Raw genomic sequence first — 41,189 nt, forward strand, 5'->3', positions numbered from 1 at the left:
TGCTCGAGCCTGACCCAACCGCGTATCGCCCACGCGCGGAGCTGCTTGTTGATGCTCTCGCGCGTCATCCCGACCATCTCGCTGATCTCCTGCTGGGTGATCGAGATGGCGCGTCCTTGCGGCTTGTGCTTGTCGCTCAGGCGCAGCAGCGCGCTGGCCAAACGGCCGGGCAGGTTCTGCAGGATGATCTGCTCGACCTGATCGCTGGTCCGGCGCAGTCTTTCACAAAGCAGCTCGATGAACTTCATCGCAAGCGTCGGCTGGCTGCGCACGAACGGAATGAACTCGCGCCGGTCAATGACGAACAGCTCGCAATTGGTGTTGGCGGTGGCATCGGCCGTCCGCGACAAGCCGTCGAGCAGCGCGATCTCACCGAATATCTCTCCGGCCTCGATCAGGTTCAAAATCGCGTTGCGACCATCCGGCGACGAGATGCTGATCTTGACCGTGCCCGAGATCACCGCAATCAGGCTGGTGCCTGGATCGCCCTTGGAAAAGATCGTCGTGCCCCGCTTCAGCGTTGTGTGCTTGGCGTAGCGGCAGAGCTGTTCGAATGCCTCGGGCTCGAGATCGGCGAAATAGGGATGCTTGCGCAACACCGACAGCTTGTTGTTCGAAAACAACGGCGCGCCGGAAGTTCGTTCTATGGGCGGCGCTCCGGTCATCGTGATCCAGACTGATTGTGTTGCGTTCAATCGGCCCGCCAGCACAGCGGACGCCGACAAAGCCATCGATCAATGAAAGCAGACAGAAGTATAGCCCCCCCGGGGGCCTACAGCAACAAAGGGACCGAGCCGGCGCATTGGGAGGCATCCAAGGTACAATTTGGAATAAATCTGCGTCGATGCAACGCTCAATTGCAGGCGACGGGCTGCCCTTGATCCGACATGCCCGACCGATCCGCGACAATCTCGCCTGGCAAGATCCCGTCGGTGCGAGGGGTCAACGCGGCCAGCTCACAGCAGCTTGCCGTCCGGCCCAAAGAACGGATGCGGCCCGTCAAACTGACCGATCGGGACCTGGTGCGTGACCAATTGTCCAAAATCCGGACCGGGAAACCACGTGTGCAAATGAAATGCCGGCGGTTCCACCTTGAACGACGGTTCGCGGAGCTGTCCGAGGTCCAGGTCAACCGCATGGTTCGGCGCGGGGCACAATGTCGCGGGAATCCCGGCGAAGGAGGTCAGCATGGCACGATGGACGTGCCCGCAGCCGATCAAACGCACCCGCGGATGGCGCCTGACGATTGCTGCCAGTTCTGCGGCATTGAAAAGGTCCTGGCGGTCCATGTGCCAGATGCCGCCCTTGAACGGCGGGTGATGCAGGAAAAGCAGCGCGGGCCGGTCTGCTGCCGCCAGTGTCGCGTCCAGCCATTGCAGCGTCGACGGTTCGAGCATGCCATGAGGCTTCCCGGCAACGCTTGAGTCAAGCAGCAGCAGATCGAGGCCATTCATCTCGATCTTCTGGTCGAGCGGGCCTGTCGCGTGAACATAGGGTGCGGCAGGAAACGCGGCGCGCATCCACGCACGCGAATCGTGATTGCCGGGAATTCCGGCAAACGGAACGCGCAACGGCGCGAGCAGTCGTTTGAGATGGTCGTATTCCTCGACGGACGGCGTATCGACAAGGTCGCCCGAGATGACGACGAAATCGGGCGCCGGCTCGAATCCATTGATCGCCGCCACGCAGCGTTCAAGCGCCTTCGCGGTATCGACCCGGCCATAGGCCAAGGCTCCCGGCGGCTTGATGTGGAGGTCGGAAATCTGGGCGATGAGGACCGGTTTCGACGGCATCGATCAATCTCGTGGTTCGGAGGGAAGCAGACGGACAGCGTCGGGCGCAATCGAAAGCCCGACACGATCGCCGATCCTGGCTTGAATCGTGTTGGGAGCGTCGACATTGAGCGGCTTGCCCGATGCATCACTCACGACGAGCCGCTGCCGGTCGCCGATGAAGCTGACGGAATCGACGATTCCCGAGAGTATCCCCTCGCCCGCCTCCGTCACGCGAATGGTTTCGGGGCGGATCATGACGGTCGCGTTCGCATTCGTCGCGCCACCCTCGATCGGCAGTCGCCCCCCGGGCAGGACCAATGCGCCGTTCTCGAGCGGAGCCTCCACAATGTTCGCCGCTCCGATGAACTCCGCCACAAACCGGTCCTTCGGCGCGAAGTAGACCTCGCGGGGCGTACCGATCTGGGCGATTGCGCCTTTCCGCATCACGACAATCCGGTCGCCCAATTCCATGGCTTCGGACTGATCGTGGGTGACATAGATCGTCGTGATCCCAAGCGCTCGCAACAGCCGGTTGAGCTCGCTGCGCAGCCGGTCCCGCAACGCGGCGTCGAGCGCGGTCAAGGGCTCGTCGAGCCGCAAGATGCCGGGCCGGATCGCGACGGCGCGCGCCAGTGCAACGCGCTGACGCTGGCCGCCCGAAAGCTGGTCGATGCGGCGATTCTCCAATCCCGTGATGTTCGTCAGAGCAACCAGCTCGGCGACGCGTGCGGCACGCTCGCCCCTGGCAACACCGCGGATCTTCAGCCCGTAGGCGATATTGTCCGCCACCGTCATGTTGGGGAACAGGGCGTAGGACTGGAACACCATCCCGACATTGCGCCGCTCGATCGGGACCGAGGTCATGTCCTTGCCGTCGAACAGGACCTTGCCGCCGACATCCGGCAGCTCGAGGCCCGCGATGATGCGCAGCATCGTGGTCTTGCCGCAGCCGGACGGCCCAAGCAGCACCAGCGTCTCGCCACGCGCAATGTCGAGGGTCGCGGGATCGAGCGCGCGCGTGCCGTCGGCAAAGGTCTTGCCGCACGCCTCGATCCGCACCGCTGCGCCATGCCCGGCCGTGCTCATCGCTTGTGATCCCTGTCGGCCAATAGCTGCATTGCGACCAGCAGCGGAATGATCATCACGAAGAAGATCAACGTATAGGCCGACGCCACTTCGAGCCGCATCGAGGCGTAGCTGTCGGCGAGCCCGATCGGCAGTGTCTTCGTCAACGGCGTATGCAGCATCCAGGTCAGGTTGAATTCACCGAGCGACAGCGTGACCACCATTAGCGCGCCGGCGAGAATTCCGGGTAGCGCGTTCGGCACGATGACGTCGCGGAAGCGTCGCCATGGCGATGCCCCGAGCGAGGCCGCCCCCTCATCCAGCGTCTTGATGTCCACGGTCGCGAACACCGCCATCACCGACCGCACCATGAACGGCATGGTGAAGATCACGTGTCCAACCAGGATGAATAGCCAGGAACGGCGAAAGTCGCCGAAGCTGCCATAGGCGAGCAGCAGTGCGAGCGCTATCGCAAGCCCGGGGATCGCCAAAGGCAACGTGATGATCTCCTCGACGATGCGCGCAAGCCGGCCTCCCCGCGCATGCAGCGCATAGGCTGCGGGAACGCCGGCAAGCAGTGTGACGGCAAGGGTCGCGAATGCGATCACGAAAGAGAGCAGGATGGTGCCGGCATAGAGCTCCCAGACCTGCGCGACCCATTGCAGGGTCACGCCGGACTGGATGCCCCGGAAGTAGTTCACGGTGACGCCGGCGGAGATCGAAAGCCCCGCAGGCACCACCAGGAATGCCGCCACGAGCAGCGTGAAGATGAACTGGCCGGTGAAGATCAAGCGATCGCGCATGCGTTCACCCGGCCGCCGCGACCGCGCTGCCGCTGAACGAGCGGGCGAGCGCGAGGATGAGCCAGGTGATCAGGCCAAGTCCCACCGACAGCGCGGCCGAGGTCGCGAAATTGGCGGCCAGCGTGAACTCGGTATAGATCAGCATCGGCAGCACATCGATATTCGTCGCCAGCGTAAACGCAGTCCCGAAGGCGCCCATCGCGGTCGCAAATGCGATCGCGCCGGACGCAACGAAGGCCGGCGCCAGCGCCGGCAGCACGACGTCACGCTGGACCGCCCAGGGGCTGGCGCCGAGCGAACGCGCGGCTTCTTCCAGACCGACATCGAGCTTCTGCACGGCCGCCATGATGGTCAGGATCACGCGCGGGATCGAGAAGTAGAGATAGCCGAGGAACAGCCCGTAGATCGAATAGGCGAAGACGAACTTCTCGCCGAAGATCCGGTTCGACAGATCGCCGATCAGCCCCTGCCGCCCCGCCAGCAGGATGATCATGAAGCCGACCACCACGCCGGGAAACGCCAGCGGAAAGGTCAGCATCGCGATCAGCACGGCCCGCCCGGGAAAGCGGTGCCGCCGCAGAAACATTCCGGCGATCGTCGCCACGATCAGCGTGACGACGGTCGTTGCCGCCGCCAGGAGCACGGTATTGATCAGCGTCGCGCGATAACGAGATTCGGTCAGGATGGCGAGATATCCGGCGAGCCCGTGCGGTCCTTCGGCACCCGCAACCACCAGCCGTGCCATCGGCAGCAGGAAGAATGCCGTGGTCACGACCGCGAGCGGCAGCAGGCAGAGCCAAACGAAGGATTTTTGCGACATCGGAAGAATGGTGCCCCGGCGAAGGGCACCATATTGCCTCAGCGAACCTCGGCGAGATAGCGGTCGACGAAGGCTTTTTGCACGTTTTCCATCTCGCCCCAGTCGACGCTCTTGGCGCGGGCATAGTCGCTGTCGGGGAGGAATTTCCCCTTCACGGAAGCCGGCAGCTCGATCGGGCGGGCCGGACGCAGATAGGCATTGGTCCAGATCGCCTGCCCCTTGTCGGACAAGAGATAGTCCATCACCTTCTTGGCCTTCTCCTTGTCGGGCGCGTTCTTTACGAGACCAACGACATAGGGAAACACCACCGACCCCTCGCAGGGAATCACAAACTCGAAGTTGCCCTTCTCCGAATATTTCGCGCGATAGGCATTGAAGTCGTAGTCGAACAGGATCGGCATCTCACCGGAGACGACGCGGGCATACGACGTCTGCTTGGGTACGATCGGATCGTTCTTGCGCAGCTCCTTGAAGAAGCCGATCGCCGGATCGAAGTTGCCTGGCGAGCCGCCGAGCGCCAGATTGACGGCGACCGCGCCGACATAGCCGACCGCCGCCGACGACGGGTCGAGATAGCCGACCATCCCCTTGTAGTCGGGCTTCAGGAGATCCTTCCAGCAGGCCGGCACCGGCTTGCCGCCAAGCGCATCCTTGTTCACGAACAGGCCGAGCGTGCCGGAGTGGATCGTGGTCCAGTAGCCATCGGGATCCTTGAGGCCAGCCGGGACCTGATCCCAATGCGCCGGCTTGTAGGGCTCGAGCGCATCCTGGGCCTTGGCCTTCATGCCGAAGGTCACGCCGAAATAGCCGATATCACCGACCGGATTGCTCTTCTCGGCCAGGATCTGGGCCAGCGCCTGGCCGGAATTCTTGTTGTCATGCGGGATATCGTAGTTGAGATCCGCCTTGATCGCCTTCAGCATGGAGGCCCAGTCCGCCCATTCCGGCGGACAATTGTAGCAGATCACGTCGGCCGCCCTGGCGGATTGCCACGGCGCGATCAGCATCAGCGCCAGCAACGCAAGGACAAGGCGGACGGTCTTCATGGGAGGCTCCGGTCTGGGAGAGGATGCAATGAGGATTTCAACATCAAGCGGAGGACCAAGTATAGGCCGCGTATGAATGTTTTGCGACGCGCTTGCTGCCGTGCAGCAAATGCAACGGCCGCCCCGATGCCGACCATCGGGTGCTCGCGGCAACCACTGGTTTCGCGCTAGGCTGACGGCCGAAAGAGGAAGCCCATGTACCAGCCGCCCGGCGTCAACACATCGCCTGATCTGCCCGTTCCCGGCCTGATGCAGGCCTGGGTCCTTGGTGACCCCGGCCAGCTCCTGCTTTGCGAAAAGTCGACGCCGGTCCCCTCGCATGCCGAGGTGCTGGTGCGCATCGACGCGGTTGCGATCTGCGCCACCGATCTCGAAATTATCCATGCCGGGTCGCCGGCAAGCATTCAGGGCGGCCTGCCCTTCAACAAGAACTTCACGCCAGGCCACGAATACATGGGCACGGTCGCCGCACTCGGACCGGACGTTGACGAATTCAGGATCGGTGAGCGAGTCAGCGTCGAGATCCATGCCGGCTGCGGTCAATGCAAACGCTGCCGCCAGGGCATGTACACATCCTGTCTCAACTATGGAAAGCCGGAGAAGGGCCACCGCGCCAACGGCTTTACGACCGACGGCGGATTCGCGGAGTACGCAGTCAACCACATCAATACGCTGGCGCGCGTACCGGATAGCATGAGCGACGCGGAGGCGACGCTCGTGGTGACCGCAGGCACGTCGATGTACGGCTTGACGGAATTGGGAGGATTGGTGGCCGGCGAGAGCGTCGTGGTGATCGGCCCGGGGCCGATCGGACTTCTCGCAGTTGCCGTGGCCAAGGCGCTTGGCGCAAGCCCGGTGATTCTGACCGGCACGCGCAACAAGCGGCTGGCGATCGGCGGGGAATTGGGGGCCGACCGCGTCATCAACATCAACGACGAAGACGCCGTTGAGGTCGTGAAGCAACTAACAGGGGGAATCGGCGCGGACTATGTCGTCGAATGTGCCGGCACCGAAGCGACACTCAACCAGGCCATTCACATGACCAATCGTGGCGGCAAGATTTGTCTGGCCGCCTTCCCACACGAGGCTGCGACGCTGGACATCGCGCATCTCGTGCGAAACAACATCTACGCTTACGGGATCCGCGGCGAGGGCCGCAGCGCCACTCGCCGCGCCATGGAATTGATGGCGACAAAGCGGTTCGACGCGACGAGGATCCACACGCATACGTTTCCGCTGGCCGACCTGCCGACGGCGCTCCGATATGCACGGGATCGCGTGGATGACGCGATCAAGGTCGTCGTCACCGTTCGCAAGGCCGACGCGATCGCGCGCGCTGCGGAGTAAGGTCCGTTCGCGCCGGCGGGAGACCGGACAGCCCGCTCACACCGAACAATATCGTTCCTTGATCTCGTCGTCGGCCAGCAGGGCCTGCGCCGACGCCTGGTGCACCACCGCCCCCTGATCAAGGACGTAGGCACGATCGGCGATGCCGAGCGCGAGCTCGACATTCTGCTCAACCAGCAGCACCGTCGTTCCCTGCGCCTTCATGTTGCGGAATAGCTCGAACATTTCGTCGACCAGGACCGGCATGATGCCCTCCGAAGGCTCATCCAGCATGATCAGGTCGGGCTTTGCGATCATCGCCCGCGCGATCGCCAGCATCTGCTGCTCGCCACCGGACATCGTGACCGCCTCCTGGTCCATGCGCTCGGCCAGCCGTGGGAATACTCCTGCGATCTCGTCGATCAGCTCGGCTTCCCGCTTCTTCGCCGGCGACGCCACCAGCCCGAGCCGCAAATTTTCCCGGACCGACAATCCCTGCACAATCCGCCGCTCTTCGGGAACATAGGCAAGTCCCAGCGCGAAGCGCACATGCGCCGGCCGGCTCAGCAGCTCCTTGCCCTTGAAGGTGACCGAGCCGCGCGTTCGTCCCATCAACCCCATGATCGATTTCAGCGTCGTCGTCTTGCCGGCTCCATTGCGACCGATCAGGCAGACGATCTCGCCTTTGGTCACTTCGAGAGTGATGTCCTGTAGCGCGTGACTTGCGCCGTACCAGGCATTGAGCTTGCTGATCTGCAGCATTCGTCAATGCTCCCGCTGGCCGAGATAGACCCGCTTGACCGCCTCGTTCTGCCGGACCTCCTGCGGCGTTCCTTCGGCGAGAAGTTCTCCGTGATGCAGCACGAGGATGCGATCGCTGATCCCGAGCACCAGCTTCATCTTGTGCTCGACGAGGATGACCGTACGCTCCTTTGCGAGCTTCACGATCAGATCCATCATGGTCCGGGTTTCCTCCGGGCTCATGCCGGCCGTCGGCTCGTCCAGCAACAGCAACCGGGGTTTGCTGGCAAGTGCCATGCCGATTTCCAGCGCCCGCTGCTCGCCATGGGCCAGCGTCTTGGCGGCACGTTCGCGAGATTCCCACAATCCGACCAGGGCAAGCAGCTCGTCCGCCCGCTCGACCAGCTCGGTCAGGCGCGCGCGGGGACGCCAGATATCGTATCTCGACACCAGGGCCTGCAGACCGACGCGGATGTTTTCACGGGTCGTGAGCTGCGGAAACACGCTGGTGATCTGAAAGGACTTTGCGATGCCCATATGCGCAAAGCGATGCTGCGGCAGGCCGGTGACCTCCTTCCCCTCGAATTCAACGCTGCCTTTGGTGGGCGCAAACGCGCCGCACAGCAAATTGAAATAGGTGCTCTTGCCGGCCCCGTTCGGACCAATAATGGAGGTGATCGCTCCTCTGGAAAACTCCGCCGAGATATTGTTCAGCGCGACAAACTTCCCGAACGTCTTGCCGACGCCCCTGGTGCGCAGAATGATTTCCTTGGTTTGGCGTTCCGAGGCGCTCATCGCCTGCCTCGCGCGATCAGTGTGCCCCAGATGCCGGCGGGGAAGAACAGCACGCAGGCAATGAAAATGGCGCCAACGATCAGTTGCCAGTGAACCGTCCACACGGAGACCACGTTCTCCAGGACCAGGAAGACGGCGGCGCCGATCATCGGTCCGAAGAACGTTCCCATACCGCCCAGCAATGCGATCATCACGACCAGGCCCGACGTCTCGTAGTGCAGGATCTCGATCGGAACGATCGACAGATGCAGCGCCTGCAAGGCTCCCGCGAGACCGCAGAAGCCGCCAGACAAGACGAAGGTCAGCAATCGGGTCTTGGTGACGTCATAGCCTGACGCGCGGGCCCGCATCTCATTCTCCCGCACGGCCTCAATGACGGCGCCAAAAGGCGAGGCAAGAATGCGCGACATCACGAAAAAAGCGGCAATCACGAAAGCCGCGATGACATAGTAACGGATCATCGGATTGATGAAGTCGAGCCGCAAGCCGAACAGATCGATGGTGCGGACGTTGATGCCGCGGAGGCCGTTTTCGCCACCGGTCAGGTCGACCGCCTGATAGAACAGGTAGTAGACACATTGCGAAAGCGCCATCGTTACCATCGCGAAGTAGATGCCGCGGGTCCTGATCGCGAGCACGCCAATCAACGATGCCATCAACAGGCCGCCGGCGATCCCGGCCGCGATGGCCGCATACCATGGCCAGCCAAAATGCACGATGGCGATGCCACAGAGGTAGGCACCGGTCCCGAACAGCGCGGCATGACCAAACGACAGCAGACCGAGATAACCAAACACGAGGTTGAAGCCGACAGCGTACAATCCATAGATCAGGATGTTCACCGCGAGAGCCGTAAACGGCATCAACAACGGGAAAATCAGGATCACCGCGGCCACAATGCTGGCGCGATGCCGCGTTGCGAATTCGTACCAACTGCCCGTCGTGGCACGAGACTGTTTGACGGATTCGGTGGCTCCGGTCATCCCTGGCTCTCAGCTCATCAGTCCGGCGCGGCCGAAGAAGCCTTGGGGACGAACGATCAGGACGATGGCCATCAGGGCAAAGATCGAGACCTTGGCCATCTCGGGCGCAAACAGCGAGGTCATGCTGACCACCACACCAACGAGGAGGCCCGCCAGTACGGCGCCACCGATCGAACCCATGCCTCCTACGACCGTAACCACGAAAGCCTCGGCGAGAATCGTGCCGCCCATCTCGGGAATGACGCCTTGAAGCGGGGCAGCCAGCAGCCCGGCAAAGCCCGCAATCGCGGTGCCTATCCCGAACACGATCAACCAGACCCTGGAAACGTCGACCCCGAGGACGCGGACGATCTGCGGATCGCGCGCGCCGGCGCGGATAATGAGTCCGAAGCTAGTTTTTTCCAGAAACAGCCAGAGCGCCAACAGAACGACGGCCGTCGCGCCGATCACGAACAGGCGGTAAAGTGGAAAATATCCGACACCGATGTCGACAGCCCCCTGCAGAAGCTCAGGCGTGTCGAAGGGATAACCGGTCTTGCCGAAGGCAATGCGCACGCATTCGACCATGACGTAGCTCAGCCCGAAGGTCAGCAGCAGCGGATAATCGATGCCGCGGCCGTAAAGCGGCCGGATCAGCACGCGCTCGACGGCAAGGCCGAACAGCCCGATCAGAAGCGGTACCGCCAGCAAGCAGAGCCAGAAATTGCCGCCGATCGAAATCAGGTACAGCCCGACATAGGCGCCGACCATGTAGAACGCGCCATGGGCGAAGTTGACGACGGTCAACATCCCGAAGATCAGCGAGAGGCCGATCGCAAACAGCACGTAGATCGCGCCGAGCGCCAGCCCAGCGAATAGTTGCAGTGCAATCAGGTCAAAGCTCAGGCCCGCCATTTGTCCCCCTCAGCACGCGCACCGCCCCGCGGTGCGCGTCGGCGCATGGCTCAACTCTTGTGGCCAAGCGCGTCGCAGCTACGCAGGTTCTTCTCGTTAGGCTCTTCGGTCGATAGAACCTCGAACACATCTGACTCGTTCTTCATGTCCTTGGACTTCGACTTGATCACGAGCACCGATTGCACCGACTGGTGATCGCATTTGCGATAGTATTGCGGCCCCTTGTAGTAGTCGTACTTCAGAGCCTCCAGTGCCGCGACGACCTTGTCGGTCTCCACACTGCTCGCACCCCTGACCGCCTCGAGCACCGTCCGAACACCGCCATAGCCGAGGGCACCGTAGTCGGTAGGCAACTTGCCGTCATACATCTTGCGGAACGCGTCGTTGAACGCCTTGGTCGAGGCGAACTTGTCCTCGATGCCCCAGAAGAACGAGCAGCCCCCGACGACGCCTTCGAATGCCTGGGGGCCCGCCGCGACGCGACTGGCATGCGACAGCAGCGGCGCGATGATCTGGATCGATTTCTTGATGCCGAAGTCGGTCGCCTGCTTCAGCGCGATCTGCTGATCGCGGCCGAAATTGCTGATGCATAGAATATCGGGCTTGAGCGCCTGGAGACGCGGCAGCAGGGTCGAGAAATCAGTCGTTCCAAGCGGATGTCGGATGTCACCGAGATTCTCGATGTTGAATTCCTTCCCGACCTCGAGAAAGCCGCGAACCATCTCGTGACCATAAGCATAGTCCGCCGTGAGAAACGCCACCTTCTTGCCGAATTTGGTGAAGGCGTAGCGCCCGACCGCCCCTGACGTCATGTGCGGGTTCAGCGCTTCGTGGAACGTGTATTTGCTGAAATCTGCCGCCTCGTTGATGGCGTCGGACTGGCTGATCGAATTGAAGATGACGCCGCGTTCCTTGGTGACGTTGTTGATCGCGAGCTGAACCGCCGCGGACAGACTGCCGACGACGAAATTCACCTTCTCCTTCTCGACCAATTCCAGGGTCCGCGTCGCCGCCTCCCCCGGATTCAGCTTGTCGTCACGCACAACGAGCTCGGCCTTGCGGCCGTTGAGACCGCCGGCATCATTGAACTGGGCGACAGCAAGCTGACCCGCCCGCACCTGGTCCTGGGCCTCGGCGCCGTAGGGACCGGTCAATGGAACCGGAAAGCCGATCTTGATGGGCGCTTCCTGGGCCTGAAGCAGATTGATGCGAAAAGGCGAGACGGCGAGAACGGCGCCGGCGCTTGCCGTCGTCAGCAGACGACGCCGTGATATCGATCCAGCTTTGGTGACCTTCTTCGTCATGACTATTCCTCCCCAAGAATTGTCTGCGTTTTGCTTATGGTATTATCGTTGCCCGGAACGTCTCCACTCAGATCCGTCCCAGGGCGGTCAGGATAACCTGAGGCGTGAGCGGAATCTCGGTAATTGTTGCGCCAAACGGCCGGAGCGCGTCGTTGACCGCGTTGGCAACCGTAGCTGCCGCGCCGGCCGTCCCCGCCTCCCCAGCCCCTTTGGCTCCCAGCTCCGATTCCTGCGTCGGAGACACCACGTGGCCGACCTCGATATCGGGCATCTCGCCGGACATCGGGACCAGATAGTCCGCCATATTGGCATTGGTCAGCTGACCGCGTTCGTCGTAGATGCACTTCTCGAACAGCGCCGCGCCGAGCCCCTGCACGACCCCGCCCCGGATCTGCTCGTCGACCAGTTGCGGGTTGATGATGGTGCCGCAGTCTTCGACAACCCAATGCTTCAGCAGCTTGACGAACCCGGTCTCGGTATCGACCTCGAGCCATGAGGCCTGAACGCCGTTGGTGAACGCAAAGGGATATTGGCGCGGAACGAAATGCCGGGTCGCCATCAATTCGGGCTGGACACCGGGCGGCAGGGTGTCCGGTCGAAAATAGACGATCCGCGCAAGCTCGTGCAGTTCGATGCGAAGCGCGCCGTCGGCGGCGTTGACGATCGTGTTGTTGACGATATCGAGCCCGTCCGGCGTCGATTGCAGGATGGCCGCGGCGACGTTCAGGATGTTCTCTCGCAGGCCCTTGGCTGCCTGCAATGCAGCTTCGCCGCCGATGCCGGCACCGCGCGAGGCCCAGGTACCACCGCCATAGGGCGTGTGGTCGGTGTCGCCCAGGATGACGCGAACGCGTTCCATCGAAACGCCAAGCACGCTGCCGACGATCTGGGCCGTCAGCGATTCCGACCCTTGCCCCTGTTCCGTGATGCTGGTCTGGCAGATCACCGACCCTTGCGCGTCGAGCCGGACCGCAACGCCATCCTGCGATGAGATTTTCGCGCCGCCCACGCCATAGAAGGCAGCGCTGGGATTGGTCACCTCGATGAAGCTCGCGATTCCGATGCCTCGATGGACGTTTCTGGCGCGCAAGGCCGCTTGCTCAGCCCGCAACGCGTCGTAATCCATCATCTGAAGCAGCTTGGTCAACGAGGCGTGATGCGAAAGCTGCTCGAACTTCATGCCCGAGGGCGATGCACATGGATAGGCATCGTCGGCGATCAGATTGCGCCGCCGGATTTCGACGGGGTCCATGCCGATCTTCGCTGCCGCCAGATCGACCAGGCCTTCGGTGACCGAACAGGCGATCGGGTGTCCGACCGCCCGGTACTGGCACATTACGTTCTTGTTCTGGAAAACGACGCGCGCCCGCGCCCGATAGTTCGCCGTGGCATAGGGCCCACCGACCAGGTTGACCACCTGATTGGCCTCGATGGCGCTGGTGCGCGGATACATCGAATACGGGCCGATCCCCGTCAGGTCGTCGATCTCGAAGGCTGTGATGGTGCCGTCCGGCCTGACGCCGATCCGACCCCTGCATCGATGATCGCGGGCGTGGATGTCCGTGTTGAAACTCTCGACGCGGTCCGCCACGAACTTGACTGGCCGACGCAACAGCTTGGACAGCGCGTAGGTCGCCATTTCGTCGGCGTAGATATGGACCTTGATGCCGAACGAGCCGCCGACATCCTTGCAGACCACCCGGACCTGCGCTTCCCCTAACCCAAGATGCAGCGCCGCGATGTTCTGCACCATATGGGGCGCTTGCGTGCCCTGATAGATCGTGAGCCGTGCCTCGGCCGCATTCCAATCGGCAACGACGGCCCGCGGCTCAAGTGTCACGCCGGTGTGGCGCCCGAATACGAAGTCGGCCTCGACGAGTTCGGACCCCGACAATGCAAGATCGACGTCGCCGGCGTCGAGCGTCCGCTCAAAGGCAAGATTGTCGCCGAGCGCGGCATGAATGACGGGAGCTGCCGGGTCGAGCGCAGCTCGCATGTCCGTCACCGCCTTGAGCTCCTCGTAGTCGACTGAAATATGCTCCATGGCATCTTCGGCTGCAGCACGGCTGGTCGCCACAATCGCTGCAACGGCCTCGCCCTGCCAGCACACGCGGTCGACCGCGATCGCGTGTTGTGGCGCTGACTTCAGTCCCTTCAGGTGCGAGAGCACCCCGACCCACGGCGTGATGACCGCTTCAAGTTCACGACCCGTGACGATGGAAACGACACCGGGCATGCGCCTTGCCGCCTCGGCGTCGATCGCTGCGATTTTGGCGTGGGCATGTGGCGACCGTAGAAAAACCACATGCGCCATCCGCGGCAATTCGAGATCACTGACATATTGGCCCCGCCCCTGCAGCAACCTGTCGAGGTTCGGCCGCGGTACGGTCTTGCCGATGTAGGAATTCGGGCGATCAAACACCGAAAGCGCGTCTGCTGTGGCCCGCCTCTCCGTCATGCGCCCCGCTCCGCGCGCGTGATGGCTGTCGCCTCAACCGCATCCACGATGGCCTGATAGCCTGTGCAGCGGCAATAGTTGCCGGAAAGATGCTCGCGGATTGCTCGACGATCAGGTACGGACACGTGCTTCAGCAGGTCCTGCGCCGTGATCAGCATCCCAGGCGTGCAATAGCCACACTGCAATGCATTGCGTTCGCGAAATGCCGCCTGAAGATCGGCTATTTCACCGCTGTCAGACAGCCCCTCGATTGTCTCGACTGACGCACCCTGCGCCTGGACCGTCAGCATCAGACAGGAGCGAACGATCTCGCCATCGAGCCGGACCGTGCAGGCACCGCAAACGCCGTGCTCGCACCCAACGTGGGTTCCGGTAAGCTTGAGATTCTCGCGGAGGAAATCAGCAAGATTGAGCCGCGGCAAGACGAAGGCGTCGATGGGTTCGCCATTGACCAGAAGCGAGACCGGTACCGGAGCGTTCACTTGCCGACTCCCGTTTCCAGTTCTGGCCGTGCCAGCAATGCTGCCACGCAGCGCCGGAGCAAGACCGTCGCGAGGTGTCGACGCATGGCCGCGGTCGCCTGCTGGTCCTCCTGTGGATCGAGTTCATCGGCCAATGCGGCCGTCGCCTCTGCGAACAAGGCGGGAGTTACCGTGGCATCGATCAGTTTGCCGGCGGCCGCCGCGAGCAATGGCCGGTCGCCAACAGCAAAGAAGCCGAGGCGAAGAGCTGAGAACCTGCCGGCTGCAACAACAGCACGGGCGGCGAGACCAACGACAGCGTAGTCGCCATGCCGCCGGGCAAATTCCTGAAAGAAAAATGTCGACCCTTGGCCTGCGACCGGCACCTCGACCGCGACAAGCAACTCGTCCGGCAGCAGCGCCGTTTCGTAGATTCCCCTGAAAAACTCCGTCGCAGCAATCCGGCGCTCGCCGGCCGAGCCCCGAACAACGATCGTGGCGTCAAGCGCCACAACACAGGCCGGCAGCTCCGACGCAGGATCGGCGTGAGCGAGGCTGCCGCCGATCGTTCCGCGATTGCGAATTGCGGGATGGGCAACGTGGGCAACGGCATCGCGCAACAGCCGCGCGTGCAGTGCAACCTCCGGCGATCTGAGCAGATCGACGTGCCGGGTCAGCGCGCCAATGACCAGCACGTCTCCCCTCACGGTGATGCCGCGCAACTCGGCGAGGCAGCCGATATCGACCAGAATGTCCGGAGACAGGAGCCGCAGGTTCATCGCCGGCATCAGGCTCTGACCACCCGACAGAACCTTCGCCTTGTCGCCGTGCATGGCGAGCAACTCCAGCGCGTTCACGACGCTGGTCGCGCGGGCGTAGGCGAAAGCCGCAGCTTTCATGTGGGCGTGGCCTCCCGGGCCCAATTTTGGTTTGCCCGATTAGAGGGCCGCCCTCTTCAAAGGTCAAGCTTGTTTATCGAGTGATTATTTGTGCGGCAGGACTTGTCTTCGCCTTGGGAAGGCCGCAGGTTCCTTGCCAACTAAAGTTCAAATCGCGGGGAGGCGGATCATGAAGCTCGGTTTTTTTACGATGCCGATCCATCCTCTCGACAAGGATTGGCGGCAATCGCTCCGGGAGGATCGCGAGGCCTTTCTGCTCGCGGACGAGCTCGGCTTCACCGAGGCGTATGTCGGCGAACACGTCACCGACAAGGCCGAGAACATCACCTCCAGCATCGCCTTCATTGCCTGGCTCGCAGCCGCAACCAAACACATCAAGCTCGGAACCGGCACCATCAACATGCCAAACACGCATCCGGCAGCCATCGCAGCGTCCGTCGCCATGCTTGATCACATGCTTGACGGCCGTTTCATACTTGGAATCAGTCCTGGTGGATTGCTGTCCGACGCGGAGGTTTTCGGCAATCTCGATGCCGACCGCAATGCCATGTTCCTTGAGGCCATCAACCAGGTTCTTGATATCTGGGCTGGTAAACCGCCCTATGATCTGCAGGGCAAATATTGGAACGTCTCGGTCAAACGGACTCTGATCGAGGACATCGGCCAGGGAATCGTCGCTCGCCCCTTGCAGGTCCCTCACCCGCCAATCGTGGTGACCGCGGTTGCGCCATTCTCAAAGGGCGTCACGGAGGCGGCGGCGCGCGGCTGGGATCCGATCTCGGCCAACTTCCTGATGCCGGCCTGGGTGAAGAGCCACTGGCCGAAATATGTCGAGGGTTGTGACCGCGTGAACCGGGCAGCCGAGCCTGCCAATTGGCGTGTCGCCAAGAGCGTGTTCGTGGCAAGGGATGCAGCAACCGCGAAGGCCTATGCCACGTCATCAGACAGTCCGTACGTGTACTATTATCACCAGTTGTTCACGAAGCTGAAGCGCAGTGGCCGGCTTGAGTTGTTCAAGACGCGACGGGATCAAGCCGACGCCGAGGTCACACTGGAATCGATCTGCGACAAATTGATCATCTACGGCACGCCCGAAAGCGTGGCTGACCAGTTGCTGGCGTTCGAGCAAGAGATTGGCACCTTCGGAACCCTGCTTTACGCCGGCAAGGACTGGAAAGATCGCGAGCTTGGCCGTCAATCGATGATCCTGATGGCCGAGAAGGTCCTGCCGCGGATCAATACCACCGCTGCCGGATCATCGACGTGAAGGAGGTTCGACATGGCCTTTACTGATCGCATTCCGTACCAGGCGCAGGTCGACCGACCGAAACTGACATTACCTGACGGCAAGAAGCTTGCCGTGTGGGTTATCCTCAATGTCGAGGAATGGCGCATCGACAATGCGATGCCACGCACCGTGCTGAGCCCCCCGATGGGCCAGCCCCTGCTGCCCGACGTGCCGAACTGGTCGTGGCATGAATACGGCATGCGCGCCGGCTTCTGGCGGCAGTTCAAAGCTTTGACCGATCGAAAGATACCGGTGACGCTGGCTGCGAACGCCAATGTTTGCAACAGCTATCCGCGTGTGGCGTCGGCGGCGCGCGAGGCGGGCTTCGAGTTCATGGGACATGGGTTTGTTCAGGGCCCGATGCACAAGGTCGAAAATCAGGCGGACGCAATCAAGCGCGCTGTCGACACGATTGCTGGATTTACCGGCAAGCCGCCGCGATCATGGGAAAGCCCGGGCCTGACCGAAACAGAAGAAACGCTCGATCTCCTGCGCCTCAATGGGATCGAATACGTGGCCGATTGGGTGATTGACGATCTCCCCCAGGACATCGCCACGCCGCACGGCACCGTGACGACGATTCCCTATTCGGTCGAGACCAACGACATTGTCATTCACGCGCTGCAACATCTTCCGTCGGAGCAGTTCCTGACGCGCTGCACTGACCAGTTCGATCGGCTGTACCTCGAGGGCGCAGAGAACGCGCGGATCATGGCCATCTCGGTGCATCCCTACATCACGGGCGTGCCGCACCGCATCAAGTACCTGGAGGCCCTGCTCGATTACGTCATCGGCCATGACGGCGTCGCCCTCATGACGGCAAGCGAGATCGGGGATTGGTATCGGGGTCAGATGGCGACAATGTAGCGCGGCTCAGCCGACGACCTTGACCGGCGCCCGTCGACGATCGGTCGCGCTCTCCGCCATCCTCTCAAATCCCGCGAGGAAGATATCCAGCGCGTCACTGATCATCTGCGCCTTGTCCTCGAGGACAGGCGCTTCGTAGATGTACTTGCGTACGCCATAATAGAAGATGCCGCCGTGAAACACCCAGGCCAGCTCGAGTTCTGCGGCGCTGGGCCTGCCTTGCGTCGCGAGGCCGGCGTCGTGGCGGCATTCCCGGAGAATGCGTGTCAGGATCTTGTCCTTGACCATGCCAACATACCACCGATTGATATCGAGGCCCTTCAGGCCGGAGTAGAGATAGATCCGGAGCCATCTTCGGTTGAAAATCGCGTCGGTATAGATTTCGTAAAATTCCTGGAGCCGCACGCGGAGCGGACGTGACCTATCCGAAAGCACCTTCTCCCAGCCGATTTCAAGCGGTTCGAGATATACCTTGCGGTAGACCTCCTTGATGAGATCGTCCTTGCTCGGAAAGTAGCGGTAAAGCAGCGGCTGCGTTACGCCGAGCTTGTGAGCAAGGGCGCGCGTGCCGCCGCCAAATCCCTCCTCCGCAAATAGCTCGGTTGCCTTGGTAACGAATTCACTGCGACGATCGACGGCTGATAGTCGCCTCTGCTTGGCACGAACGCGCTTGACGGGCGTCTTTCGATTCATGATGTCTTGTCACCACCCTCAGCCAAAAACCCGCCAAAACCTCCGCGCGCGAACACCAGCGGATTGTTCCGGTTATAGGCGTAGGCTTCCACCGCGCCCAGGAAAATGACGTGATCCCCGCCATAGTAGCGGTTGGCGGCACGGCACTGGAAATTCGCGACCACATCGGCAAGCACGGGAGCATTCCCGAGGCCCGGCGTCCAGCTCACACCCGCGAACTTGTCACCCGACGATCTGGCAAACTGCACCGCCAGCGCCTGTTGCGACGCGTCTAGAACGTTGACCGTAAAATGGCTGGCATTCTGGAAGATCGGCAGTCCCTGCGAAAACATGCCCAGGCTCCACAACACAAGTGGCGGATTGAGCGACACCGATGCAAAGGAATTACAAGTAATTCCATAGGGCCGTCCTTCAGCCGCCATCGCGGTGACTATCGTCACACCTGTTGCGAACGTACCGAGCGCATTGCGGAAATCACGGGGATCGATCGCCGAACTATCGCTTGCGAGCTCACTGGCGGGATCCAGCGGATGTTTGGGCGAGTCGGACATCCGGCTTACCTCAAAGCGTCAGGTTTTCAGACGGCAGCCCCAGAGCCACCCGCCCGTAATTGGTGCCCGCCGCGTCAAAATTGAACGCGAGATGCGAATTCACCGCGTGCGCGTCGCGGAATTGGCGCTGCAACGCTCCCGAGGTAAACAGGCTGCGTGCGCCGCCCGCCGCAAATAGAAGAGACACCGCCTCGGTGCACAAATTGACCGCGAACGCACCGTCGCGCCGAAGCTTCGTCTTCGCTGCAATGCCCGGGATATCGCCACGCCGGACCTCCGCAAGTGCCTCAACGCAGTTCGTGCGCATGATTAGCCGCGCGGCATCGATCTTCGCCGACGCCTCGGCGATCTTGATCTGTGTGCTTTGCAGGTCCCCGATCTTGGCCCGGTTATATGTCGAAGCGCGGTGTCGCGCGATCTCGACATAGTCATCAAGGCAAGCCTGCGCATTTCCCAAACCAACCCCGGACAACACATAGGGAAACAACGAAAAGACTGGAAGCATGTAGAGCGCATTCGGATTGACGATACTGCCCGGCGTCGCACCTCCCGCAAGATCGCTGACGGCAACGGTCATATGCTCGGGAACGAATGCGTCGGTGACCCGCACGTCGTTCGATCCCGTTCCGCGCAAGCCAGCCGCATTCCAGGTGTCGTCGATGCTGTAGTCCCGCCTGTTCAACAGGAATAGCCGATACTCGACACCATCGGCCTCATCATCGGAGGCGACCACGCTCGCGAGCATGTTCCATCCGCAGGATTCCACCCCGGACGAAAACGGCCAATGACCACTCAGAACATATCCGCCACTTGCCTTCCTCGCACGACCTGCCGGGAAGACAAAGGAAGACGCGATCAGCGCATCCGGATCCTCTCCCCACACCGCGCTCTGCGCTTCGGGCGCGAACATAGCCAGCATCCAGTGGTGACTTGCAAGGTTGGCAAAATTCCAGGAGACCGAGGCGTCTCCCTGCCCGAGCGCATCGGCGCAGTCGACCAGGGCAACATAGTCGAGCTCGCTGCCTCCGACGCGCTTGGGCTGCAGGATCCGGAAAAGGCCGCTGTCAAGCAAATCCCGCTCGGTCTCCGGCGGCAATCTGCGCAGCTCTTCGGTCCGCGATGCCCGTTCGCGCAATGCCGGAACAAGCGCTTTGGCGCGTGCGACCATGACCGAATAATCCGGGCCTGGCTGTACCTTCGTGTCGAGCCCGCGGCCAACCTCAACCATGGTCTCTTCCTTCGTTCGATCTCCAAGACATTTGCGCGCGCGATCGAGCCGTCAACTCAGTTTATCGATCGATCACCAGAGATCAAGGCGCGCAAGCCTGCATTCCGCGAATTCAGCGCTCAGGATCCACGACTGCCGCCGGGCGCCCATTTGAGGAAACGCTTCCAGCGATGCTTCGTTCGCACTGCAGAGGCCCATTCTAGCATCCCCACGCCCAAAATTCGATGCCGGCTACGACCGCGGCTTGCCGAAGGATGTTACCCATGGCCAGAAACGCAAAAAACCCCGATCGCCGAAGCCACCGGCGCTCAACGCCATCGAATTGTTCGCGACAACCCGAACCCACGTCGCAGGATCTAGACGAGCTCCTTCCTCCAATACAGCGTGTGCTGCCATGCCCAGGGCGAGACAGGTTCGAAGAGCCGATATCCTCGCCGGATAAAATCATTGGCCAAGAAGATGTACTCGCTCGGAGCCGTGTCGCAATCCGGATCAGGATCAGGCAACACCGCACGAAAATGCGACCGTGGGAACGTCCGTCTGCTCGCGTTTGGGATGCGGGCGCTCTGAATGAACTGGATGATCTCGGCGCTCATGCAAAGCTCCCACAACGCGATGGCAACCAGATCCCGCGAGCGCGAGCGATATCAGATAGGCGGTCATGCAAACCTCGTTGATCGGCCGTCAGCGCGCGATGCGGCCATGGCATGAATGTGCGGCAGATCGCACAGTGGGCGGCGATCTTTGGGGCGCGAACCTTAGCCCTGACGAGTGGGGCCGCGGGCGGCGCCGGCTTTCGCCGCGCCGCAGGACCGGCGCGTTCGCGCGCACCAGCCAATTCGTTCTCTTTTCAAGGGGTCGGACGGCGGCGCGTTTGCGACACTCAGGCGACGGGCTGGGAGGATGTGGCATTGTCACGGTGCGGTCGCCGTCCGATTGGTGAAACGGCAAAGGAAAAGCCCGCCGCGGATTGCTCCGCGCGGGCTCAACAATTTCTGATTTTCGGATTATGACCCTGAGTTGCCCGACGTGTCAAACCTATTTCGGGCTGAATGCGATCGGTAAAATGCGATGCGTCGGCTTCGATGGTGAGAAACCGCCTTGAGCGAAAGTTTGGGCATAGATTCGGAATCGCAGCGCAGGCCGGTGCCAAGCGCCTATGCTTGCTGCGATGATGTCAGTGTGCCCGACGCGTCAAGCGGACAGCTCACAATATTTGGATCGACATCAATACAGTTTTGGCTCGCGTCGGTCGAACTGACCCGCGCCGCATTTGATTGCAAGGAGGAAGCGTCGATGTATTTCGTTGCTGCCGTGCTCGCGGTCCTGTCCGGCATGTTCTACGCCGCGGGCCATCATCAGATCGGCTCTCTCGGCGTCACCATGTGCAAGTATGGCGGCATGTTCTGCGACAGCCCGGTGCTGGTTCTCGTTGGTGCAGGATTTGCAGCAGCGTGGGGCATGCTGGTCAGCATTCGCTGATCATCCCGCGACATTCCGACGATGATTTTGTGCCGCTGATTTGCCCGACGGGTCAATTCCCGCGCCCTGCGTCGGGATGTGATCCCACGAACGCCCGCAGCTATTGCGGCGTGCTCGGGTTTGCCGGATGAGCGGGCTTTGGGCCGGGTGGATCAGGCTCGATCGGTGCCTTGGGCTCGGTCGGTATGACCTTTGCGCCAGCGGCTCGCGCCGCCTCGCCGGTCGTTGAGTAGTTAGCCGAAGCGGCCGGCTGCACGTTCGGCTTGTTCCACGGACCGTGATCCACGATCAGCATGCCGAGCACGCCGAGGATCGCAACCACGGCCGCCACCAACAGCGGTGTGCCACCATGCCGATTTCGATGCTTGACCGAACCGCCATCTGCAATGCCATGCGCCTGCATTGTCATCATCGTCTCCTCCACGGAAACAAGCCGCGACCCGCGCGTAAGTTTCCGGTTCCCCGACGTGAAAGCGAGGCATGTCGGTGGAACCAATCCACCGCTGCGGAATTTCTCCGATATGTGGCCGCCATCGCCGTTCAAGACGTGCGAATAGCAAAGGCGTTGGTCACCTGACGTCGGTCACCTGGCCTTCAATAAATCGCGGCACGGCACATGAGCTCCGAAACACCCGAGTTCCCGCTTCAACCCACACTCGGTGAACGAGCGATCGATACCGCGACGGACGTCTCGCGTACGATCACGGAGGTGTCGGACGGACTTCGAGCCGCCGCCGATCGCCTCAGCGATGCCATCGCGACCTCGCGCCGACCGGGCGGAGCCCTGGCCATCGTGAGTGCGGTCACGCGCGAAGCGCCGCTCGCAAGCCTGTTCGTCGCGTTTCTGCTCGGCGTCGCCGTCGCGCGCCGGCGCTAAAGCGTCGATGGGGCCGCGAACGCCGTGTCCTAGAACTTGCCCTTCGTCGCGTCCTTGGTCGCCGACATCACGCTACCGCTGATCTGCCGCATGTGTTCGCCGGCATTGGTGAACTGGCTGCGCAGGAATTCCGACTGGATCCGCATCGCCTCCTGCAGATCCGTTGCGTGCACGAGCTTGCGCGCATGCTCGAACGCCGCCTTCATGTTCTGCTCGGTGAACGACAGCGCCTGTTTGGAGATCTCGGTACCGGCGCCCGGCATCGACGTCATCGACTTGCTCGCGGCATCAAAGAACAGGCTGAAGGCCTGTTCGGCCTGATCGATGGTCTTTTCCGCGAGATCGCGCAACTCGGCGGGAACTTCAAGCTTCGGCTCAATCATGATCGCGCCCCCTGAAATAAGCGTCCGGCGAGGTTAGCATAGATTGTGACGGCGTCAGCGCCGGATCGCGAGCTATAAAGACCCCACCCGCTCCGGCCGATTGAGGAAAAATTACCTAGCCGCGACCGACAGCCGATTCCAATCATGTCAGCACTGTGGCATAGTGATTCGGCTTCTTCGTCGGTCGCGTTCGCGTCTCTGGGGAATAAGGGGATCCGATGCTGCGCGCCGTTCGTCCGACACCGACCTGCACCCGGTTCAAGACCAGTATAGAAATGCCGTGCATGAGGTGCGGCACGCAAATGCGGCTTGCCTTGATCGAGCCGCGCGACCAAGTCTACGACGTGCTGACCTATCAGTGCACGCCTTGCAATTGCGGTGAAAGCTTCCTGAATGCGCGCTAGGCTGCGCGCCTGTTCAATCGCTCAGCACGGCGGCTCCCGCCTCCGTCAGCCCGGGCTCGTCGTCATGCAGTTCGACGAGACCGAGCTCAGCGAGGATGTGCAGATCCTCGTCGCTGACCGGTGACAATTTGAGCCTGCCGGCCTGAATATCCCGCAAGGTCCAGCGCAAGCCGATCGCGCGCTCGAGTGAAAATTCCGCGAATGGATTATCTGCCATCCGCCTCGACTAGTGCGGCATTTGGATCAGACTTTGTCGTTGCCGCGGCGGCTTCATGGACACCACAGATAGATCGCCGCTGGCGCGATCGAGGCGCACAATGCCTCGACCGCGCCAACGCTTCATACATTGCTCGCAGCGGCTCAGTAGCGGTAGGGATCGATATCGAGAAGCGGGAATGCACTGAACACGCTCGGCAGATTGGTCGGCATTGCCGGATGCAGGTAGGATTTGTCCAATTCGGCAAAGCTGGTGACGCCGAGCAGACCGAGGCAGCGGATCACCTCGTCCTCCAGCAGTTCAAGCATCCGGACAATGCCGGCCTCACCGGCCGCGGCGAGCGCCCAGCACTGCAACCGGCCGATGCCGACAAGATCAGCGCCCGAAATGATAGCCTTCACAATATCGGTGCCGCGGCAGAACGAGCCGTCGACCATGATCTTGGCACGGCCCGCGACCGCCTGAACGATCTCGGGCAGGACATGCATGGACCCACGGCCATGGTCGAGCTGTCGGCCGCCATGATTTGAGACGTAAATCCAGTCGACCCCGTGGTCGAGGGCGATCTTGGCGTCTTCGGCGGTGGCGATCCCCTTGAGGATAAGTGGAATCTTGAACTTGTCCTTGATCAGCTTCACCGTCCGCCATTCCAGCCCCTTCTGGAAATCGCCGCCGGTGGCGCGGATGCGGCTCTCGCGGACATAGCGCTTGGCTATATCGCGCTCGCGCCGGCTGTAATGGGCAGTGTCCACCGTGAGGCAGAACGCGGCATAACCGTTGTCGATGCTGCGGCTGACCACATCCTCGACAAAGGCATCGTCGCCGCGCACATAGAGCTGGAAGATGCGAAGCGCATCCGGTGCCGCCCTGGCGGTGTTCTCCAGCCCGGGCTCGGACACCGAACTCAGCATGTGCGCCGCGCCGAACGTTCCCGCTCCGCGCGCGACGGCCGCGCCCGCATCTGGATCGAAGATCTCGAGCGCGCCGACCGGGGCGATCATCACGGGAAGCCGGAGCTTGCGTCCGAATACCTCGGTGGAAGAATCGACGTTGATGACGTTGCGCAGGACGCGCGGCCGGAACGCGATCTCGTCGAGCGCCATTCTGTTGCGGTGCATCGTGGTCTCGGTCTCCGAGGCGCCGACGATGTAGTCCCAGGCGTTCTGATTCAGCTTGGCGCGGGCCTTTCGCGCGAATTCGTGCAGGTTCTGGAATTCCTCGCCGCTGGCGCCGAGTTCGACATTGCGCGTCTGCCGAATGGGGGTCCCGTCATTCATGGTGTTTCTTCTCCCGATTTGGGCGGCACATTAGCCGCAGACAAACCGGAAAAGCTACCACCTTGAGCCACGAATCCGGCCAGCGAAGGCCAGCTATTCGCTCGTGAGATAGATCGCCTCGACGCGACGCGGTTCGTATCCAGACGACCTCGCCCGAGGCGAGCTAGCTGCCCGAAAACCGGTTTCGGTACTCGGTCGGCGATACGCCGAGGTGGCGCAGGAAGGCCCGCCGCATTCGCTCGTCATCGCCAAATCCCGCGCGCTTGGCGACCTCGACCACGCCGCCGATCTGGCGGCTTTCGAGCAGCAAGCGCGCCGTCTCCACCCGCAGCGCCTCGACGCCGCTTGCCGGTGTCATGCCGGTGCGGCTGACATAGGTCCGGGCGAAGGTGCGTGGCGTCATCCCCGCCTTTTCCGCGAGGGTCTCGACCTTGAGGTCGCTCGTGATGTTCTCGATGATCCAGGCGTGCAGCGCGCTGAAGCGTCCCTCGACGTCCGATGCCTGTGCGGCAAGGACGGTGGAGAACTGGCTCTGACCGCCCGGCCGTTTCAGAAACACCACAAGTCTGCGCGCGACATCGAGCGCGATGGTGTGGCCGAAATCCTCCTCGATCATGGCGAGCGCCAGATCGATGCCGGCGCTGACCCCGGCCGATGACCAGACCCGTCCGTCCTTGACGAAGATCGCGTTGGGCTCAACCCGGATATTGGGAAAGCCATCCTGCAGACGAGGACAATAACGCCAGTGCGTTGCCGCCCGCTTGCCGTCCAGAATCCCGGTCCAGGCCAGCGCGAATGCGCCAAGGCAAACCGACGCGATACGGCGCGCCTTCGGCAGCGCGTCCGCGATCCAGTTCATCAACTTCGCGTCGTTGCGAATCTTCCAGATGCCGGGCCCGCCGGGGATCACCAGCGTGTCGACCTCGCCGGGCGCAATACTGTCAATCGGCGCCGTGTCGATCATCATGCCGACATCGGTCGGCACCAACCCGCCGGAGGTCGACAGGTAGGACAGCGAGTAGTCCGGTCCCGGCAGCTCGATTGCTTCCAGTTCTGCAAACACCTGCGCCGGTCCCGAGATGTCGAGCAAGGTCACACCCGGAAAGGCAACGATCGCGATCGGCCGCGTCGCTTTCTTGTCGCGCGGCTCAGGCCGGGGCGCTTTGGCAGTTTTCGAGGGCATATTGTCCTTTAAGCCATTCGAGGCTGCCCTGTATAGCTCGCAATGGAATTCTGGAGTTCTGCCATGCCGCGAAATCTGGGCAGCGGATACGGGGCGATCAAATCGCCTTGGACGGATTACGCGATCTACAGTCTACCCGATGCCTCCCGGGTCGAAGCCTGCGACCGTCAGCCGCTGATGGACGCCATGAACGGCATCATTGCCGTCAACTGGCAGGCCACCGAGCCGCACTGGACAGCAACCTCCTCGCCCTTCGACAAGAAGTATAGCCTGATCCTCGTCTACGATCGGTCCGGCCTCATTGCCTTCTCGGTCTACCGCATCCTGGAGATGTCGGCCGGACTTGGAATCTATCGCAGCGGCACGGAAGTGCTCCCGGCGCACCAGGGCCGCGGCTTCTACGGGTTCTTCACGTCGGAAGTGCTGAAATGCTCCGGCGCCGCCGCGAGAGCCGAGGGCAACGTGCTCTACGGCTGGCGAACCCGCAACCCGATCGTCTGGGCAGCGAACGCTAAGATTTGCGAAAAAGTGACTCCATCTTTGCTCGACGATACGCAGGATCTCGCCCTGCAGGCGGCCTGTATCGAGATGTGCACCTCGCTCTATCCGGGCAAGCCGCTCGAACTGCCCGACATGATCATGCGCGGCGCTTACGGCCACATTAAGCACCATCGGCAGGCCTATCATGGCACCGCGTCGCTGGTCGATGCCGCGATATCGCGGAAGATTCCGAATTCAGCGGATGCCCTTTTCTCGGTGGGTTACGCGAGGGTGTGATGTCGATGCTCGGACAACAAGCTGTTTATGCCCCGACGTCGCGCTTCACCGATCGCGCCTATCTCGCGTGGACGGCGGTGGCCATCGCCTACGCCATCGCCTTCCTGCAGCGCGTATCGCCGCAGTCGGTCAGCCTCAATTTCATGCACGACTTCAACACTGACGCGGCCGGCGTTGCGATGCTCGCCTCAAGCTACTTCTGGGGCTACACCTTGATGCAGATTCCGGCAGGCCTTCTGGTCGACCGTTACGGTGTCAAGCGCGTCGTCCTCGTCAGCATGATCGCCTCCTCGCTCGGCAGCGCCGCGTTCGCGCTGGCGCCGAACCTGCTCGACGTTTTTGTTGCACGCCTGATCGTCGCCTGCGGTGATGCGCTGGTCTTCACCGCACTCCTGAAGCTCGTGGCACAGAGCTTCGCGGATGAACGGTTCGGCATGATGTCGGGTATTTCACAGGTATCGGGCTATGTCGGAGGCGTGATCGCGACCACGCCGCTTGCAGCTGCGGTCTCGGGCTTTGGCTGGCGGGCCTGCTTCCTGTTCATCGCCTGCATTGGCCTCGCCAACCTCGCTTTCGCCAAGCTCGCGCTCAAGCCCGATCCGGCCTCGCACAGCAACAAGACGCTGAAGGGCGTGGTGATCGCCGCGCGGCAATCGCTGGCCCATGTCGCGAACTGGGGTTGCGCAATGACGTTTGCGTCGCACTTCGCGGTGGTGACGACGCTGTCGGGCGTCTGGGGCATTCCGATGGTCGCGCACTTCTTCCACATCTCCCCGACGGCGGCCGGCACGCCCCTGCTCGCCTTCATGATCGGCAATGCGCTCGGCTCGATCTTCCTGGGTCACGCCGCCGATCGCGCCGCGGCGGCGCTTGAGCGCGCGCTGATCGGCATTTGCGTGCTGCGCATGCTGCTGATCGCGATGCTGCTGCCGCCGATCGCCCAGACATTTGGTCTCGCCTACGTCACCGTCGCGTTCACTGCCTTGGGGCTCGTCGCCGGGGGCACCGTCCCGCTGGTGCTGAAATGCGTCAAGAAGCTCTACACCGCCGATCTGATCGGTGTGGGCGCATCCGTGAACACCACAGCCGCCGGAATTTTCGCCGGCATCTCGCAGCCCATCATCGGCTTCGCGATGCTCGCCGCCAGCAACGCCTCGGGGACCGACGCCGTACACAACACGGCCGCGATCGGCGACGGCGGCTACAGCGCCTTGATTGTCATTCTGCTTCTTATGTCGCTGCCGGGCATTGCCGGGCCGCTCTTGATGAGAAGCAAGTTGATAGCTCGTTAGTGTCGTTATGAGTGTAGGGGGTGTTATGGAGCGCTTGTTCTTGAGAAAAGGCGAAGTCGCGGCAAACTTTCCGGTCAGCAGCTGGCAGAGCGTGATGTTCTCCGAGTTTGAAGCGCAGATGAGCAGCGAGGCAAGGCCGTTCCCTTGCGTGTTCGGCGTGACCGGACATCGCCAGGATCAGCTCCGCTACCTTTTCCTCGATCCGTATGATGTGGCGGTGCTGGGCGAGCAACTCGGGCAGTATGTCTCGCAGGCGCGCTCGTTCGGTCCCAACACCTCGTTGATCGTGTTCACGCGGCCCCGCCCGGTACAGACACTCGATGCCTATTATCGCAAGATGTGGCTGACGCTCGACCAGCTCGCGCGGCTGGACAAGAACCCGTGGCCATCAGAGATTCCGGAACAGATCGACCATCCGATGTGGGAATTCTCGTTTGCGGGCGAGCCGATCTTCGTGGTCTGCACGACGCCCGCGCATGTGATGCGGCAGAGCCGCCGGTCCAGCGCCTTCATGCTCACGTTCCAGCCGCGCTGGGTGTTCGACAAGATCCTCGGGACGGAGAAGGCCGCGAACGCCGCGTTCGCGGCGGTACGAAAGCGCCTGATCCCGTACGACAGCGCAAGCCCCTCTCCGCTTCTTGGCCGCTACGGCGCAACCGACGGCCGCGAGTATCTGCAGTACTTCCTGCACGACGACAACCATGCGAGCTCGGGCTGCCCCTTCGCCAAGCTCGCGCAGAACAAGGCTCAACCGATCGCGAACAAGGAGCAGGCAGCATGACCCAGATCATCGCAGGCACGAAGACTGAATTTGCCATCGCCCCGGAGATCCTGAACCTGCTCCCGGCCCAGGGCTCGGTCGAGCTGCAGCATGATGCGGCCGGCAAGGTGCATCAGTTTCATACCCATCCGGTCGACGAGATCCTGATGATCATCAGCGGCCGGCTGAACTTCATCTGGGATGGCGGCGAGCGGGTGGTCGGCGCCGGCGACACCATCCTGCTGCCAGCCGGCACCCGGCATCAATCCGAAGCGCTCGAGGGCGGCGCGATCTACGTGATCGCGACGCAAGCGCCCGCCAAGCCAATGAACAGCTGACGCACAGGAAAGATTTGCGAGCACCTCAGGACAGTGAGGGATCGCGCGGCGGCTCAACCGCCAAACGTTCGACCAGCTCGATGACCTCGGAACGCTGGTCGGGCGCAAGTCGAAGGAAAGCCTTCAACAGTCGCAGGCTTTCCAGTGTTTCGCTCGATGGAGCTCCGAGCTTCTTCTGCAGCTCCGCAACGTATGTGGGATTTTTTCATCTCGCACCTTAAGTGAGGATTACGAATGGCATACCCAGGTAAACGTGAAGGCTTGGCCCAGAAGGTCGACACCGCAGCACAAGAGGCCGAACGCCTCGGCCTGACCACGGCAACCCTCATCCTCCGGATGGCACGCCTCGAGATTGATCGGGCGGAGCCCGAGGAAGTTGAAAGTATGCCAAGGAACAACTTGCGCAGCAAGCCGAACTGAGTTCCCGAAACGGACCAGCTTCAAGGCCGCCGGCAACGCGCCGGGGCCTGCGACGCCTGAAAGACATCTCGCCAGGCGAGAGGCTTTCCTCTCGCCTGCTGTCAGGTTGTTTTGCGAATAGTTGATCTTTTGTGCAGGCTGAGCACGCTGGAGCGTTTTCGAGCGAAGCGGATACCGGTTCGTGTCAAGGAAACGCGTCAAACTAGAAGCCAGAGCCCCATTCCGATTCCATCGGAACGGAAAAGACCCTAGCCGGTGTTGCCTGCCTTGCCGAACGCGCCGGCCTCGGCCAGCGCGGCGATGCGCCGATCGTCGTAGCCGAGCGTCTTGCTCAACACGTCCTTGGTATGCTGACCGAGCAGCGGGGCAGCAACAGGATCAACGGACGGCGTCAGGCTCATATTGACCGGCGACTCGATGTTCGGAACCAAGCCGGCGGTTGGATGCGCAATCCTGCTCAGGCGATGCCGGTCGCGCACCTCGGGCGCGTTGAACCCCTCCTCGACCGTCCGCAGATAGCCAACCGGAATGTTGGCCTTCTTCATCTTCGCCATCCAGTTCTCGAGCGTGTCGCCCGCAAACACGCTGGCAATGATCGCGCGCAGCTTCTCCTTGTTAGCCGTGCGCGCCTTGCGGTGAGCAAACTCGGGATCGGTGACGAGATCCGGACGTTCCAGCACGTCGGTGACCAGCCGGCGATAGAGCCGGTCATTGGCGCAGGCCATGTAGAGCGGACCATCGGACGCCCGATAGACGCCGACAGTCGGCGAACCGTTCGGAGAGTTGCCGAAACGGCCGGGATTGTTGCCATTGATGAGATAGGCCATGCCGTAGAAGCCGGTCATTGACACCGCGGTGTCGATCAAGGCGACCTCAACCTGCTGACCGCGACCGAGCCGATCGCGCGCAATCAGCGCCAGCAGGATGGCGTTGCAGGCCGACATGCCTGTTGCCATGTCGACGATCGGCGGCCCGGTGCGCACCGGCTCGCCATCCGGAAAGCCGTTGAGCGACATGAAGCCGCTTTCGGCCTGCGTGATCGGGTCGAAGCCCGGGCGCAGCGCGAAATCGCCTTTGCGGCCGTAGGCGGAGATCGAGCAGTAAATCAGCCGCGGGTTGGTCGGCGCCACCGACGCATAATCGAGGCCGAATTTCTTCATCACGCCGCCGGAGAAATTCTCCACCACGACGTCGGCCTTGGCAATCAGCGCGCGCGCCACCTCGAGCGCGGCCGGATTGTTGAAATCGAGCGCAATGCCGCGCTTGTTGCGGTTGAGGCTCAGATACGCCGCGCTCTCCCCGCCGATTTCGGCGTGCTCATAGGCGCGCGTGTCATCACCGCCGTCCGGATTCTCGATCTTGATGACTTCGGCCCCGAAGTCGGCCAGCGTTTGCGTGCAGGCCGGGCCGGCCACGACGCGGGTGAAGTCGACGACCAGCAGGCCGTCGAGCGCCGTCGGAACTCCCTCCCCGCGCGGCGTGCGCCCCGGCAATTCTGGTCTGGTCATGATCTGACGCTTCCTCTGTTATTTTATCAGGCGAAATACGACGGTCCCTGCCAAGACCGGCACTGCTCGCCTTTTAGCGGAAGCTCGTCAGCAAAACCAAACCCGGATTTTGCAGGGCGGGACCTTCGTCCGACATGGCTGTCAATGGCCAGAGCGCCCCGGCGGCGCCGGCGGCCGCCGACATGGTCGGACGCCTCGCATGCGAAGCAAGCCTGCCGGATACCGATTTGTGGGGCGCGGAGCCCATACGCAGGCGGGTGGCGGCACGCCGCCGCCCGCTTTCGTGATGGGGAGCCTTCGAGCTATTCGGCGATCATTTCGCCGGAGCCGCCGAACTCAGCCGGAAAATCCTTCAACTTCGGCAGGCCATCGCGTATCTGCAGCACTGCCTCGGAGTAGTTGACGTGAACCCCTGGGCTGAATTTCAGCGTCGGGATCGTTGCGGTGAACACGTCGACGAGCCCGAGCGTCGGGTGGTTGGTCATCAGGTGACCGCCGCATTTTGTGCAATATTTGCGCTGGCTCATCGCGGTCTTCTCGAATGTCGCGATGTGGTCGGCGCCCTTGGTGACCTCGACCGCCTCGGGCTTCCAGAGGCTGAACGCATTCACCGGACCGCCGGACCAGGAACGGCATGAACGGCAGTGGCAATAGCCCATTGCCTCGGGCTCCCCGTTGACCTTGAGCTCGACGGCGCCACAAAAGCAGTTTCCAGTGTGATTCATCGGTCGTTTCTCCCTTGGTTATTTTGATTGGGCTCCGCGTCGGCATCGATCCACGTTGCCCGTGGTGTTCGTGATGCAGAGAATGTGGACAGGTGCGTAGCCGCGGCGAACTCCCTTACGTGGACGTACCAGACCCTTCCTTGCGCCAGAGGCCTCGAATGCAGGCAGGTCGTCGACGCGACGGAAGTTACATGAGAGTCCGCGCCGCTGTCGACCATCTTTGACACAGCCTGGCAGGGCCCAATCCCGACCGCACACAAGGAATGAGTTCAGTGTGAGGCAAGGCACAGTCATGTCGTGAGTTGCTGCCGTGCCGGATTCATGCGCGGCAAACCGAGCATTGTTACTGACGTCGATCACAATGAACCTTCGGACTATCTAGGCAAAAGATTCGGGGGGCTTGCGAGCGCACATGCCCGAGCAGTGGTCTCGTAAGCGAGACCGCTGCTCTTAGTCATCATCGTGGTGAGTGTAGGTGCGCACAACATTGCTCAGTCGAGCGCTACCTGGCGCTCCAGCTCTTTTTTTTGGCCTGCTTTGTTTAGCCAGCTCAGACGCGTTCTACCAGCGACCGAGACAGCGCTCCGAAAGTCTGAAAGGGCTCGATTTTGTAGGCCGCGCGTGTGTCCTCAGAAAAAGAGAATACGTGGCCTTTGAACGAAAGTAACGCCGACGGCAATAATAGATAATCCAGGACCGCCTCGTTGTTCTCACCCATCCTTAGCGCGACGACCCATCCCTTCTGCAATGCCACGCGACCAACCATCGCCCAGCGCAGCGGCTGGCGCCCATACTTGCGCCATTTGGCCAATCGGAAGCAGATATTCACAGCGTTATCTATTCGCAAACATTCGGTCGACTGATCAAGTGTGGCGCGCCTACCCGCATCCTCAAAGGCTTCGCGAAGACGGCTGGCATTTTCGAGGTGGAAATTGACCCATTTTCTGTGCGCGTCAAGCTTGTCGAAGCGGTCTTGGTTGCCCGTGTAGCCTATCAATCGATAGAGATTTCGAAGCGTGCCAAAGTGAACTAGCAGGTCGGCGCCAAAGGCCGGGCGAAGTCAGCCATTCGGTCATATGTGAGGCTGTCTCATCTTGCCGGGCCTTACGAAGTAAGGCCTCGCGCTCGGGACAGGGCGGAAGGTGTTTCGCCTCCTCCCGTAGTTCGGTGGCCTCCGTGGCGAGATGCTCTTTACGGTCTGTTTGAAACGACGGCGCTTCTGCGTTCTCCTACTCCCTCGCTGTTGCGAGTGGGAGTTAACGATTTTTGTCGGAGAAGGTTTCAAACGCGGAACTCGGTTCGCTGGAGGGTCTATCGCCCGCAGCTACAGCATCGATGGCCCGCCCGATGACCGCCATCATCCGCGCGTCCTGCCTATCGAATGCCAGCCGCCACGATGCGTGCGGCGCCACCAGTCGTATGGCGTCAGCGTGAGCACGCCAATGACGCGGCCGACCCAGTCGTTCGCCAGACGGTCGGCGAAAAAGGTGCCATGGCCGCAGTCGTGCTGAATCACGAACAGGCGCAAGAGAAAGCCAGCAGCTGGAATCGCTATGAGCAATGAAGCCCAAGCATGGCCAAGGGAGAACGTGAACCGAGCCGCGGAGCCGCAGGGCGGTGTGGTCTGGGGTGTTCGCGGTCAAGAAGTAGCGGCGCGACCACGCTGCAAGGCCCGGAGCGGCGGATCGAAAGGTCCGCCGCTTCTGTTTGGGCTATTTGCCCTTGGTCTCGACCTTCGCTTTCTCGTCCTCGTTCATCTTCTTCACCGTCGGATCGCGGCTGGATTCGCCGGTGGTCTGGGTCGTGGTGGCCGGCGGAGCGTTGCTGGGCGTTGAGCTTTGCTCGGCAGGATTCTTGGCCGGCCGCGTGGCGGTGGCCGGCGGCGAGTTCGTCTGCGCGCTCGTCGCCTGCACGGTCAGAAGGAGGGCGCCCGACAGAAGCGATACCGCGAGCGCCGTGGGGTTCGTTTTCATTGATCCATCTCCTGTTCAGAACAATGAAACGGTCCATACGATCTTGCGTTCCGCCTCACGTCTCCAGCTGCTTGCCGATCGGGAGGGCGCGGATGCGCTTGCCGGTTGCAGCGAAGATCGCGTTGATCAGGGCCGGCGCGAACGGCGGCACGCCAGGTTCGCCGACGCCGCTCGGCGGCGTGTCGGGTCCGGGCGGTACGATATAGACGTTGGTTACCGCAGGGGATTCGTCGATCCGGATCACCGGGAAGTCGTCGTAATTGCCCTGCTGCACCCGGCCGTCCTTGAAGGTGATCGCGCCATGTTTGGCGAGACTGAGCCCCATGATCGCGGCGCCCTCGATCTGCGACTGGATCCGCTCCGGGTTGACGTAGGTCCCGCAATCAACGGCGGTATCGACCCGCGGCACGGTCAGCTTGCCCTTTTCGTCGACGGCTACCTCGACAATGGTCGCGATATAGCTGACGAAGCTGCGGTGCGCCGCAATGCCGAGTCCATTTCCCTTAGGTACGGACCGGCCCCAGCCACCTTTGTCGGCTACCAGCTCGACCACCTTGCGCAGCCGTCCGGTGTCGATCGGATAGCTGTCATACGGCTCGCCATAGTTCCACAGATCCTTCACTGAGGTGAGGTTGAGGATTCTTGGCGCGCCGATCAGCTCCAGCAGCATCTCCTTCGGGTCGCGATTGGTCGCTTGCGCGATCTCGGCGACCATGGACTGCACCGCAAAGGCGTGCGGGATGTTGGACACCGAGCGGAACCAGCCGATTCGGGTATGCGCGGCCGCCTCCGGGTTCTCGCACTGGACGTTGGCGATCTCGAAGGGCATGTCGACCAGCCCCATGCCGAGTTCGAACGGTGCCTGGTGCACTGTTTGGGCGGCAAAGGTCGAGGCGATGCTGGGCGCGACGCTGCGATGCCGCCAGGCGATTACCTTGCCGCCCTTATCGAGGCCCGCCTCGATCCGCTCGACCGAGACGGTGTGCAGGAAACCGTTGCGAATGTCGTCTTCCCGCGTCCACTGCACCTTGACCGGCGCGGCGAGCTCCTTGGAGAGCAGCGCAGCCTCGAGCGCGAAATCGCATTTCGACTTGCGCCCAAAGCCGCCGCCGAGCAGCGTGACATTGACGGTCACGTTCTCCTCGGGAATGTCCAGCGTCTTGGCCGCGTCTTCGCGTGTTCCGCCGGCGCTTTGCGCCGGCGCCCAGATCTCGGCCTTGTCGCCCTTGACGTCGGCGACCGCGACCGGCGGCTCCATGGCGACGTGGGCAAGATGCGGCAGGTAGTACTCGCCGATGATCACCTTGTCGGCGCCCTTCAACGCGGCCTCGACGTCGCCTTCCTTGCGCACCACCAAGCCGGGCTTCCGAGCCGCCTCCTCCAGCTCGGCCCGATAGGCGACCGAGTCGTATTTGGCGTTGGCGCCGTCATCCCAGGTGATTTTCAGCGCATCGCGGCCCTTGATCGCCGCGCCGGTGTTGCGCGCGATCACGGCGACGCCACCGAGCGGCTGGAATTTGGACGGCCACGGCCAGCCCTTGACCTCCATGACCTTCTCGACGCCGGAAACCTTCATTGCTTCCGACCCATCGAACGACACCACCTTGCCGCCGGTGACCGGTGGCCGCGCGATCACGGCATACTTCATGCCGGGCAGCCGCACGTCGGCGCCGTAACGCGCAGCGCCGGTGGTGATGTCGTGCAGGTCGACGATTCCGATCTCACCCTTGCCGAGGTAGCGGAAATCCTTTGGATCCTTCAGCTTCAAGCCTTCGATGCTGGGCACCGATTCCTTCGCGGCATCGGCGGCCAGTTCGCCAAAGCCGAGCTTGCGCCCGCTCGCGCTGTGGATGACCTCGTGGTTGGAAGCTTTCACCTCGGTCGCGGGCACGCCCCAGCGTTTTGCCGCGGCCTGCTCAAGCATCGTGCGGGCGGAGGCGCCAATCTGGCGCATCGGCATCAGATAGTGCCGCGTGCTGCGCGAGCCGTCGGTATCCTGGTTGCCGTACTTGACCTCGTCGCCATGGGCCTGCTGGACGCGGACCCGCTTCCAGTCGGCTTCCAGTTCTTCGGCGACAATCATGGGCAGGCTGGTGCGCACGCCGGTTCCCATCTCAGCGCGGTGCGCGACGATCGTGACGATGCCATCAGGTGCGATCGATACGAACACGCGCGGGTCAACCACAGTGCCGTGCGGCATCTTGCTGGCGCCGGTCTCGTAGGCAAAGCTCGGGCGCATCATGACAGGCGCGGCGAGCACGAAACCGCCGGCGAGGCCGAGGCCTTTCAGGATGCTGCGACGCGAAACGTTCTCGACCTTGATGTGTTTCTCAAAGCCACGAAGCTTGTTCGGATAAGTGAAGATATTCATGTCACACTCCCGTCGATGCGAGATGGACCGCGTTCTCGATCCGCTGATAGCAGCCACAGCGACAGATATTGCCGGAGAGAGATTCGCGGATCTGTTTGTGCGACGGCTTTGGATTATCCATCAACAGCGCCGCCGCCTGCATGATCTGGCCGGTCTGGCAAAAGCCGCATTGCGGCACGTTGAGCTGGCGCCAGGCCTTTTGCACCGGGTGATCGCCGGTCGGGTGCAAGCCCTCGATGGTGGTGACCTCGCGTCCGCTGACGTCGGACACGGAGGTGATGCAGGCGCGCACCGCCTGCTTGTCGACGATGACGGTGCATGAGCCGCACAGCGCCTGGCCACAGCCGAACTTGGTGCCGGTCAGCCCGACCTCGTCACGGATAAACCAGAGCAGCGGAAGAGCGGGATCGCCATCCCAGTTCTGTTCCTGGCCGTTAATCTTCACCTTGATCATGATCGTCTCTCCCTCTTCCTACAGGAGCCGTCATGAGCGTGTTTTCGAGGTGAGCAAGAAAATCTTTTCTGGGAGATCCCTTGCACGGTCTCAGGCAAAACTGCCCTCGCTGAGAAACCGCAGACTGCACCGTAGGATCTGATTGATTATGTGTGTCGCGCCCATCCTCCTATTTTGCTTTCGCTTTGTTCAAGGTATGGACATCCGGCAAGCTATCACAAAGCGGAGCGAATAGGCTTCACAACGCCTTGTTTGCCCTCGTATTTAGACAGAGCTGGGCCTCCTCGAACGGCGTGCTTTTGGTCAAGAGCCCTTACGCAGTGACCCGCATGACCCGGCCATTGCTTTGAGTTTTTCATTCGTCTGGGGTCGCGCATTTTCGGCGCCTGAATTGGCGGCGTTTCATTTTAAGTCGGCTTCGCTGCTGGAGGGAGTTGGGAATAGGTGTAACTTTGCGATAGTCGCATTGTGCGTCTACCCATTGCCGCGTTCGAGGGACGCTTCGGATATGCCTATAACGATGATCAGGCTCGCTGTCACGTTAGCTTTCCCGCTGGTTGCCTTCACAATGCCAACATCGGTTTGGGCAGCTGGTCCAACGTTGACGGTGTCAGCCGATGGCGGCGTCCTTATCTTCGATCGGGACGCGCTGCTTGCGCGCACGGATGTCGTCGAGATCACCACGTCGCGTGATGTGGCGTACCGTACTCCTCGGACGTATCGAGCCGTGGCGCTCGCGAAATTACTTGAAGGAGTTGCCATTCCGCCCGACGCCGTGGTGGAAGTGGCAGCGCAAGACGGCTTCGTGACGCAACTCCCTCGCGATCTGGTCTACGCCAATGACGGCATCGTCGCGTATATGGCAATCGAAGTCGCCGACACGCCGTGGCCGCCAATTCCAGGTAAGGATAAGAGCGCAGGCCCCTTCTATATCGTATGGCTCGGCGATCAAGCATCATCCGTCCCAATCATGAAGTGGCCCTACCAAGTTGTCAGTTTGTCGGTGCAAGACGCGCCAGCCAAGCGGTGGCCCTCGCTCGCGGTTGATCCCGTGCTCCCTGCGCTCCATCCGGCGCGAGACGGGCAAACCATCTTCGTGAACAAATGCTTCACATGCCATACGATGAACCAGGCAGGATCGGCGTCGGCTGGCCCCGATCTGAATTTGCCGATGAATCCGACGGAGTACTTCACCGATGCCGGTTTGCGCGCGCTGATCCGAGATCCGCGCTCGGTACGGGTTTGGCCCGAGCAGCGGATGCCCAGCTTTGCCGAACAGGACCTGAGCGATGAGGAACTCAGGCTGATCTTGGCATATTTGGGTCACATGGCGGATAGGAAGAGCCGAGCAACGGAGGGCGGAAGCAGCAAACGCTAAGTAAATCGTAAAACTCGATTACGGTTAGCGACGATGGGATTTGCGAAGGAATTCGCGCCGTTGGCACGTGACAGCGTCAAGACTTACGGTGGGCGCTACCTCGCGGGCGGAAACGGGATTTCGATCAACGGCGAACCGCCGAAGGGGCGGCGCGTCGTCCTCGTCCAGTGGGACAGCATCGATCAACTCATGGAATGGCGCCGCTCCCCGGAATGCATGCGGGCCCGCGCCGTCGGTGAGAAGTACGGCGCGTTCCGCATCATCATCACGATCGAGGGCGCGCCCTAGTAGTAGGCTGATAAATGGCCGGCCAATGCAGCAGGGCATGTCGAGGACCGCGCCGACCCTTGATCGAATATTGCGTAATCTGCTGCGGAGCATGGTCCACTGTTGGCAGCACAAGGCAGAGATCCGACCAGCATCGAGCATCGTCTTAGCGGGGAGAGGGTTCTACTTTTTTGCCCGGTGGAACCGCGTTGTGCCGATGCGTTCTCCAACGCACGCTATAGCCGCCGATCGTTATAGCCAGCCGCGCTCGCCAAATGCGGCAAGATCAACTCCTGGCGGGGCATACCATCCGCCCGAGCCATAGCGGGCGCCAAGTTTCAGAGCGACATCCTTGTTGCCATAAGGAATCCGTAGCGGCGTCCCCTTTACGGACTTGGCCTGTTCGATCGCCAATGCGGCGGCCGCAGCAGTAGCTTTGCGAGTCCGGGATATCTTCTTCGACGCCATCGATCCGGGCGCAATTGATTTTGTCGACTTGTAGGCGGTCTTGCGACGGTGTTTCCGCCGCTTCGTGTCCCGGTTCGATGCAATCCATACGGACATAGCGGCCGAATTGGCCTTGGCCTCGTCCGGAATGACAACACCTTTCTCCTGTGCAATTTTTTTAGCGTACATTAATTGCGCCGGGCTAACCGCCTTGGGTTCATGCGTCCCAGGCGTTTCACTGTTGGCTTTCTTCGGCGCGTGTTCGCTGAGGAATTTGCGGCAGATCGATATTGATGTCTTGTAGCCGGGCGGAGGCTTGATGCCCTTCTGCCGGATGATGCCGTCGGCAAAGCGCTTCATTGCAGGCGTAGGCGGATACGCCGCAACGCCGTCGCCGACCGCAACACCCAACGAGGGTAGCCCTCCGGCCGCCGCACCCTCCTTCAACTTGCCGATGATGCGCTGGGCGACATCGCACACGGCATCGATGGCACCAACCATCTCCTGCTTGCCCACAACGACATCGTCCAGCAAACACTCCAATTGCGCGGTTAGACCGGGGTCGACAAGCGCCGGGTCGGCCTGTCTCAAAACCTCGAACAGTGAGAGGCCGATCTCGGTCGGCACGATGTGCTTCCCCTGGGTGATCAGAAGGCTCTGTTTCTTGAGCCCACCGATGATCTCTGCTCGGGTCGCCGGCGTGCCGATACCCTTGGCTTCCTTCAGGCGTTCCCGAAGAACCTCGTCGTCGATGAAGCGCCAGGCGTTTTGCATCGCATCGATCAGAGTGCCTTCGTTGTAACGCGAAGGTGGCCGGGTCTCCTTGTCCTCAATTTTTGGATCCTGCAGTTGTGCGGTCTCCCCGTTACGCAGCGCCGGAAGCAATTGTGCTTCGTCGCCTTTTTCGTCGGCGGGCTGCCAGTCCGGGAATGCCGCGCGCCAGCCGAGTTCGATGGGCTGGCGGCCGGAGGCCCGGAATTCGAAGCCGCGCACGTCAAGAAACGCGGTTGTCTGCCGATAATGAAAATCGGGCATCAACGCGGCCAGATAGGCCCGCGAGATGACGTCAAACAGGTTCTTCTCATCGGACGACAAACGGGGCCAGACCTCGCGCACCTTGTCGATCGTGTTGACGTTGGGAATGACAGCGTGATGGCTCGCGCCCTCCAGTCCCTTATCGTAGAAACTGCCGCCAGCACCCTTGCGGATCATCGGCGGCTCAGGCACGGGGATTACGCTGAACGATTGGCCTACCTGCAGTCCGGCCACGATCTTCGGCACGTCCGATATCAAGCTCTGCGGCAGGTAGCGTACCTCCGCACGTGGATAGGTGATGATCTTCTTGCCCTGACCGTCATAGAGTTGCTGCGCCACCTCGAGCGTTTTGTTGGCCGGCCAGCCGAAGCGCGAGCCACATAGTTTCTGCAGCGACGGCAAATCGTGCAGCTTGGGCGGGCCCTGCCGCTTGTCTTCGACGCGCACGGCAAGCGCCCCCTCGAAGCCCCGAGCCGCATTGACGACATCCTGCGCAACCTCGCGCCGGACAATCCGCTCCTGCGGCGCGTGGCGCACCTGGAATTGCCCTCCGGCAACCTTTGCGGTCGCAACAACCTCAAAATAGGCAATTGGCACGAAGTTACGGATTTCCAGTTCGCGCTTGCAGACAATCGCCAACGTCGGCGTCTTCACGCGACCAACCCCGATCACCCGCCGAGCGCCTTGACCCAGGATGACGGTCGCGGTGCGGGTGAGCGACAGGTTATAGATCTGGTCCGCCTGCCGGCGCGCGACGGCCGCGGCGTAAAGCCTGGCATATTCGGCATTGGGTTTTGCCCGGTCGAAAGCGTCACGGATGGTCTGCGCGTCCTGCGCAGTGAACAGCACCCGCAGGACGCGGCCGCGGTAACTGTAATGCTCGAGAATTTCCTGACCGATAAGCTGACCTTCCCGGTCGCAGTCTGTGGCGAGCCAAACCTGCTTGGCGGTCCGCAGGGCTTCGCGAATGGCTTTGAGCTTGGCGGCTTTATTGCCGCCCTCTGCCGCCCGCGTACCGTAAAGACCTTCCGGCCGAAGCAGGGTCGGTGACCAGCGCTTCCATTCCGGCACCACATCTTCCGGTTCGAGCAGGTCGAACAAATGACCCTCGGCCGGGAGAACGTTTCCGTAGCGAGAACCAACGGCTGCGCGGACGTCTTTCGCCTGGCTTGATTTCTCCGTGATGACGATTTGGTCAGCCATGATGCGCTTTTTGGTCAGGATACGTGTCGGAACATATAGTGAACAGAGCTACCTCGCAAGCCGCCTTTGGCAACTCTACCTTTCCACCCTGTCTATAGGCACAATGAGGTGGCGGGCGCGAACGCATCTGCCACAGCCGCATGCTATTCGTCCGGGCTTATCCGAACTGTATCCGGCTGAATTTCTCTCAAGAGCATGCCGCAGCGGTGGCTGCGGGACGGCGCATCGTCGAGATGACGCATCGGTATCAGAAGTGAGGCGCGGTATTACTGTCGAGCTGCTGCGCCAACGCCTTGCGGTCGCCCCAGAGAGCGCAGGGGTGTCCGGGGAATGATTCACTGTGTCGCGGTGCATGCTCGGCAGGACCGAGGCAAATCGGTCTTTTCTGATTGTCGAGACACAGAGGGCCGAGCATGCGATA

The 41,189-nt window shown here is 61.8% G+C and carries 42 protein-coding genes and 2 pseudogenes (1 of these 44 running past the window's edge); 13 read left to right on the forward strand and 31 right to left on the reverse strand.

Annotated elements, in window-relative coordinates:
* Positions 1–599, reverse strand: the 5' portion of a protein-coding gene (locus ACZBJS_RS25710) for a Crp/Fnr family transcriptional regulator (RefSeq protein ID WP_463439433.1). It extends 73 nt beyond the left edge of the window; the window shows 599 of its 672 coding nt (coding positions 1–599); its start codon is at positions 597–599; the stop codon falls past the left edge of the window.
* Between ACZBJS_RS25710 and ACZBJS_RS25715 the strand changes: the two genes are divergently transcribed.
* Positions 589–741, forward strand: a complete 153-nt coding sequence (locus ACZBJS_RS25715) for a hypothetical protein (protein ID WP_233442928.1) — start codon at positions 589–591, stop codon at positions 739–741. The two genes, ACZBJS_RS25710 and ACZBJS_RS25715, sit on opposite strands and share 11 nt — an antisense overlap.
* A gap of 215 nt (positions 742–956) precedes the next feature.
* Here the strand turns inward: ACZBJS_RS25715 and ACZBJS_RS25720 are convergent, their stop codons facing one another.
* Genes ACZBJS_RS25720 through ACZBJS_RS25740 form a run of 5 tightly spaced genes read right to left on the reverse strand, consistent with a single transcriptional unit; the run spans position 957 to position 5,509 of the window.
* The gene (locus ACZBJS_RS25720) at positions 957–1,793 is read right to left on the reverse strand and encodes a phosphodiesterase (RefSeq protein ID WP_463439434.1); all 837 of its coding nucleotides are present in this window, start codon (positions 1,791–1,793) and stop codon (positions 957–959) included.
* A gap of 3 nt (positions 1,794–1,796) precedes the next feature.
* Positions 1,797–2,861 carry an ABC transporter ATP-binding protein gene (locus ACZBJS_RS25725; protein WP_463439435.1) on the reverse strand — a complete coding sequence of 355 codons (1,065 nt, stop codon included), beginning with the start codon at positions 2,859–2,861 and terminating at the stop codon, positions 1,797–1,799.
* On the reverse strand, positions 2,858–3,643 hold the full coding sequence (locus tag ACZBJS_RS25730; RefSeq protein WP_028336858.1) for an ABC transporter permease: 786 nt from the start codon (positions 3,641–3,643) through the stop codon (positions 2,858–2,860). Before ACZBJS_RS25730 ends, ACZBJS_RS25725 begins: the two co-directional genes overlap by 4 nt.
* A 4-nt stretch (positions 3,644–3,647) precedes the next feature.
* Positions 3,648–4,463, reverse strand: a complete 816-nt coding sequence (locus tag ACZBJS_RS25735) for an ABC transporter permease (RefSeq protein ID WP_463439436.1) — start codon at positions 4,461–4,463, stop codon at positions 3,648–3,650.
* Between the two features lie 38 nt (positions 4,464–4,501).
* A complete protein-coding gene (locus tag ACZBJS_RS25740; RefSeq protein ID WP_463439437.1) occupies positions 4,502–5,509 on the reverse strand; it encodes an ABC transporter substrate-binding protein in 1,008 nt (335 codons plus the stop codon).
* 333 nt (positions 5,510–5,842) lie between these two features.
* Between ACZBJS_RS25740 and ACZBJS_RS25745 the strand changes: the two genes are divergently transcribed.
* Positions 5,843–6,856 carry a zinc-dependent alcohol dehydrogenase gene (locus ACZBJS_RS25745; protein ID WP_463439438.1) on the forward strand — a complete coding sequence of 338 codons (1,014 nt, stop codon included), beginning with the start codon at positions 5,843–5,845 and terminating at the stop codon, positions 6,854–6,856.
* Between the two features lie 36 nt (positions 6,857–6,892).
* Here ACZBJS_RS25745 and ACZBJS_RS25750 read toward each other — a convergent pair whose 3' ends face one another.
* The 8 genes from ACZBJS_RS25750 to ACZBJS_RS25785 all read right to left on the reverse strand — a co-directional run bounded on the left by ACZBJS_RS25750 (position 6,893) and on the right by ACZBJS_RS25785 (position 15,370).
* Positions 6,893–7,597, reverse strand: coding sequence for an ABC transporter ATP-binding protein (locus ACZBJS_RS25750; protein ID WP_168856020.1), 705 nt, complete (start codon positions 7,595–7,597; stop codon positions 6,893–6,895).
* A gap of 3 nt (positions 7,598–7,600) precedes the next feature.
* On the reverse strand, positions 7,601–8,371 hold the full coding sequence (locus tag ACZBJS_RS25755) for an ABC transporter ATP-binding protein (protein ID WP_463439455.1): 771 nt from the start codon (positions 8,369–8,371) through the stop codon (positions 7,601–7,603).
* Entirely contained in the window at positions 8,368–9,354 is a 987-nt protein-coding gene (locus ACZBJS_RS25760) for a branched-chain amino acid ABC transporter permease (RefSeq protein ID WP_076834050.1), read from the reverse strand. Before ACZBJS_RS25760 ends, ACZBJS_RS25755 begins: the two co-directional genes overlap by 4 nt.
* Positions 9,355–9,363: 9 nt before the next feature.
* Positions 9,364–10,248 carry a branched-chain amino acid ABC transporter permease gene (locus ACZBJS_RS25765; RefSeq protein ID WP_076834052.1) on the reverse strand — a complete coding sequence of 295 codons (885 nt, stop codon included), beginning with the start codon at positions 10,246–10,248 and terminating at the stop codon, positions 9,364–9,366.
* Positions 10,249–10,298: 50 nt separating this feature from the next.
* Positions 10,299–11,552, reverse strand: a complete 1,254-nt coding sequence (locus tag ACZBJS_RS25770; protein ID WP_463439439.1) for an ABC transporter substrate-binding protein — start codon at positions 11,550–11,552, stop codon at positions 10,299–10,301.
* Positions 11,553–11,619: 67 nt separating this feature from the next.
* Positions 11,620–14,010 carry a xanthine dehydrogenase family protein molybdopterin-binding subunit gene (locus tag ACZBJS_RS25775; protein ID WP_463439440.1) on the reverse strand — a complete coding sequence of 797 codons (2,391 nt, stop codon included), beginning with the start codon at positions 14,008–14,010 and terminating at the stop codon, positions 11,620–11,622.
* Positions 14,007–14,492, reverse strand: a complete 486-nt coding sequence (locus tag ACZBJS_RS25780) for a (2Fe-2S)-binding protein (protein ID WP_463439441.1) — start codon at positions 14,490–14,492, stop codon at positions 14,007–14,009. The genes ACZBJS_RS25775 and ACZBJS_RS25780 overlap by 4 nt, the downstream gene beginning before the upstream one ends.
* On the reverse strand, positions 14,489–15,370 hold the full coding sequence (locus tag ACZBJS_RS25785; RefSeq protein ID WP_463439442.1) for an FAD binding domain-containing protein: 882 nt from the start codon (positions 15,368–15,370) through the stop codon (positions 14,489–14,491). Before ACZBJS_RS25785 ends, ACZBJS_RS25780 begins: the two co-directional genes overlap by 4 nt.
* Positions 15,371–15,539: 169 nt before the next feature.
* Here ACZBJS_RS25785 and ACZBJS_RS25790 point away from each other — a divergent pair, with 169 nt between their 5' ends.
* Positions 15,540–16,637 (forward strand): LLM class flavin-dependent oxidoreductase, encoded by a 1,098-nt coding sequence (locus ACZBJS_RS25790; protein ID WP_463439443.1) that lies wholly within the window; start codon positions 15,540–15,542, stop codon positions 16,635–16,637.
* 12 nt (positions 16,638–16,649) lie between these two features.
* Complete coding sequence (locus ACZBJS_RS25795; protein WP_463439444.1) at positions 16,650–17,525, forward strand: polysaccharide deacetylase family protein; 876 nt, start codon at positions 16,650–16,652, stop codon at positions 17,523–17,525.
* Positions 17,526–17,531: 6 nt separating this feature from the next.
* Here ACZBJS_RS25795 and ACZBJS_RS25800 read toward each other — a convergent pair whose 3' ends face one another.
* From ACZBJS_RS25800 to ACZBJS_RS25815, 4 genes and pseudogenes are all read right to left on the reverse strand, one after another.
* A complete protein-coding gene (locus tag ACZBJS_RS25800; RefSeq protein ID WP_253589734.1) occupies positions 17,532–18,218 on the reverse strand; it encodes a TetR/AcrR family transcriptional regulator in 687 nt (228 codons plus the stop codon).
* Positions 18,215–18,769, reverse strand: coding sequence for a flavin reductase family protein (locus tag ACZBJS_RS25805; RefSeq protein ID WP_076834073.1), 555 nt, complete (start codon positions 18,767–18,769; stop codon positions 18,215–18,217). The genes ACZBJS_RS25800 and ACZBJS_RS25805 overlap by 4 nt, the downstream gene beginning before the upstream one ends.
* A 10-nt stretch (positions 18,770–18,779) precedes the next feature.
* Positions 18,780–19,997 (reverse strand): acyl-CoA dehydrogenase family protein, encoded by a 1,218-nt coding sequence (locus tag ACZBJS_RS25810; protein ID WP_463439445.1) that lies wholly within the window; start codon positions 19,995–19,997, stop codon positions 18,780–18,782.
* 356 nt (positions 19,998–20,353) lie between these two features.
* Positions 20,354–20,449 (reverse strand): annotated as a pseudogene (locus ACZBJS_RS25815) (GNAT family N-acetyltransferase); the annotation flags it as partial.
* A gap of 844 nt (positions 20,450–21,293) precedes the next feature.
* Between ACZBJS_RS25815 and ACZBJS_RS25820 the strand changes: the two are divergent.
* Entirely contained in the window at positions 21,294–21,479 is a 186-nt protein-coding gene (locus ACZBJS_RS25820) for a hypothetical protein (protein WP_076834277.1), read from the forward strand.
* 100 nt (positions 21,480–21,579) lie between these two features.
* Here the strand turns inward: ACZBJS_RS25820 and ACZBJS_RS25825 are convergent, their stop codons facing one another.
* Positions 21,580–21,882 (reverse strand): hypothetical protein, encoded by a 303-nt coding sequence (locus tag ACZBJS_RS25825; RefSeq protein WP_057020638.1) that lies wholly within the window; start codon positions 21,880–21,882, stop codon positions 21,580–21,582.
* Positions 21,883–22,095: 213 nt separating this feature from the next.
* Here ACZBJS_RS25825 and ACZBJS_RS25830 point away from each other — a divergent pair, with 213 nt between their 5' ends.
* A complete protein-coding gene (locus ACZBJS_RS25830) occupies positions 22,096–22,356 on the forward strand; it encodes a hypothetical protein (protein WP_076834079.1) in 261 nt (86 codons plus the stop codon).
* 29 nt (positions 22,357–22,385) lie between these two features.
* Here ACZBJS_RS25830 and ACZBJS_RS25835 read toward each other — a convergent pair whose 3' ends face one another.
* The 4 genes from ACZBJS_RS25835 to ACZBJS_RS25850 all read right to left on the reverse strand — a co-directional run bounded on the left by ACZBJS_RS25835 (position 22,386) and on the right by ACZBJS_RS25850 (position 25,820).
* Positions 22,386–22,739, reverse strand: a complete 354-nt coding sequence (locus tag ACZBJS_RS25835; RefSeq protein ID WP_016847366.1) for a phasin — start codon at positions 22,737–22,739, stop codon at positions 22,386–22,388.
* 417 nt (positions 22,740–23,156) lie between these two features.
* Positions 23,157–23,360 carry a hypothetical protein gene (locus tag ACZBJS_RS25840; RefSeq protein ID WP_253589731.1) on the reverse strand — a complete coding sequence of 68 codons (204 nt, stop codon included), beginning with the start codon at positions 23,358–23,360 and terminating at the stop codon, positions 23,157–23,159.
* A gap of 143 nt (positions 23,361–23,503) precedes the next feature.
* Positions 23,504–24,637, reverse strand: coding sequence for an alpha-hydroxy acid oxidase (locus ACZBJS_RS25845; protein WP_463439446.1), 1,134 nt, complete (start codon positions 24,635–24,637; stop codon positions 23,504–23,506).
* Between the two features lie 163 nt (positions 24,638–24,800).
* Positions 24,801–25,820, reverse strand: coding sequence for a GlxA family transcriptional regulator (locus ACZBJS_RS25850; RefSeq protein WP_463439447.1), 1,020 nt, complete (start codon positions 25,818–25,820; stop codon positions 24,801–24,803).
* Positions 25,821–25,883: 63 nt separating this feature from the next.
* On the opposite strand from ACZBJS_RS25850, the gene ACZBJS_RS25855 reads away from it, so the two are divergent.
* The 5 genes from ACZBJS_RS25855 (at position 25,884) to ACZBJS_RS25875 (ending at position 29,407) form a co-directional block, all read left to right on the forward strand.
* Positions 25,884–26,597, forward strand: coding sequence for a hypothetical protein (locus ACZBJS_RS25855; protein ID WP_463439448.1), 714 nt, complete (start codon positions 25,884–25,886; stop codon positions 26,595–26,597).
* Positions 26,597–27,889 carry an MFS transporter gene (locus ACZBJS_RS25860; protein WP_463439449.1) on the forward strand — a complete coding sequence of 431 codons (1,293 nt, stop codon included), beginning with the start codon at positions 26,597–26,599 and terminating at the stop codon, positions 27,887–27,889. The genes ACZBJS_RS25855 and ACZBJS_RS25860 overlap by 1 nt, the downstream gene beginning before the upstream one ends.
* Before the next feature lie 40 nt (positions 27,890–27,929).
* Entirely contained in the window at positions 27,930–28,670 is a 741-nt protein-coding gene (locus ACZBJS_RS25865) for a YqcI/YcgG family protein (RefSeq protein ID WP_225645894.1), read from the forward strand.
* Entirely contained in the window at positions 28,667–28,987 is a 321-nt protein-coding gene (locus tag ACZBJS_RS25870) for a cupin domain-containing protein (RefSeq protein ID WP_463439450.1), read from the forward strand. Before ACZBJS_RS25865 ends, ACZBJS_RS25870 begins: the two co-directional genes overlap by 4 nt.
* Positions 28,988–29,221: 234 nt before the next feature.
* On the forward strand, positions 29,222–29,407 hold the full coding sequence (locus ACZBJS_RS25875; RefSeq protein ID WP_016847356.1) for a hypothetical protein: 186 nt from the start codon (positions 29,222–29,224) through the stop codon (positions 29,405–29,407).
* A 248-nt stretch (positions 29,408–29,655) separates the two neighbouring features.
* On the opposite strand, the gene ACZBJS_RS25880 is transcribed toward ACZBJS_RS25875, so the two are convergent.
* From ACZBJS_RS25880 to ACZBJS_RS25910, 7 genes and pseudogenes are all read right to left on the reverse strand, one after another.
* A complete protein-coding gene (locus ACZBJS_RS25880; protein WP_316398211.1) occupies positions 29,656–30,918 on the reverse strand; it encodes a CaiB/BaiF CoA transferase family protein in 1,263 nt (420 codons plus the stop codon).
* A gap of 299 nt (positions 30,919–31,217) precedes the next feature.
* Complete coding sequence (locus tag ACZBJS_RS25885; protein ID WP_463439451.1) at positions 31,218–31,640, reverse strand: GFA family protein; 423 nt, start codon at positions 31,638–31,640, stop codon at positions 31,218–31,220.
* Between the two features lie 550 nt (positions 31,641–32,190).
* Positions 32,191–32,637: a hypothetical protein gene (locus tag ACZBJS_RS25890; RefSeq protein WP_316398189.1), complete on the reverse strand. Its 447-nt coding sequence runs from the start codon at positions 32,635–32,637 to the stop codon at positions 32,191–32,193.
* A 393-nt stretch (positions 32,638–33,030) separates the two neighbouring features.
* Positions 33,031–33,246, reverse strand: a pseudogene (locus tag ACZBJS_RS25895) (fatty acid desaturase); the annotation flags it as partial.
* 106 nt (positions 33,247–33,352) lie between these two features.
* Positions 33,353–33,613, reverse strand: a complete 261-nt coding sequence (locus ACZBJS_RS25900) for a hypothetical protein (protein ID WP_316398190.1) — start codon at positions 33,611–33,613, stop codon at positions 33,353–33,355.
* A 55-nt stretch (positions 33,614–33,668) separates the two neighbouring features.
* A complete protein-coding gene (locus tag ACZBJS_RS25905; RefSeq protein ID WP_463439452.1) occupies positions 33,669–35,984 on the reverse strand; it encodes a xanthine dehydrogenase family protein molybdopterin-binding subunit in 2,316 nt (771 codons plus the stop codon).
* A gap of 1 nt (position 35,985) precedes the next feature.
* On the reverse strand, positions 35,986–36,438 hold the full coding sequence (locus ACZBJS_RS25910; RefSeq protein WP_316398192.1) for a (2Fe-2S)-binding protein: 453 nt from the start codon (positions 36,436–36,438) through the stop codon (positions 35,986–35,988).
* 520 nt (positions 36,439–36,958) lie between these two features.
* On the opposite strand from ACZBJS_RS25910, the gene ACZBJS_RS25915 reads away from it, so the two are divergent.
* Together ACZBJS_RS25915 and ACZBJS_RS25920 are read left to right on the forward strand one after the other, a co-directional pair.
* A complete protein-coding gene (locus ACZBJS_RS25915; protein WP_316398193.1) occupies positions 36,959–37,816 on the forward strand; it encodes a c-type cytochrome in 858 nt (285 codons plus the stop codon).
* A 33-nt stretch (positions 37,817–37,849) separates the two neighbouring features.
* Positions 37,850–38,104 carry a DUF1330 domain-containing protein gene (locus ACZBJS_RS25920; RefSeq protein WP_316398194.1) on the forward strand — a complete coding sequence of 85 codons (255 nt, stop codon included), beginning with the start codon at positions 37,850–37,852 and terminating at the stop codon, positions 38,102–38,104.
* Positions 38,105–38,335: 231 nt separating this feature from the next.
* On the opposite strand, the gene ACZBJS_RS25925 is transcribed toward ACZBJS_RS25920, so the two are convergent.
* The gene (locus tag ACZBJS_RS25925) at positions 38,336–40,768 is read right to left on the reverse strand and encodes a type IA DNA topoisomerase (protein ID WP_316398195.1); all 2,433 of its coding nucleotides are present in this window, start codon (positions 40,766–40,768) and stop codon (positions 38,336–38,338) included.
* Positions 40,769–41,189: the final 421 nt, after the last annotated feature.

Source organism: Bradyrhizobium sp. KZN70725 (genome assembly GCF_055264925.1).

Excerpts from the sequence above, each read along its gene's own strand:
- ACZBJS_RS25720 (WP_463439434.1), bottom strand. The coding sequence starts at position 1,793 with ATGCCGTCGAAACCGGTCCTCATCGCCCAGATTTCCGACCTCCACATC.
- ACZBJS_RS25725 (WP_463439435.1), bottom strand. The coding sequence starts at position 2,861 with ATGAGCACGGCCGGGCATGGCGCAGCGGTGCGGATCGAGGCGTGCGGC.
- ACZBJS_RS25730 (WP_028336858.1), bottom strand. The coding sequence starts at position 3,643 with ATGCGCGATCGCTTGATCTTCACCGGCCAGTTCATCTTCACGCTGCTC.
- ACZBJS_RS25735 (WP_463439436.1), bottom strand. The coding sequence starts at position 4,463 with ATGTCGCAAAAATCCTTCGTTTGGCTCTGCCTGCTGCCGCTCGCGGTC.
- ACZBJS_RS25740 (WP_463439437.1), bottom strand. The coding sequence starts at position 5,509 with ATGAAGACCGTCCGCCTTGTCCTTGCGTTGCTGGCGCTGATGCTGATC.
- ACZBJS_RS25750 (WP_168856020.1), bottom strand. The coding sequence starts at position 7,597 with ATGCTGCAGATCAGCAAGCTCAATGCCTGGTACGGCGCAAGTCACGCG.
- ACZBJS_RS25755 (WP_463439455.1), bottom strand. The coding sequence starts at position 8,371 with ATGAGCGCCTCGGAACGCCAAACCAAGGAAATCATTCTGCGCACCAGG.
- ACZBJS_RS25760 (WP_076834050.1), bottom strand. The coding sequence starts at position 9,354 with ATGACCGGAGCCACCGAATCCGTCAAACAGTCTCGTGCCACGACGGGC.
- ACZBJS_RS25765 (WP_076834052.1), bottom strand. The coding sequence starts at position 10,248 with ATGGCGGGCCTGAGCTTTGACCTGATTGCACTGCAACTATTCGCTGGG.
- ACZBJS_RS25770 (WP_463439439.1), bottom strand. The coding sequence starts at position 11,552 with ATGACGAAGAAGGTCACCAAAGCTGGATCGATATCACGGCGTCGTCTG.
- ACZBJS_RS25775 (WP_463439440.1), bottom strand. The coding sequence starts at position 14,010 with ATGACGGAGAGGCGGGCCACAGCAGACGCGCTTTCGGTGTTTGATCGC.
- ACZBJS_RS25785 (WP_463439442.1), bottom strand. The coding sequence starts at position 15,370 with ATGAAAGCTGCGGCTTTCGCCTACGCCCGCGCGACCAGCGTCGTGAAC.
- ACZBJS_RS25790 (WP_463439443.1), top strand. The coding sequence starts at position 15,540 with ATGAAGCTCGGTTTTTTTACGATGCCGATCCATCCTCTCGACAAGGAT.
- ACZBJS_RS25795 (WP_463439444.1), top strand. The coding sequence starts at position 16,650 with ATGGCCTTTACTGATCGCATTCCGTACCAGGCGCAGGTCGACCGACCG.
- ACZBJS_RS25800 (WP_253589734.1), bottom strand. The coding sequence starts at position 18,218 with ATGAATCGAAAGACGCCCGTCAAGCGCGTTCGTGCCAAGCAGAGGCGA.
- ACZBJS_RS25805 (WP_076834073.1), bottom strand. The coding sequence starts at position 18,769 with ATGTCCGACTCGCCCAAACATCCGCTGGATCCCGCCAGTGAGCTCGCA.
- ACZBJS_RS25810 (WP_463439445.1), bottom strand. The coding sequence starts at position 19,997 with ATGGTTGAGGTTGGCCGCGGGCTCGACACGAAGGTACAGCCAGGCCCG.
- ACZBJS_RS25820 (WP_076834277.1), top strand. The coding sequence starts at position 21,294 with ATGTATTTCGTTGCTGCCGTGCTCGCGGTCCTGTCCGGCATGTTCTAC.
- ACZBJS_RS25825 (WP_057020638.1), bottom strand. The coding sequence starts at position 21,882 with ATGCAGGCGCATGGCATTGCAGATGGCGGTTCGGTCAAGCATCGAAAT.
- ACZBJS_RS25830 (WP_076834079.1), top strand. The coding sequence starts at position 22,096 with ATGAGCTCCGAAACACCCGAGTTCCCGCTTCAACCCACACTCGGTGAA.
- ACZBJS_RS25835 (WP_016847366.1), bottom strand. The coding sequence starts at position 22,739 with ATGATTGAGCCGAAGCTTGAAGTTCCCGCCGAGTTGCGCGATCTCGCG.
- ACZBJS_RS25840 (WP_253589731.1), bottom strand. The coding sequence starts at position 23,360 with ATGGCAGATAATCCATTCGCGGAATTTTCACTCGAGCGCGCGATCGGC.
- ACZBJS_RS25845 (WP_463439446.1), bottom strand. The coding sequence starts at position 24,637 with ATGAATGACGGGACCCCCATTCGGCAGACGCGCAATGTCGAACTCGGC.
- ACZBJS_RS25850 (WP_463439447.1), bottom strand. The coding sequence starts at position 25,820 with ATGCCCTCGAAAACTGCCAAAGCGCCCCGGCCTGAGCCGCGCGACAAG.
- ACZBJS_RS25855 (WP_463439448.1), top strand. The coding sequence starts at position 25,884 with ATGCCGCGAAATCTGGGCAGCGGATACGGGGCGATCAAATCGCCTTGG.
- ACZBJS_RS25860 (WP_463439449.1), top strand. The coding sequence starts at position 26,597 with ATGTCGATGCTCGGACAACAAGCTGTTTATGCCCCGACGTCGCGCTTC.
- ACZBJS_RS25870 (WP_463439450.1), top strand. The coding sequence starts at position 28,667 with ATGACCCAGATCATCGCAGGCACGAAGACTGAATTTGCCATCGCCCCG.
- ACZBJS_RS25875 (WP_016847356.1), top strand. The coding sequence starts at position 29,222 with ATGGCATACCCAGGTAAACGTGAAGGCTTGGCCCAGAAGGTCGACACC.
- ACZBJS_RS25885 (WP_463439451.1), bottom strand. The coding sequence starts at position 31,640 with ATGAATCACACTGGAAACTGCTTTTGTGGCGCCGTCGAGCTCAAGGTC.
- ACZBJS_RS25900 (WP_316398190.1), bottom strand. The coding sequence starts at position 33,613 with ATGAAAACGAACCCCACGGCGCTCGCGGTATCGCTTCTGTCGGGCGCC.
- ACZBJS_RS25905 (WP_463439452.1), bottom strand. The coding sequence starts at position 35,984 with ATGAATATCTTCACTTATCCGAACAAGCTTCGTGGCTTTGAGAAACAC.
- ACZBJS_RS25910 (WP_316398192.1), bottom strand. The coding sequence starts at position 36,438 with ATGATCAAGGTGAAGATTAACGGCCAGGAACAGAACTGGGATGGCGAT.
- ACZBJS_RS25915 (WP_316398193.1), top strand. The coding sequence starts at position 36,959 with ATGATCAGGCTCGCTGTCACGTTAGCTTTCCCGCTGGTTGCCTTCACA.
- ACZBJS_RS25920 (WP_316398194.1), top strand. The coding sequence starts at position 37,850 with ATGGGATTTGCGAAGGAATTCGCGCCGTTGGCACGTGACAGCGTCAAG.
- ACZBJS_RS25925 (WP_316398195.1), bottom strand. The coding sequence starts at position 40,768 with ATGGCTGACCAAATCGTCATCACGGAGAAATCAAGCCAGGCGAAAGAC.